The following is a 57,671-nucleotide window of genomic DNA, read 5'->3' as shown; positions in this document are numbered from 1 at the left end:
CCCCGACGTCTACGACCAGTGGTACACGCACGAGATCCCGTTCAACGACCCGCAGGTCGTCACCGCGTTCGACACCGCCGGAGAGGTCCTCAAGGACCCGGCCATGGTCAACGCGGGCCTGGGCGGCGTCGACTCGATCGCCACGACCCCCTGGACCGAGGCGGGCATCGGCCTGCTCGACGGCACCTGCTTCCTCCACCGCGCCGCGAACTTCTACCAGACGCAGTTCCCCGAGGGGACGGACGTCTCCGAGGACGGCGAGGTCTACGCCTTCTACCTCCCGACCAACCAGACCGACATCAAGCCCGTCGAGGTCGGCGGCACGTTCGCGGCGGCCTTCAACGACCGCCCCGAGGTCCAGGCCTTCCAGACGTACATCTCGAGCGCCGACTGGGCCAACGCCAAGGCCAAGGCCACGCCCAACGGCGGCTGGGTCAACGCCAACCTCCAGCTCGACCCGGAGAACCTCGCGACCGAGTTCGACCGGCTCTCGGCGTCGATCCTCACCGACGAGAACTCCATCGTGCGCTTCGACGCGTCCGACCTGATGCCCGGGGCCGTCGGTGCCGGGACGTTCTGGACCGGCATCGTCAACTGGCTCACCGGCCAGAGCACGCAGGAGGTCGTCGACCAGATCGAGGCGTCCTGGCCGACGTCCTGACCGACGTCGCCCCCAGCACCACGGGGTGAGGAGCCGGGGCCCGTCGTCCACGCGACGGGCCCCGGCTCAGCACGTCCCGGCCGCTGACGGAGCACAGAGCAGCGCCCCGCCCGCCGCGACCACGACCGCGGGCGACCGAACCACCCCAGCCCGCCGACGCCGTCGGGCAGACCGGAGGCCCACATGGACTTCTTCACCTCACCGGAGACCACCGCCGAGAAGCTCGGCCTGATGGTCTTCGCGATGCTCCTCTTCGTCGTCGTGATGGGAGGACTGCTCTTCGCCGTCGACAAGCCCAAACGCGTCCCGCGCTGGGTCGTGGCCCTCTGCTTCGTCGGGCCCGCCGTCCTGCTCGTCGTCGGCGGACTCGTCTACCCCGGGATCCTGACGATCATCTCGTCGTTCAAGAACAAGACGGGGGCCGAGTGGGTCGGCCTCGACAACTACGTCACGGCGTTCACGACCGACCAGTTCCAGATCGTCCTGCGCAACACCGCGCTGTGGGTCGTCCTCGTACCCATCGTGTCCACGTTCATCGGCCTCGTGTACGCCGTGCTCGTCGACCGCACCCGGTTCGAGAAGCTCGCCAAGGCGCTCGTCTTCCTCCCCATGGCCATCTCCATGGTGGGCGCGTCGATCATCTGGAAGTTCGTCTACGAGTACCGCCCCGACCAGCCGGGCATCCAGCAGACAGGTCTGCTCAACCAGCTCCTCGTGTGGCTCGGCCTGGAACCCCAGCAGTTCCTCATCAACCAGCCCACCAACACGCTGTTCCTGATCGCCGTGATGGTCTGGATCCAGACCGGGTTCGCCATGACCATCCTCTCGGCCGCGATCAAGGCCATCCCCGACGACATCGTGGAGGCCGCCCGCCTCGACGGGCTGCACGGCGTCGGGATGTTCCGCTACATCACGGTGCCCAGCATCCGTCCGGCGCTCGTCGTGGTCGTCACGACCATCGCCATGGGCACGCTCAAGGTCTTCGACATCGTCCGCACCATGACGGGCGGCCAGTTCGGCACGTCCGTCGTCGCGAACGAGTTCTACACGCAGAGCTTCCGGCTGGCCAACGAAGGGCTGGGGGCCGCCCTCGCGGTCATCCTGTTCATCCTGGTCATCCCGATCGTGGTCTACAACGTCCGCCAGCTCCGCCTCTCCGAGGAGGTCCGATGACCGCCGTCCCGCCCACGCTGCCCACATCCCTCGACGCCGACGCCTCGCACGACATCCAGCGGGTCGGCAGGCTCTCGCGCGCCGAGCGCCGGGCCATCGCCGTCAAGGGCAAGCTGAGCTCACCGTGGGCGTCGGCGATCGCGATCATCATCGCGATCCTGTGGACCGTCCCCTCGATCGGCCTCCTCGTCACGTCCTTCCGCCCGGCGATCGACATCCGCAGCTCCGGCTGGTGGACCGTGTGGACCGACCCCCAGTTCACGCTCGACAACTACGACGACGTCCTGTTCGGCTCCGCCGACCTCGCGTCGTTCTTCGTCAACTCGATCGTCATCACGCTGCCCGCGGTCGTCATCCCCATCTCGATCGCGCTCCTCGCGTCCTACGCGTTCGCCTGGATCGACTTCAAGGGTCGCAACCTGCTGTTCGTGGCGGTCTTCGCGCTCCAGATCGTGCCCATCCAGATCACGCTCATCCCGCTCCTCTCGGCCTACGTCGACGCGGAGATCAACGGCACGTTCTGGACCGTGTGGCTGTCGCACTCGATCTTCGCGCTGCCGCTCGCGATCTTCCTCCTGCACAACTTCATGAAGGAGATCCCGGCCTCCCTCATCGAGGCCGCCCGCATGGACGGTGCGGGGCACGTCAAGATCTTCTTCCAGGTCCTCCTGCCGCTCCTGGTCCCCGCGATCGCGTCGTTCGCGATCTTCCAGTTCCTGTGGGTGTGGAACGACCTCCTCGTCGGCCTCACGTTCGCCAACCAGGACTCCCGCCCGCTCACGGTCGCGGTCGCCGACCTCGCCGGCACCCGCGGCAACGCCTGGCACCTGCTGACCGCAGGCGCGTTCGTGTCGATGATCGTCCCGCTCATCGTGTTCCTGGCGCTGCAGCGGTACTTCGTGCGAGGCCTCCTGGCGGGTTCCGTCAAGGGGTGAAAGGCCCGGCCCGGCCCGGCCCGGTCCGACTCGGACCGGGCCGGGCCGGAGCGTGCGGTCGGCTCCGGGCCGGCGGGGCCCCGGGCCCAGCGGTCGGGTGCCGTGCTGCGGTCGACGTAAGGTCGTCGGGTGTCATCGCGTCCCGGTCGTGCCCTCGGTTCCCTGGTGGGTCGGGTCCCGCCCCCCGCCCTCTTCGTCGTCTCGGGGCTCACCCAGTACCTCGGGGCGGCGATCGCGGTCGGGCTGTTCGCCGTCGTCGGGGCGCCCGAGGTCGCCTGGTTGCGCATCGTCGTCGCGGCCCTGCTGCTGCTCGCCTGGCGCCGCCCGTGGCGGCAGACCTGGACCCGTCGCACGCTCGCGTGGGCCGCGGTGTTCGGGGTGGCGCTCGCCGCGATGAACGTGTCGTTCTACGTCGCGATCGACCACCTGCCGCTCGGGTCCGCGGTCGCGATCGAGTTCATCGGTCCCGTGGCCGTCGCGGCGGTCACGGGCCGGGGGTGGCGCGAGCGCGGCGGCATCGCCGTCGCGGCCGCGGGCGTGGTGCTCCTCGCAGGGGTCACGATCACGTCCGACCTGCCGCGCGAGGACGTCGTGATCGGGCTCGTCGCGATCGGCGTCGCGGCCGCGTGCTGGGCCGCCTACATCCTGCTGGGCCGACGCGTCGCCCTGGGGGGCTCGGGCGTCACGTCGCTCGCCGTGGCCATGACCGCGGGGGCGCTCGTGTTCGCGCCGTTCCTCGCGCCGTCGTCGGGTGCCGTGGTGGAGGACTGGCGGCTGCTGCTCGCGGTCGTCGGGATCGCGGTGTGCTCGTCCGTCGTGCCGTACGTGCTCGAGCAGGTGATCCTGCGACGCGTCAGCGCGGCGACGTTCTCGGTGCTGCTCGCTCTGCTGCCCGCGACCGCGGTCGTGATCGGCGCCGTCGTGCTGCGGCAGTTCCCCTCGTGGCTCGAGCTCGTCGGCCTGCTGCTCGTCTCCGGGGCCATCGCGATGACGGCCCAGCGGACCGACCCGCCGCCCGCGTAGGCGCCCGGACGGTCAGCAGGTGCGTCGCCGGGCGCTCGCCCGGGCCCGGCGGCTCTCAGCGGCCCTCAGTGGCTCCAAGTAGCCTCGGGTGCCCCTCAGGCGCCTCCCGGGTGCCACCGGGCGACGCCGCGGCGTGCCTCGGCCCGGGGGACGGTCGAGCGCGCGGTCCGCTCAGAGGTACTGCCCGGGCGAGGGGCGGGAGTCGTCGCCCTCGCGCCGCGGCCCGGGCGCGGCGGGTGCCGGGTGCCCGGGCATGCCGGGGACGGGCAACGCACCCGGTGGCAGCGCCCGGCGGATCTGCGAGAGCTGCGCCTGCGCGGCCATCTGCTGCGCCACCAGCGCGGTCTGGATGCCGTGGAACAGCCCCTCGAGCCAGCCGACCAGCTGCGCCTGCGCGACGCGCAGCTCGGCGTCGGACGGTACCGAGTCGTCGGTGAACGGCAGCGAGATGCGGTGGAGCTCGGCGACGAGCTCGGGCGACAGGCCCTCCTCGAGCTCGGTGAGCGACCGCTCGTGGATCTCGGCGAGCCTGCTGCGGGCGGCCTCGTCGAGCGGGGAGTCGCGCACCTCCTCGAGCAGCCGCTTGATCATGCCGCCGATGCGCATGACCTTCGCGGGCTCCTCGACGACCGAGCCCGGGTCGCGGTCGTCGGCGCCGTTCTCGCCCCGTTCACCCGCCGCGCGTTCGGTGTCCTGGGTGCTCCGGTCTCCCGGCGGGACCTCCGTCCCGTCGGGGGAGATGACCGTGAAGCCCTGCCTCGCCCTGGCGTCGGCCTCCCGGTCCGGCTCACGCCCCGGGGGCGGCGCCTGCTCGGGGGCGGGGGTCCGGTCGCTGCGTGCGTCGTCGCTCATCAACCCAGTCTGACCCGAACCGCCGCCGAGCGCGACGGCCCGGGGCGATCCGTGGTCACGGGACCAGCAGGACCTTGCCGAACACCTCGCCGGACTCCATGAGCCGGTGGGCGTCCGCCGCCCGCGCGAGCGGCAGCCTCGCGTGCACCACGGGCCGCACCCGCCCCTCCTCGACGAGGGGCCACACGTGCGCCAGCACGTCGCGCACGAGGCGCGCCTTCTCCTCGGCGGGCCGGGCCCGCAGGGTCGTCCCGGCGACCGTCGCCCGCTTGGCGAGCAGCGTGCCCAGGTCGAGCTCGGCGCGGCGCCCCTTCTGCATCCCGATCACGACCAGGCGCCCGCCCGTCGCGAGAGCCCGGAGGTTGTCGGCCAGGTACGCCGCCCCGACGACGTCGAGCACCACGTCCGCGCCCGCGCCCCCCGACGCGTCGCGCACCGCGGCCACGAAGTCCTCGGTCCGGTGGTCGACGGCGACCTCGGCCCCCAGGGTGAGGCAGCGCGCTGCCCGCTCGGGACCGCCCGCGGTCGTCACGACGTGCGCCCCCAGCGCCGCCCCGATCTGCGTCGCGACCGAGCCGACCCCGCCGGACCCGCCGTGCACGAGCAGGACGTCGCCGCGCGCGAGGCGGCCCACGTCGACCAGGTTGCTCCACGCGGTGCACACCGCCTCGGGGAGGGCCGCCCCGTCGACGAGAGGGACGCCGTCGGGCAGGGGGAGCACCTGGCTCGCCCGGACGCTGACCTTCTCCGCGTACCCGCCGCCGTCGAGCAGCGCGACGACCTCGTCGCCCACGTCCCAACCTGTGAGACGCGACCCGACGGCAGAAATCACCCCAGACACCTCGAGACCCGGCCAAACCGGTGCACCTGCTGGCGGAGGGTACTTTCCGGCGCGTTGTAGCAGGTCAGCAGGGTTCACGCCACTCGAGACGACGTCGATCAGGACCTCGTCCGGACCCGGTACCGGGTCCGTGAGGTCGGACACTGTGAGTTCCCCTGGGCCCCCAGGGGCGGCTATCGTGACGGCTCGCACACCAAAGACACTACGACCTCGTCGCCGAGGACGGGTGTCGGGCCCCGTGGGATCCTCCGCGTAGCCACCGACTTGACCTGGATGACCGGATTAGGTCCTCGGGGCAAGTGCACCGATAGTTAGTACGCACGTCTGGCGAGTGGGGGATGGTCGGTGTCGACCGGACCTCACGACGATCCGCTGGTCACAGGGTATGGAGAGAGGTTCGTATGCTCCGCAGGTTGAGCGTTCGCGGGAAGATCCTTGCGGCACTCGCGCTGCCTGTCTTCGTCCTGTTCCTGGCCGCGACGGTCTTCTCGGTCCAGGCGATCAACGAAGCGCGCGTGGCCGGCCAGACCGTCGACCTGGTGGAGGCCTTCGGCTCCCAGGACGTCGCCGGCAAGGCCGTCGCCGCCGAGCGGGCCGCCGAGATCCAGCGCGCCCGTGGGGTCCCGGACGGGGACCAGCTCGCCGAGGAGGCGCGCGCCGCGACCGACAAGGCGCTCGACCGGCGCGACAAGGTGTACGCCGACGTCGACATGTCCATGCTCGACGACCGCGTGAGCCGCGCCGTCGAGGCCACGGTCAAGGACCGCGCCGAGCTGAACGCGATCCGCAAGCAGATCGACACCGGCGCCATCCAGGAGCTGGGCTTCACGGCGAAGTACAACACGCTGATCGACGACGCCCTCGACGTCCCCCGCGTGCTGGCCGACACCGCGCAGGACCGCGACCTCGCGCAGGTGCTCGACGCCTACGTCGCGTCCAACGTGCTCATGAGCCAGGTCGCGCTCGAGCTCCCCGTGGTCTCGTTCCTGTTCGAGCGGATCCAGGCGATCATCGCCGGCGAGGTGCCCGGAGTGGTGGCCCCCGCCGACGACCCCACGGTGCAGGCCGACTCCCTGCGCGCCGCGCGACTCGTCTCCGAGGGAGACTCCAAGGCCGACGCCGCCCGGAAGGCGGTCCGTGAGCTGCGCACCGGACTGGCCATCCCGTCCCCGCTCGGCACCTACGTCTCCCTCCGCGGGAACCTCGCGGGCAACAACGCGACCGGCGCGACGAGCACGCAGGCCTGGCCCACCGACTCGAGCAACGACCTCAAGAACATCACCCCGGTCCGTGACAAGGTCCGCCAGGCCTCGGCCGACACGGCCTCCGACATCGCTACGGCAGCCGTGACCCGAGCAGTCCTCACGATCCTCGTGACCCTGCTCGCGTTCGGCGCGACCATCCTCGTCGCCGCCGCCATCGCCCGCCAGATCGTGAACCCGCTGCGACGGCTGACCAGCGCGGCCCAGGACGTCCGTGACCAGCTCCCGCGCATGGTCGAGCAGGTCTCGGTCCCGGGCCAGGGCCCGGGCATCAGCATCCAGCCGATCGAGGTCGAGTCGACCGACGAGGTGGGCCAGCTCGCGAACGCGTTCAACGACGTGAACTCGACGACGATCCAGGTCGCCCGCGAGCAGGCGGCCCTGCGTGGTTCGATCGCGGAGATGTTCGTCAACGTGGCTCGCCGCGACCAGGTCCTCCTGAACCGGCAGCTCGCGTTCCTCGACGACCTCGAGCGGTCCGAGGAAGACGCGAACACCCTGTCGAACCTGTTCCGCCTGGACCACCTCGCGACGCGAATGCGTCGTAACGCGGAGTCCCTCCTGGTGCTCGCGGGCATCGACTCGGGCCGTCGTGTCCGCCAGCCCATGCCGGCCTCCGACGTCATCCGTACGGCGTCCTCGGAGATCGAGCTCTACGACCGGGTCCGCCTGAACCTCGTCGTCGACCCGCTCATGCTGGGGCACAACGCGCTCAACGCCGCGCACCTCATCGCCGAGCTCCTCGAGAACGCGACCATGTTCTCCGAGCCGCACACCCCGGTCGAGGTCAGCACGGGACGCGACGAGCGGTACGTCAAGATCATCATCCGCGACCACGGCCTGGGCATGACCCCGGAGGAGATCGGCGAGGCGAACCGCAAGGTCAACGCGCACGCCGCCTCTGACGTCGTGGGCTCGCAGCGTCTGGGCCTGTACGTGGTCGGCCGCATCTCCGACCGTCTCGGCGCGAAGGTCACGTTCGAGCGCGCGGCCGAGGGCGCCGGCACCCTCGTCACGGTCAGCTTCCCGAACGTCCTGTTCGTGCCGGACTCCAGCGTCCCGCTGCCGATGCCGACCGACCCCCTGGAGAACCGGACGCAGGTCGCGGCCAACCAGCTCGCGGCCCCGCCCGCGCAGTCCTCGGCCCCGGTGTACTCGGGCCCGGCCACGACCTCGACCCCGCAGTACGACCCCGACGCGCCCGTCGCGGTCCCGGTCGACCTCGAGGCGCTGACGGACGGTGCGACCTCGACGGGCATGCCCCGTCGTCGTCCCCGGGGCATGGACCCCGCCGGGTCCGCACCGAGCGCGTCGTTCGTCCCCGGCCCGCAGACCGGGTCGATCATCCTGCCGCCGCTCGCGACGCCCTCGCTCCCGGCAGACCTTCCGGCCGCGCCGGACGCCTGGTCCCCGCCGGAGGGGGTCTCCTCGTCGAGCAGCTCGCTCCCCAGCCGGTCCCGCGCCGCGACCCCTGCCGAGACGACGAGCGCCATGCCTGCCGTCCAGCCGGAGTCGGCCGAGATCCCCGTCCTCGACGTGAGCACGCGTTCGGCGATGTTCTCGAGCTTCCGTGCCCTCGGTGCGGTCGAGACGCCGACCTCCGAGCAGCAGGCCGTCGAGCTCGACGCAGCACCCGACGTGTCGGCGACCGACATCTCGGTCCCGGACTTCGTGCCCGACGACGGCACGTGGGCACCGCAGTTCGCGATCGAGCCGCTGGGCGGGACCGAGCAGGCTCCGGTCTCCGACGAGCCCGCGCCGGCACCGGAGGCGGCACCGACGTACGACGCGGCTCCTCAGTACGACGCGGCTCCTCAGTACGACGCGGCTCCTCAGTACGACGCGGCTCCTCAGTACGACGCGGCTCCTCAGTACGACGCGACGCCCGCGTACACGGAGCCCGCGGCGGTCGAGCTGCCCCAGCGTGCGGCTCCGGCGCAGCAGGCGCCCGTCCAGCCGTACGAGGCGCCCGTCGCGCAGGCCCAGCCGGCAGCGGTCCAGCCGGCCCCGGCGCAGCCGTACGCACCGCCCGCCGCGCAGGCCCCTCGCGTGGACGCCTACCCGGAGCCCGTCCAGCAGTACCAGGCTCCCGAGCAGGCTCAGCAGTACCAGGTCCCGGCCGCCCAGGTCGCTCCCGAGCCGCCGGCTCGGGAGGAGATCCCGGAGGAGCTCTCCTTCGAGGCGCTGCCCAGGTTCGAGGACCTGATGGCAGACCTGCCGACCCGTCGGTCGCTGCGCGAGAGCCAGGCGCGCAAGCGCGGCATCTTCAACCGGCGTCCGCGCACGGGGACCATGCCCACCGTGACGCCGTCGGCTGCCGCGCTCGCCTCCCAGCCCGTCGGTGTGGTGCCGCAGGCCCAGCAGCCTGCGACGGCACAGCAGCCCCTGGCGTTCCAGCAGACCACCACCCCTGTGCAGCAGCAGACCGCCTTCCAGCAGCAGACCGCGTTCCAGCCGCCCTCCGCGGCGACGTTCGCCCCGCCGCAGGCGCCCGCAGCTCCTCAGGACAGCCGCCCGGCCGGCTCGACGCCGCTCGTCCGGCGCCCGGCACAGGAGCCTCTGGAGCCCCTCGAGCAGGGCTACGTGTCCGACTCGGTCGAGGCCCGCTCCGACTGGATCGCGTCCGCGGTCCTCTACGAGGAGATGTCGACGCTCCTGCGCAACGGCCCGGAGGTCCAGGGCAAGGCGTATGCCGACGCCGCGGGGACGTACAGCCCCCAGGCGCGCACGGACGTCACGGCCTCGGGCCTGACCCGTAGGGCTCGGACCGTGAACCGCGAGGAGTACGTCGACCGGTTCACGGCGAAGATCGATCGCGACCCGGAGCAGCTGCGCGCACGTCTCGCAGCCTTCCAGTCGGCGACCGCACGGGGACGGGTCGAGGCCGACGACGAGACAGGTTCGACGGATCGTGCCTCGCACGGCAATGATGTCCCCGACTCAGCGCCGCAGTCGCGGTGACGTACAGCTCGCCGTCTGTGGCAACTGACAAGGAGGAAGTGTGAACGCGCTCAGCACCGAAGCAACCAATTTCGGGTGGTTGCTCGACAACTTCGTGCGGACCGTCCCGGGAAGCCGGCACACGCTGGTGGTGTCGGCAGACGGCCTGCTCATGGCGATGTCCGACCAGCTCGACCGCACCAGCGGCGACCAGCTCGCGGCGATCGTCTCCGGCATGTCGAGCCTGACCCGCGGTGCGGCTCGTCAGCTCAACGGGGGCAACGTCCGCCAGTCGATCGTCGAGATGGACAACGGGTTCCTCTTCCTCATGAACGTCTCGAACGGCTCGGTCCTCGGCGTCGTCGCCGAGTCCACGTGCGACATCGGGCTGATCGGCTACGAGATGGCTCTTCTCGTCTCCCGGACCGAGGCGACTCTGACGCCTCAGTTGATCTCGGAGATGCGCGGTAGCCTGCCTGTTGACGGAGCAACACGAGCCCCGGTGGGATGAGGACAGCTCAATGACGAACGCACCTTTTGGCAGCCTGGGAGCACACAGCTCGGACTCGTACGAGGCCGCGACCGTGCGTCCGTACGCGGTGACGGGTGGACGTGTCCGCTCGGCCACCTCGGACCTCCCGCTCGAGGCCCTGGTCGAGGTGATGCCGGGTGCTGTCAACAGCTACGGCCTGCCTCCTGAGAAGCGCGCCATCCTCCAGCACGCAGCCCACAACTACGTGTCCATCGCCGAGCTCTCCGCGCTCCTGCGGATGCCCCTGGGTGTCACCCGCATCCTGGTCGCCGACCTCGCCGAGGACAACTACCTGACGGTCCACACGTCGACCCCGCTGAACGTTCACACCGGCCACGGCAGCAGCAACTCGGGACTGTCCCTGAGCATCTTGGAGAGTGTTCTCAATGGCATTTCCACCCTCTGACGGTGCTGCCGGCCAGCCGCAGGCTGCCGGTGGCCCGGGCCTGAGCGCCGGCAGTCCCGGGACGACGGGTCCGTCCTGGGCCCCGGTCGCCGCTCCGGCGGGTGCGCCGCAGGCGTCGGCCGCCCCGGCGCCGTCCGCCGGGTCCCCGACCGCTGCCCCCGTGCGGCAGAGCGTCCTGAGCCCTCAGCCCGGTGGCGGCCAGCCCACGGCGCAGCAGGCCCCGGCTCCGGTCGTGACGCAGCAGGCACCCACGGTCCACCAGACGCCTCCGGTGCAGCAGGCCGGCCCGGCCCAGACGGCACCGCAGCCCGTCGCGCCCGCCGCCCCGGCGACGCGGACCGCTCCGACGGTCGTCAAGATCGTCGTCGCGGGCGGGTTCGCGGTCGGCAAGACGACCTTCATCGGGTCCATCTCGGACATCGAGCCGCTCAACACCGAGGCCGCGATGACGGAGCACTCGGTGGGCGTCGACGACGCGGGGGGCGTGAGCGACCGCAAGATGACGACGACCGTCGCCATGGACTTCGGTCGTATCGAGCTCCCGGGCTCGCTGTGGCTGTACCTGTTCGGCACCCCGGGCCAGGACCGGTTCCTCTTCATGTGGGACGACCTGGTGCGCGGTGCGATCGGTGCGGTCGTGCTCGTGGACACCGACCGCCTGGAGCAGTGCTTCCCCGCGATCGACTACTTCGAGTCGCGAGGGATCCCGTTCGTCGTGGGCGTCAACTGCTTCGACGGCGTGGCCAAGCACAAGCTCGAGGACGTGCGCGAGGCCCTGCAGATCCCGGCGCACGTGCCCATGCTCTACACGGACGCCCGGTCGCGTGCGGCGACCAAGCAGACGCTGATCTCGCTCGTCCAGCTCGCGATGCGGCAGCTGCGCTCGGGTGCTGCCTGAGCGGAGCCGGTGCGACGGGCCCTCGGGCGCGTCCTCGCGACGATCTCCCGCGACGGCGGGTCGCCCTTCCCGGGTGACCCGCCGTCGTCGTGCAGGGTCGGTGTACCTGCCCGCGTGCGGCGGCGGGGGCACCTGCGGCCCGGAACGTGCCAGAATGTGCGTCGGAGCAACCAGGAGGGCTGACAGAGCGGCCTAATGTGACGGTCTTGAAAACCGTTGTTGCGCAAGCAACCGGGGGTTCGAATCCCTCGCCCTCCGCCTCCCGGCAGGCCCCGGACCCTCGCGGTCCGGGGCCTGCTGCCGTCCCGGCCCGCCCCGCTCCGTGCGCCCGGGATCGTGGACCGGTCCGTCTCAACGGGCCGACCATGGGTGCACCGGCGGGCGGGACGGGACATCATGACGAGGTGACAGCAGAAGCGACGGACGAACCGGGCCTGGGCCCGAGCGAGCTGGTCCAGCAGTCGGGCACGGTCCTGCGGGTCGGCCGCCTCGCCCTCTCCGCCGGGACCGGCAGCTACCGCGTGAAGTCCCACATGACACGCGTGGGCCGGGCCCTGGGGCTCGACCGGACCGCGGCCCACGTGACGCTCACCGAGATCACCGCGACGTCCTACCGGGACCGCAACTTCCGTACCGAGGTCTCCGAGGTCCGGGCCGTCGGCATCAACTCGGACCGGTTGTCGGAGCTCGAGTCCTACGTCGGCGACCTGCCCGAGCAGGTCACCGCGGCCGAGGTCGACGCGGAGCTCGAGCGGATCGCGGCCAAGCCGCTGCTCTACGGCGCGTTCCTCAACGCCTTGTGGGCCGCGATCGCCTGTGCGGCGTTCGCGTTCCTCAACAACGGCGGGGTCATCGAGTGCGGGGCTGTCTTCGTCGGTGCGTTCCTGGGGCAGATGGTGCGCCGTGCGATGCTGCACAAGGGCATCAACCAGTTCGGCACGACGATGCTCGCGGCGACCGTGGCCGCGACGGCGTACCTGCTGGTCGTCCTGGTCTTCGAGAACGCCCTGGGGGCCTCCGGGGGCCACGAGGCCGGCTACGTGTCGGCGGTCCTGTTCCTCGTCCCGGGGTTCGCCCTGGTGACGGCGGCGCTCGACCTCGCGAAGCTCGACTTCTCCGCGGGCATCGCCCGGATGACGTACGCGCTCATGATCCTGGCGTCGGCTGCCCTGGCGGTGTGGGCGGTGTCCGCGATCGCCGGGCTGCAGCCGGACCGGCTGCCGCCGCCCGCCCTCGACGACACGCTGTTCCTCGCGCTGCGCGCGCTCGCGAGCTTCGCGGGGGTGCTCGGCTTCGCGCTCATGTTCAACAGCCCGTGGAGGATGGCCGTGGGGGCGGCCTCGATCGGCATGGTCGCGAACGTGGGGCGCCTCGAGCTCATCGACGCAGGCTTCGCCTCGCAGGCGGCGGCAGCGGCCACGGCGCTCGTCGTGGGTGTCCTCGCGGCGTACATCGCGCCGGCGATGAGGGTTCCTCGGATCACCCTGTCGGTGCCGGCGGTCGTCATCATGGTGCCGGGAGTGACGGCCTACCGGGCCGTGTACGAGTTCAACAGCGGCGCGACGGTCGACGCGCTGGCGTCGACGGTCGAGGCGGGGCTCGTGATCGTCGCGCTGTCGATCGGTCTCGCGGTAGCTCGCATGCTGACGGACCGGAACTGGACGTTCGAGCGGTAGCGGTCCGCCCGTCCAGGTGGGGCCCGACCAGCATTGTTGCACCGGGTGCATCGATGCACTTAGCGTAGGAACATGTCCCTCCCCACGGTCGATCGTCGTGCTGCCCTCAAGGCGCGCCACCGGCGCGCGATCGTGGACGCCGCAGCCGCGTTGATCGGCGAGTCGGGGGGCACGAGCTTCTCGGTCGACGAGCTCGCAGAGCGGGCCGACGTGTCCCGGCGCACGGTCTTCAACCACTTCGCGTCGCTCGACGACGTCGTGACGGAGGTCTGCAGCGAGGTCGTCGGCGCAGCGCTCGACCGGCTCGACGCCATCGCGTCGGACGAACCGGACGAGCACGGCGGTCGTCCTGACGTTGCGCTCTTCGACGAGGTCGCCGACGCGCTGCGCTCGACCGACTTCGTGACCCCGCTGGCCTACCTGACCAGGGTGCTCGGCGACACGGGCGGCCCGTCGCCCCGGCGCGCCTACACCCTCATCAAGGTCTTCGCCGACGTCAGCATGCGCCTCACGGCCGCGCTGGCCGAGAGCCACCCCGACGCTGACCCGTTCGACGTCGAGCTCCTGATCGGGTCCCTCATGAGCGGGCTCATCGTGATCTACCTCCGCTGGGTCGACGTGACGGGTGCGGTCGACGACCCGGCCTCGCGCGAGACCTGGACGGCGCTCCTCGAACGCCTCCTCGACGCGACCAGGACCGGGCACCGGTCCGTCGCGTCGTCCCTCCGCACCCACTGACCCGTTCACCCGCGTACTCGCGCGCAACCGAAGGACTCCCATGGCTGAATTTCTCTACCGCGTCGGCCGCTGGTCGGCGCGACGCGCACGGACGGTGCTGGTCGCGTGGCTCGCGATCCTCGCCGCAGCGGGCGTGGCGTTCGCGCTCGGCGCGGGCACCCTCGCCACGACGTTCTCGATCCCCGGGACGCCCACCGCGGAGGTCACCGACCGCCTGCAGAGCGACTTCCCCGACGCCTCGGGCGGCACGGGGACGGTCGTCGTCCAGTCCGCCGACGGTGAGCCCCTCACGGCCGAGCAGGAGGAGGCCGTCGCGGGGCTGGTCACCGAGGCCTCCGAGGTCGACGGCGTCAACGCCGTCATCGACCCGTTCCAGACCGAGGCGGACCGCGCCGCGCAGCAGCAGCAGGTCGAGGACGGGCGTGCCCAGGTCGAGGCCGGGCGCGCCCAGCTCGACGCCGGACAGGCCCAGCTCGACGCGGGACGCGCGCAGCTCGAGGCCGGTCAGGCCCAGCTCGACGCCGCGCGCGCCCAGGCCGAGGCCGCGGGCATGCTCGCGCAGGCCCAGCCGCAGCTCGACGCGCAGCAGGCCCAGCTCGACGCCGGTCTCGCCGCGCTCGACGCGCAGCAGACGACCCTCGACGAGGGGCTCGCGACCCTCGAGGAGCAGAGCGCCCAGCTCGAGCAGGGTGCTGCGCTGCTCGACATGGCCGCCGAGATCCGGACGGTCTCCGAGGACGGCACCGCCGCGATCATCATGATCTCCTTCACCGACCCCCAGATGGAGATCCCGCAGGAGACCAAGGACGCGCTCGTCACGATCTTCGAGGACGAGCCCGCCGGCCTGCAGATCGACCTCTCGGCCGACATGACCATGGGCGCCCCGAGCATCATCGGTGCCGGCGAGATCGTCGGGCTCCTGGTCGCGGCGGTCGTGCTGGTCGTCATGCTCGGCACGCTGATCGGGGCCGGGCTGCCGATCCTCACGGCGCTCATCGGCGTGGGCATCGGCGCGCTGGGTGCGCTGTCCTTGTCCGGTGTCGTCGAGATGGCGTCCGTGACGCCCGTGCTCGGCCTCATGCTGGGCCTGGCCGTCGGGATCGACTACTCGCTGTTCATCGTCAACCGTCACCGCCGTCAGCTCAAGGCGGGCGACGAGCTCCACGAGTCGATCGCGCTGGCCAACGGCACCTCGGGCAACGCGGTCGTGTTCGCGGGCACCACGGTGCTCGTCGCGCTGCTCGCCCTCAACGTCACGGGCATCCCGTTCCTGGGTCTGATGGGTACGATCGGCGCGGCGTGCATCGCGATCGCGGTGCTCATCGCGGTCACGCTCACGCCCGCGCTGCTGGGCCTCGTGGGCGAGCGCATCCTCAGCAAGAAGGAGCGCGCCCAGCTCGCCGGCACGACCGGCACCGACGGCACGGCCGGCACCGCCGACACGACCGGCACCGCCGCGCAGGCCGCCGCCCCGGCAGCGGTCCCCGTGAAGCCCGTCCGCCCCATGTCGACCGGCTGGGCCGTCGTGCGCGTCGTCGTCGGGATCGCGGCGCTGCTGCTCGTGGCGCTGCCCGCGCTCGACCTGCGCCTCAACCTGCCGGACGGCTCGACCGAGCCGCACGACTCGACGCAGTACCAGGCGTACTCGACGCTCGCCGAGAAGTTCGGCGAGGGGCAGAACGGGACGCTGCTCGTCGTCGCGGACCTGCCTGCCGTCGAGGCAGGGTCCGAGACCGAGGCCATGGCTGCCCAGGTGGAGATCGCCCAGGCGCTCTTCGAGCAGGAGGACGTCGTGGCGGTCGCCCCGATCGGCACGTCCGAGGACGGCACGGTCGCGGCCTTCCAGGTCGTCCCCGCGGAGGGCCCGACGAGCGAGTCGACCGAGGAGCTCGTGCACACGCTGCGCGGGATGTCGCCGATCGACGGGACCTACGAGATCGGCGTCGCGGGCTCGGCGAGCGGCAACGTCGACATCTCGGAGAAGCTCGCGTCCGCCCTGCCGGTCTACCTCGCGGTGGTCGTGGGGCTGTCGCTGGTCATCCTGGTCCTGGTGTTCCGGTCGATCTTCGTCCCGGTCATCGCGACGCTCGGCTTCATCCTGTCGTACTTCGCCGCCCTCGGCGGGGTCGTCGCGATCTACCAGTGGGGCTGGCTGGGCGGCGTGTTCGGCGTCGAGAGCCCCGGCCCGATCCTGAACTTCCTCCCGACGATCCTCGTCGGGATCCTGTTCGGGCTCGCGATGGACTACATGCTCTTCCTCGGGTCCGGCATGCGTGAGGCGTACGCGCACGGCGCGCCCGCGCGGGTCGCGGTCGTGCAGGGCGTGCGGGCCGGGCGCTCGGTCGTGACGGCGGCGGCGATCATCATGATCGCGGTGTTCGGCGGGTTCGTGTTCTCGCACAGCGCGATGATCCGGCCCATCGGGTTCGCGCTCGCGTTCGGTGTCCTGGTCGACGCGTTCGTCATCCGGATGATGGTCGTGCCCGCGCTCATGCACCTCGCGGGCGACAAGGCGTGGTGGCTGCCGCGCTGGCTCGACAAGATCCTGCCCGACGTCGACGTGGAGGGGGCCTCGCTCGAACGTCGCCACCCCCACGCGGTGACGGGAGCCGCTGGGGCAGCCCCCGGCGCGGCGGACGACGTCGAGAAGGACGAGGCGGCCGTGCGGGGCTGACGCCGCGCACGACCTCCTGAGAGGCCCGGAGCCGCCCTCCCGTCCGGGAGGGCGGCTCCGGCTGCGTCCCGCCCGTGCTGGCCCCGGCCCGGCCCGGGCCTGTGCCGCGGCCGCGGCGTGGGGGTGCAGCGTGGTGCGTCGGTCCGGGGTGTCGACGGAGGTCTCGGGGCGTGCGGGGGCCGCGCCGACGGGCGCCCCGACGGCCCTGTTTTGCTCCCCGGTGCCCGGAGAAGGTAACCTTGCGACGCTCGGTGCCTAGCATCCGAGCATGGAGACGTCGCATAGTCAGGTCTAGTGCGCCACCCTGCTAAGGTGGTAACGGGGCAACCCGTTCGAGGGTTCAAATCCCTCCGTCTCCGCTCAGGAAGGTCCCGGCTGCGTCAGGCCCGGGGCCTTTTCTGTTGCCCGGACTCCCGCCCGTGGGTGCACGCGCACCGCGGCCCGACGACGGGACGTGCGCTCCGCCGTCGGGCACCTGCTGGGCTCAGGCCGCCACGGCCGACCGGACCACGAACCGCGACGCGGCAGCCCCGGCCAGGACGAGCCCCGAGGCCCCCGCCACGCACACCAGGAACTGCAGCACCACGTCGACGTTCGTGAACGCGTTGAGCCCGATGATCGGCGCCATGAACATCAGGGCCGCCGTCGTCGCGAGACCCACGCTCGCCGCGAGCGGGATGAGCGTCTCGCGCAGCCGGGCCTTGTCGAGCGTCCTGAGGTCGGTGCCCGCGAGGGTCAGCGCCCGGTACTCGCCGCGCTGGTCGATGACCCGCCCGGCCTGCATGACGCCCGTCGAGACCGCGGCCAGCACGCCCGCGATCGCGAGGGTCAGGAACCCGCCGGTCGTGAGGTCACCGAGGAACTGGACCTCGACCGGGTCGGTCCCCGCGCCCGGCTCGAACAGCGCGAAGATGCTCGTCAGGCCCGCGATGAACGTCGCGAGGGCGACGCCACCGACCGAGCGCCACGCGGTCTTGGGCGAGTCGACGATGCGGCGACCTGCGAGGAGCGTCGGGACCCCCTTGGCGCGGCTCGCGGTGACCCGGCCGACGACCCAGATGACGAACGGCCCGACGACGTTGAGCGTCGCGAAACCGGCCACGAGGACCAGCACGAGGATCGTGATCGCCACCGCGTCGCTGCCGAACGACACGTTGGTCGCGACGAGCATCGCGACGAACGCCAGTCCCATGCTGACCAGCCGTACGGCCTTCATGGCCGGGGGAGTCACGCGCGCCGCGACGCCCAGCGGCGTGATCGCGACCCGGCGCAACGAGACGGCGGCGGAGACCAGCGCCACGAGCACGACCCCCACCACCGCGAGCAGCAGCGCGGGGACCCCGACCCACAGCTCGGAGAGCTCGAACGTGCGGCCCTGGAAGCGGAGCTGCGCCACGAGGGGCAGCAGGGCCCCGTAGCCCACGAGCCCCAGCAGCGAACCCACGAGGGCCTGCGCGGCCGCGTCGAGGACCGTGAGCGTCGCGACCTGACCCGTGGTGGCCCCGGCCAGACGCAGCGACGCGAGGCGGGCGTCGCGGCGGGCGACCGCGAGCCGGGCGGCGGCCCCGCCCAGGGTCACGAGCGGGATGAGGAGCAGGAGCGCGGCGATCCCGGCGAAGACCGGGTACTGGACGTCGTAGGAGTCGACCCCGGACTCGATCCCCCCGATCGTCATGCCCTGCCACCCTCCCGCACGCTGCAGGAAGGCCCCCACGCCGCCCACGACGACGAGCAGGATCGCGGTCGTCGCCGCGAACGCGATGATCGCCAGGACGTTGGTGAGCCCCTGGGGGTCGCGGCTGTCGGAGCTGCGGCGGCGCAGGAGCCACCACAGGTCGAGCGTGGCCCTCATCGCGTCGCTCCGTGCGTCGTGCCGGACCGGGGCGCCTCGGGCGCACCGGGGACGCCCGGGGTGCCGCTCGCGGGGTGAGCGGCCCGGGCGGCCTGCGTGGCGCCGTCGGGCACGGGCGGTTGCGCAGCCGCCTGCTGCGCCTCCGCGAAGAACTCGCCCGAGATGCGGCCGTCGCGCATGGTGACCGTGCGCGAGCAGTAGCGGGCCACGCCTGCGTCGTGCGTGACGACGACCAGCGCGGCCCCCGACGCCCGGACGGCGGACGTGAGGACCGAGAGGACCTCGGCTCCCGTGCCCTGGTCGAGCGCGCCCGTGGGCTCGTCGGCGAACACGACGCCAGGAGACCCCACGAGCGCGCGCGCGATCGCGACGCGCTGCGCCTGACCGCCCGAGAGCTCGCCCGGTCGACGCTGCTCCATGCCCGCCAGGCCCAGGTGCGCGAGCCAGGACGCCGCGGCACGCGTCGCCTCCGCGCGGGGCGTCCCGCCCAGCATGAGGGGCAGGGCGGCGTTCTCCACCGCCGGGAGCTCGGGCAGGAGCTGGCCCGACTGGAACACGAAGCCGAAGTCCTGGCGACGCAGGGCCGTGCGACGGCCCTCGCCGAGCGTCGTGAGGTCCTCGCCCCGCCAGGACACCGTGCCCGACGTGGGCTTCAGGATGCCCGCGAGGCAGTGCAGGAGCGTCGTCTTGCCCGAGCCCGACGGGCCCATGATCGCGACGGACTCGCCGGGCGAGACCGTGAGGGAGACGCCCGCGAGGGCGTGCGTGGCGGTGTGGTCGGTGCCGTAGACCTTCATCAGCCCGGAGGCGACGAGAGGCGAGCCGGTCGGGGGAGTCGTCATACCCCCATGCTTCGCCGCGGGAGGGGTGCGCCGCGTCTGGCCACGGTGGGGACCTGCCCGACGGCGCGTCATGCCCCGGGGGGACCGGTCGCCGTCCTCGCGGCGTACCCCTTCCCGCCGCGGGTCAGGTGATCGGGTTGGTGAGCGTCCCGATGCCCTCGATCGTGATGTCGGACCGCTGCCCGGGGATGACGTGCGCCGACGTGCTGGGCGACCCCGTGAGGACCACGTCGCCCGGGCCGAGGGTCAGGTGCGAGGTCAGGTAGACGAGCTGCTCGACGACGTCCCACGCGAGGCCCGACGTCGAGGCCTCGGCCTGCGTCACGCCGTCGACCCGGACCTCGATCGCGAGGTCGTCCGGGTGCGCGAGTTCCGTCTCGATCCACGGGCCGACTGGCGTGAACCCGTCGCCGTTCTTGGACTGCGTGAACTTGTCGTCGACCGCGCTCTGCTCGTACGCCGTGACGTCGTTGCCGACGGTCCAGCCCAGGATCACGCCCGGCACCTGCTCGGGGGTGAGGTGGCGGGCCGTGCGGCCGATCACGATCGCGAGCTCGCCCTCGACCACGACCTTGCCCGCGGCGGGGTCGAGGCGCACGGGCTCGCCGGGCCCGATCACGGTGCGTGCCGACTTGGCGAACGCCTGCGGCGGGACCAGGCGGTCGGCCGGGCCGGAGTTGTGCGCCATGCCGAGCACGACGCGCGGCTCGCACGGGGTTAGGAGGCGCGCGCCGGCGACCGCGTGGGTCTCGCCCGTGCGCTCGAGGACGGGGGCGTAGTAGTCGACGACCACGGCCCAGACGTCGCCGTCCTGGACGACGGGGCGCGGGCCGGTGGGGGTGTCGATCCGAGCGAGTCTCACGGTGGGTTCCTCCGTCTGCGGTGGCCGGAAGTCGGCGCGGTGGTGCCGGCTGGACGTGAGACTACAGGAGGTATGACGTCCGATGTATCGAGCCGTGGTTGAACCGACCGACCGGCGCGACACCGAGGAGGGCGAGGTCCGCGGGCGGGCGCACCGCACGCCGCACGCCGAGGAGGCGCCATCGCACGCACAGCGCAAGGCACGTCCGCGCAGGGGAGGGCGACCGGCGCCCTCGCCCTCGTCGGCGCGCTCGGCGTCGTCTTCGGGGACATCGGCACCAGCCCCCTCTACGCAGCGGCCGCCGTCGTCACCACGGCGCGCGGGGTCGGCGTCGGCATCGACCGCACCTTCGTCTACGGCATGACCTCGACGATCCTGTGGACGCTCGTCCTCGTCGTCAGCATCCTGTACGTCCGGCTCCTCCTGCGCACCGACAACGACGGGGAAGGCGGGCTGCTCGCGCTCCTCGGCCTGCTCCGCCGCACCCTCGGCCGGACCCGCGGCGGACAGAAGGCCGCCGCCACGTTCACCGTCCTCGGCATGCTCGGGGCCGCGATGTTCCTCGGCGACAGCGTCATCACCCCCGCGATCTCCGTGCTCTCCGCCGTCGAGGGCCTCGAGGTGGTCGAACCGAGCCTGGCACGCCTCGTCGTGCCCGTGGCCGTCGCGATCCTCGCCGGGCTGTTCCTCGTCGAGAGGTTCGGCACCCGGGCCATCGGCCGGCTCTTCGGGCCCGTCATGGTGCTGTGGTTCGCCACCCTCGCGGCCTGCGGCGTCCGCGGCCTGCTCGAGACCCCCGAGATCCTCGTCGCCCTCTCACCGCACTGGGTCGTGGTCCTCTTCGCCGACCACCCCGCCGCCGCCTTCCTGTCGCTCGGCGCCGTGGTCCTGGCCGTCACCGGGGCCGAAGCCCTCTACGCCGACCTGGGGCACTTCGGCCGACGGCCCATCGCGCGCGCCTGGGCGTTCGTCGTCCTCCCCGCGCTCGCCCTGAGCTACCTCGGCCAGGGCGGGCACCTCATCGCCTCGCCCGACGCCGCCGACAACCCGTTCTTCTCGCTCGTCCCCGCACCCGTGCTCGCACCCGTCGTCGTCCTCGCGACGCTCGCGACCATCATCGCGTCCCAGGCCGTCGTCTCCGGGGCGTTCTCCGTCGTCCACCAGGGCGGCCGCCTCGGCATCCTCCCGCCGCTGCGAACCGTCCACACCTCACCGGCCAACAGCCGGCAGATCTACCTGCCGGCCGTGAACGCCCTCCTGGCCGCGGCCGTCCTACTCGTCGTCCTCAGCTTCCGGACCTCCGCCGCGCTCGCCTCCGCCTACGGCATCGCCGTCACCCTGACCATCTCCATCACCACGGTCGTCTACCTCGCCCACGCCTGGACGGCCCGACGGCGCCTCACCGGCAACGTCGTCGTCGCCGGGTCGATCCTCGTGGTCGTCCTCGTCATCCTCGCCGCGAACCTCGCCAAGATCGGCTCCGGCGGGTGGCTGCCCCTGACGATCGGCGCCCTCGTGCTCGTCGTCATGGCCACCTGGTGGACAGGGCAGCGGCACGTCCGCCGCGGGCGGCTCGCGCTCGAGACCACGGTCCAGCGCGTCGAGGATGTCCTCGCAGCCCACGGCTCCGTGACCAGGACCCGAGGGACCGCGGTCTTCCTCAGCCGGCACAGCGGGATCGTGCCGCTCGCGCTGCGGTCCATGGTGGAGCAGAACCACACCCTCCAACGGCACGTCCTCCTCGTGAGCTGGGAGACCGTCGACCGGCCCGGCGTGCCCGCCGCCGAGCGGTTCCGGGCGTCCCCCGTGGGAGACGAGGGCGTCGTCGAGATCACCGCCACCTACGGGTTCCGGGAGCACCCACGGATCGTGCGCCTGCTCGGCCAGGTCGCACGCGCCGAACCGGCGACCCTGCGCGGGGTCGACCTCGCCACCGCGACCTACTTCGTGTCCCTGTCCGTGCCCCGGCTCACCGAACGATCCACCATGCCCCGTTGGGCCCAGCGACTCTTCCTCGGCCTCTACCGGCTCGTGCCCGACCCCGTCGAGACCCTCGACCTGCCCCGCGAACGGACGATCGTGCTCGGCAGGGACCTACCGCTCTAGGCGCGGCGACGACAGGGGGCGCCCGAACGGCGGGAACCCGCGGCTGCTGGCCGCCGCGCCCTGCGCCACGGAGAGCCCGCCGAGGTGTCCTGCGTCACGAACTGGCTGGTCGGACCGTATCGGTTTGAGAATCCGGCGAAAGTCCATGTAGTCTTCTCGACGGCTGCTCAAGAGAAATCACGAGCGGCCGGGCGCCCGTAGCTCAACGGATAGAGCATCTGACTACGGATCAGAAGGTTGGGGGTTCGAATCCCTCCGGGCGCACAGTGCGCGAATCGGCGCGGTTCCTAGGAAACTAGGGGCCGCGCCTTCGTCGTTCCTGGGCTGGTTGCGGGTGCTCCCCGTCGCGTTCCCCGCCACAGTCACAGACCGCCCCGCTGGGAGTAGGCCGCCAGCGACTCCACGGCCCGGGTGAACGCGTCGTCGTGGGGCCGCGCGTAGCCGTTCGTCACTTTGATGTCCTCGTGTCCCAGGATGTCACGCACGACGTGCGGAGGGACGCCCGCAGCGAGCATGTTCGTTGCGGCCGTGGCCCGTAGATCGTGCACCCGGAGGCCCGCGAACCCGAGCCAGGCGACGAACGCAGTCCATCCCTGGACCGTCTCTCCGCTGCCCTTGGTCGCCTTGACCTTGGACTTGAGGACGTTGCCCCGGATCACGTAGCCGGTGCGCTCCGATCGGAACACCTGAGCCGACCGGGGCTGTTTGGCGAGCAGCTCGCTCAACGGGACGACCAGGTGCCTCGGGATCGGGACCAGGCGGCTCTTGCCTCCTTTGGGCGGCCCCCAGACGAGGTTGCCTTCACGCGAGTACCCGGCCGCGAGGTCGGCGTCGTCCTTCGTCATCTCGGAGACGGAACGGGTGACGTTCAGGATCCCGCGCACGAGGTCGACGTCACCTACCTGGAGTGCGGCAGTCTCGCCGTACCGGAGGCCGGCGGACCCCATGAGGTCGACCATCACCGCGTAGGGCTCACCGTTCGGGAGCGCACGGACCGCTTCGACGAGGGACGCGAGCTGCGCCGGGGTGAGCGTCATGCCGACCTTGCGCTCCTGGCGGTGGCGCTTCTCGGCGTTCGACGACGTCGCGGACCTCGCGGGGTTCGCGGAGAGCAGCCCGTCCCGGACAGCGACGCCCAACACGGCCGACAGGGCGAAGCGTGCCTGCCGCGCTGTATGGACGCTTCCGGTTCGTGCCCACTCGGCCTGCGCGCGTTCGACCTCACCGACGGAGATGTCTCCGACCTTCGTGGCGCCGAAGGTCTTGACGACGCGGGCGTTCCACCCGTCGCGGTAGTAGCTGAACGTCCGAGGTGCGAGCCGGCGACGAAGGACCGGTTCGGCACGCTCCCAGAGTCCCGAGTCGGACAACCGGGTACGTTCGAGGTCGAGGTTGCGTCCCCTGGCCGAGTCGCGCTGCTTTCGCTCCCATGCGTCGGCCTGGGCACGTGTCGAGAACTCTTCCTCGACCTCGCGGCGGGGGCCGTGCGGCGGGTAGGTCCAGACCCGGGCGCGCCACACAGTGCGGGCGCGGGGCTCCCCGTTGTCGCCCGTGTACGAGTAGACGCGCTTCTTGACGCTCACGGTGCCTGCCTCTCGCCCCGGGAGGCGATGAACGCGTCCACGTCCGACGCGAGCCACCGCCATGCCCTCCCGACCTTCCATGCGCGCGGGATCGAGCTGTGTCCGCGCCTCGCGAGGTCCTGCAACGTCGCCTCCGGAATCCGGAGAAGGGCTGCCACCTCGGCCTGCGTCAGAACGAGTGACTCGCCGGTGAGCGTGCTCATGAGCTGTTCCTTTCGTGCCTCGAACGTCTGGGTCGGCTATCGCGCCGGGTGGTGGGTCGTGTGCTGCTCCTTCCGCCACTGCGCGTACTCGCGGGCGCGTGAGGCGGCAGCGTCGGCAAGGGCCTTGTCGCCTGCCCGGGGCCAGCCTGACCCCTCGAAGGTCCAGGAGCCGACGACGAGTGTCGCTTCGTCGGCGGCCTCAGCCATGAGGCGCGCTTCGAGCTCGCGGGTGTCGAGGGTTCGACCGTCGCGTCGAGCGTCGGCCATGAGCCGCTGGAACCGATGCCGAGCACGACGCAACGCACCGAGGGTCACCGAGTAGCGCCGAGACTTGGTGGAGAAGTGCCCTCGGAATCCGAGCATCGAGGACCAGTGCCCGAGCAGTGCGTACTGGTTGGCGGAGCAGTCGCCGCACAGGCTCGGGTGCCGGTCTGCGGCTCTCTCCGAGCACTGGAAATGACAGCCGGTGAGCGCACGGGCTGCGAGCCGTCGGCAGGCCTCGGTCATGGCGGCGAGGTGGGGCCGGGGCCGGGCGGGGTCGACGCCCGCCGACTTGGTCGAGTACTTCGCCAGGTAGGCGGCGACCTGCTCGGCGGTGACGTCCTGACCAGCGTGCGCACCCCCGCGAACCTCTCGCACGTCGACCTGCTGACCCAAGCGGAGCACCCGGTCGACGTCGTCGCTGTCGACGGCGGGAGCCGTGTACCGAACGGAATCCGCGGCTGAGCGAACGGCGTCGGCCAGCGAGTCTGCCGGGATGGGGGCAGGAGAGCCGGGTCCGTCGGGCCCGTCGATGCGTACGAGGGCGTGGAAGTGGACGAGGCCGCGGGCCTGGAACTCGGCCACCTTGGCGTACTCGAGGCGCAGGTGGTTCTTCAGGCCGGATGCGGCGACGTCGAGAGCTGCGGCGAGATGTCGGCGCAGGGCGATGGTAAAGCGGCGCCACAGCTCAGGAGCGAACCACTGCCAGACAGCCGCGGAGTCCACGTCGTAGCAGTCCGGGCACAGTGGAGCGCCGACGGCGGCGTCGTCCTTCTCGTGGCGGGTCCAGCACGTCATGGACCGCCCATGCCGACAGAGCGTCGAACGGCTGCGTGGGCGGCAAGGTTGCGGCCTCTGGTCCTTCTCCCGCACACCGTGGACGGTGCCGAATGAGGGCGCCGTGAGGGTGACGAACAGGAGGGGGTTCGCTGCGACGGTTGCGGGGACGCCCTTGCCGCCGTGCAGGCCGGTCGAGATGAGCTCGAAGGTGTCGCGTGCATAGATGCGCGAGCAGGCGGGGCAGACGTCCTCGCGACGGTTGCCGCAGGGCTTGTAGAGCATCCCGAGCGGCTGGTCGGCGGAACGGAACGTCTCGACGATCTCCCCCGTCCGCGCGTTGACGACATCGGAGCGTCCGACGAGGCGGACGGGGTGGGAGCAGTTGCCGACCCGCGCGAGCGTGTCTGCGAGAGCGGGCATGGTGCGGTCGATCAGGCGTGAGGCGATGGACTGGACCTCGAACGGCCCCAGGTCTCCGAGGTCGAGAGGGGCGTCGGGGGAGTGGCCCCAGAAGCGCATGTCCACCGCCTCAGCCGTCGACATCAGGCGACCTCGGAGCCTTCGGTCGTGGTCCTGGGCGTACGGGGCTTGCGTGGCGCGCGAGGACGACGAGCGGCGCCCTCAGGCCTATCCGACTCCTGTGACCGGGAGACATCCGAGAGCCCGGGCGCGACTGTGGGTGCGTCCTCGGGCAGCGGCGGTGCGGGCGGCGCTGGATAGGTGGCGGCGACCATGCGGATGAAGTCGTCTGCCCAGAAGTCGGCGCGGACCCGCTGGACGAAGCCATCGTCGGAAAGGGCGTACCCGGTCCCCGGCATGGTGCGGGGAATGTGGTGTGCGGGGGCGTCAGAGGCCATGCCGTCCCCGAGGACCATCCGAGTCTCAGCGGCGGAGGCCAGGCGCAGGGCGATGGTCTGCGTGAACAGGTCGCGCATGCCGACCGTCTCCTTGCGGGGGTCCTGCACGAATGCGACGACGATGACGCCGAACGCGCGCCCCTGCGTCAAGATGAGCTTGAGGAGGCTGGCAGCCTCGTTGACGACTTCCTTCGAGGCGTAGGCAGTGAGCACGGCGAGCTCATCGATCATCAGGACATGCACCGGGTCCCCCGGGGTCGGCTCGAACTGCCGGGTCAGCCCACGCATGAGCCGCTGCCGTTCGACGATCACACGATGCAGAGCTCGTAGGAGGCGGACGGCGTCGTCCTCACGCATCGCGACGCGGGAGAACATCGGCGCGCCGACGGCGACCTCGACGCCGCCCTTGAGGTCGATGCCCCAGAGGTTGACCACGCCAGCGTGCGCGGCAGGAGCGAGGTTGCCCGCGACGCCCCAGAAGAGCGAGCCCTTCCCCGAGCCGGTGCGGCCGACGACAAGCGTGTGCCGTCCGCTGAGGTCGAGACGCCACCGCTGCCCGTCCGAGCACCGCCCGAGGGTAACGGCGCACGTCTCGACCCGTACCGGGATGGTCGGGAAGGTGGGGACGTCGAGCAGCTCGCGCATCGTGAGGACGAGCTCGACCCACCCCGCACCGAGTCGGCGGGTCTCGACGGACTGAGCGCCGAAGGCGGTGGCGATCGCCTCCGCAGCTTCGGTGACGTCGTCGGCCGTCTGCCCGATGCGAGCACGGATCTGGAGGGACAAGGTGTTCTCGGACGCACGGACGCGCTGCAACCGGGGAATCACGCGGGGCTCGTCGCCCCGAGGGGTCGACGCCAGGCCGCAGCGCTCGGCAACCAGGACCCAGTTGCGCCGAGCCTTGCGTCGCCACCTGCGGCGTCGGATCGGTCCGCCGAGCACCGCGTCATAGGTGAGTGGGTGGACCGCGAACCACACGGCCCGAACGAGCGAGAAGGCCGGGAGGCTCCACAGCACCGCGTAGCCAGCGACGGTGTGCGAGCCGAGCAAGAGGACGTTGCCCAGCACGACGCAGGCCAGCAGCAGCCGCCAGGACCGCAGAGTCCAGGCGATCAGGTGCCAGACCACGCCCACGACCTGTCGGGTGACGACCCACGTCGTACTGAGCGCGTCCATCACGCCACCGCCGGCTCAGACGAGTCGATCGCGTTCGTGATCGGTGCAGACATCATGCCGCGTCCTTCGAGTCGGACGCCTTGCCGGCCTGTCCCGGGGTGACGAAGCCCTGTGCGCGGAAGGACCATGCGATCCGGGGCCGGCTCCCCGCGTCGTCGACGTACGGGAGGGCCGTGAGGCCCACGAACTCCACCGGCGTCCACGGCAGGGGCGAGGTGTTCTTCGGCGGCACCGGCTGCACCTCGGCGGCGAACTTGACCGAGACGCCGATCTCGCGTCGGCCGGCGTCCGCGTCGGCATCGATGACCGTGCACTGCCACATCGGCAGGCCGCTCTCCTTGTCTCGCTGCTGGGGGCGCGAGCCGTCCGCGCGCTTCTCGGCCTGGAAGTCCGCGACGGGCTCGACGAGTCCATGCAGGAACGCGCCGTTCGGGAAGACGAGACCGTGGGCCACGGGGAAACGCTTGGCGATAGCCACTTCAACCAACTCCATTCGCATGTGGAGCGCGCCAGTCGCTGCTCCTGCGACCAACTACACACTCGGACGAGTCGCGTGTCAAGCGATTGACGCGATGTCTCTCGCGCGTCAGGCGAATCGTGCGAGAATCGACAGCATGAGTACGACATGGGACACAGTGGTGCGAGAGGTGCTTGACCATGCCCGCCGAGCGGCCGGCGGCGGGGCAGCTCTCGCCCTGGCGTTGCGTTCGGCCGACGTCGGTCCTGAGTCGGGTACGTACTCGGAGTCGGCCGTCAGCAACTGGATCAAGGGACGCGCGCGGCCCCCCGCAGACGTTGTCCTCGCCGCTGCGTCTCTCTACGGACTGTCGCTCGACTCCCGGCTTGGACTCGCACCGGGGGTGGAAGGGGAGGGGGCCGGCGATGTTGCGGAGCTGCGCGGCGCTCTCCAGCGACTTGAGAAGCTCGTGTACGAGCGCCTGACCCCGCCAACCGACGACGCGACGTTCTCAACGCGCGATGTACGAGGTGTCTTTCCGACCAGGTCGGAAGCGCAGGCGGCGATGCCCGTTCTGCGGACGCTCGCGACGTCGGAGCATGTCGACGCGATGGGACTGAGCCTCAACGCGCTCTGTCAGGGAGTGTCTGATGTGACGCTCGCGGAGCTCGTGGAGAACGGTCTGACCTTGCGGTGCTTGTTCCTTGACCCGAACGGCGCGGCGACAGCGGCACGGGAGGTCGAAGAGGAGCAGCCAGCTGGGCACTTGGCGGAGCTCACGCGCGCGAACATGTTGGCCGTCGCACGTCTTCGGAAGCGGCTGTCGTCCGAGGCCAGGGGGCGCGTGCAGGTCCGCACTTACGACGAGCCCGTGCGGTTCAACATCGCGCGGTTCGATGGAACCCGCGCCGTTGTGCAGCCGTACCTGCCGCGCCTTCGCGGACTGGACGCACCCACCTTCCTGATCGAGGCCGACGACGCGCACCCGCACGGCCTCTTCCCGATCTTCGAGGCGATCTTCGACGAGACATGGGAGCGCGCTGATGTTGTCAGCGACTGAGCGGGCGGCTGACGCGGCGATCGACCTCGCGCTCTCGCTCCTGGGTGCGGGTGAAACGGGGGAGCGCGTCTACAAGACTGACCGCGACTTCGCCACTGCCACCGACTTTGCGATCGAGGACGCCGTCCGGGAGCTGCTCGCCCGCGAGACGCCCGACATCGGTTTCCTCGGGGAGGAGCGCGGACATACCGGAGATCGTGAGCAGTACTGGTGCCTCGACCCGATTGACGGGACCACCAACTTCTCGCGCGGCTTGCCGAACTACGGTGTGTCGCTCGCGCTGATCGAGGCCGGTGACCCTGTCTTCGGCACCATCGCGCTACCAGCGCACAGCGAGCGGTACGTCACCCGGGACGGTGTGGCGTTGCTCAACGAACGGTCCATCCGGGTAGCCGACACGTCGGACCTCTCCGATGCGATCGTCTCGTTCGGCGACTTCGCCACTGGCCCAGGCAGTCAGGTGAAGAACGCCCGTCGCCTCGCGACGCTCGACAACCTCGCTACTTCTGTCGGACGGATCCGGATGCTCGGCTCAGCCGCGACAGACCTAGCTTGGCTGGCGGCTGGCCGCCTTGACGCGGTCGTCATCGACGCCAACCGCACATGGGACGTCGCCGCAGGAATCGCCCTCGCACGCGCGGTGGGCGCATTCGTGAGCCACATTGACGGAAGCTCCTACACGATCGCCGGGCGGGATCTTCTTGTTGCTGGACCAGGGCTGCACAGCGCCCTTGTGGACATCCTCTCGTAGCGGGGCGGTCTCGCAACGAGTTGTGGCTCGCCATCAGGTGAAGTCCACCTGAGGCAGTGCCTTGACGATCCTGACCGTCTCGACGCTGACCGTGACGATCTTGGCGACGAGGTCGAGGACATAGCGGGGCTGCCCGGTTTCGCGGGACCAGTCGTTGGGGTTGTTGACGATGCCCGATGCCTTGTCGGTCTTGACTTGGTAGCGGTCGATGAGCCACTCGATCGCGGACCGGGAGCCGAGCATGTACTCGTGCGCAGCGTCCGGGATCCCCGCGACGGTGATGCGCGAGTTGTAGACGAGGGTCGACTTGTCAGCCTTCGCCTTCCACTTCATCTTCTCGACCCGGTAGGTCGCGTACGGATCGGCTGGAGCCACCGGCTCGCCGGTGATGGTGAGGTCGTAGGGCGCGGCGTCCTCGTAGTTGATGTGCAGGTTGATGAGGTGCCGGCCGGCATCGACGAAAGCGGCGAAGTGCTCGGCTGGGACCTTCGGGATGCGCGGCAGGGTGCGCTTGAGGTCCGCGGCGAACTGGGTGCGGTAGTCGGTTGAGTGCAGGAGCGCGTAGACGTAGACGAAGATGTCGTCCTTCGTCACCTCGGTTCCGTAGGTGGCCCGATACTCAGCCAGGCCGCTGTCCGTGATGTTGTCGATGCGCCGGTAGCCGTCGACCACGTCCATCTCGTCGAAAGTGAGCTGACCGTTCTCAACGGGTTCGTAGGTGTAGCGAGCAATGAACTGGCCACCCTCCGACCCCCAGTAGTTCAGATCAGGGATGGCATCGACGGCATGAAGGCTAAATGGCTTCGTGGCGCCCAGACCGCTGATGTAGAACCCATGGTTCGGGTGCGCCGGGGTCGGGAAGAGTTGGTTCAGGCGGTAGACCATGTCGTTGAGTTCACGGTCGAACCAGACGCGCTGGCGGGTAAATGGCCGGTAAGCGGACACCCGGCGGGCACCCTCTCGGAGCTGGTAGTGCCGCCCTCGCGCGAGCTGGCTCTTGTCAGCACGGTTCCAGCTGATCTTCGTGGGGTCGGTGTTGATGAAGGCGGCGACGTGGGCCGCGGGATCGGTCAGTGCCTGCGTTCTGACCAGTGCCGCGAAGTCGTTGACCTGGCTGTTGTAGAAGTCGACCATCCGACTGACGTTCGCGGCCAGTTCGGAGCTGGAGTAGTTATAGACCCAGGCGTCGCGGTTCGTCTTGAGCCCTCCTGACAGGACACTGAGGACAGCCGGCGTCCCGTCCTTGGTGGCGATGGGGGTGTAGGTGTCGAAGACCTCGGTGCGTTGGTTGGTCCAGTCGCCCTGGTCGTTGGGGGTGATGTTCTGCCACTCCAGCGTTTCGACTGAAGACATCGCGACGATTTCCAATTTTTCATCGCGCTTCAGGAAGTTGCCGATGCTCCGATAATGTACGACTTCCGCCGGTGGTCGATTCGGGTTCTTTACAAGGAAAGTGACGGCGACGGTAGCTTGACTGCCTGCGCCAAATACCTGGCCACCCTCTTCCTTCCAATTTGCAGCACGCATGTTCCCGCGCATGTTGAGTATATAGATCGACGTAAACTCGTCGATGAGAGTTTTCCTCAGCCCATCCGCTGCTGTCCCGTCTATGAAGCCGCCGTTGGTGACGAAGCCGATTACGCCGGACTCGCCGATCCGGTCTGATGCCCAGCGGATGGCGCGGATGTAGGAGTCGTAGAGGGAGTTCTTGTTTGTCGCGCTCGAACGCTTCGCATAGGTGGTTTCGATGGAGGCGTCGAGGGTGGGGTACTTAAGATTAGCGTTGTTGTCATTTGCTGATGTCTGCCCAGATGAATAGGGTGGGTTGCCGATGATGACGCGGATGTCGAGGGCTTTTTGGGCCAGGACGCGGGCGTTGTTGTTGGTGAACACGAGGCCGTCGTCGAGGTCGCCGTCTTCGGTCATCTGGAAGGTGTCGGTGAGGACGATGCCGTCGAACGGTGTGTAGGCGGGGTCGCCGGCGTCGTGGGTGAGGTCGTGGAAGGTCGTCTCGATGTTGATGGCCGCGATGTAGTACGCGAGGAGCATGAGCTCGTTGGCGTGCAGCTCGGAGGCGTACTTGCGGGCGAGGTCTTCGGGGGTGATGAGCCCGGACTGCAGGAGGCGGACGATGAACGTGCCGGTCCCGGTGAAGGGGTCCAGGACGTGCACGCCTTCCCCGGACAGGGACGTGCCGAACTCCTCGCGCAGGAGGTGGTCGACGGAGCGGATGATGAAGTCGACGACGGGCACGGGGGTGTAGACGATGCCCAGGGCTTCGGCTGCGCGGGGGAAGGCGAGCTTGAAGAACTTCTCGTAGAGGTCGGTGATGATGCGTTGCTTGCCTTCGGCGTTGTCGATGCCGGCGGCGCGCTGGCGCACGGAGTCGTAGAACTTCTCCAGCGAGGCGGTTTCGGCCTCGAGGTTGGCCCCTTCGAGGGTGTCGAGCATCCCTTGCATGACCAGGGAGACGGGGTTGTGCTCAGTGAAGGCGTGGTCTTCGAACAGGGCGTCGAAGACGGGCTTGGTGATCAGGTGCTGGGAGAGCATGTCGATCGCGTCGTCGCGGCTGATCGACTCGTTGAGGTTGGCGCGCAGCGCGGTGAGGAACTGGGCGAACCTGTCGGCGACGTCGGGGGAGTCGAGGAGGCCGAGCAGGCGGGCGCGGTGCTGCTCAGCGATCTTGGCGACGTCCTTGGCCCAGTCTTCCCAGTAGCGTCGGGAGCCGACCTTCGTGACGATCTTGGCGTAGATCGCATCACGCCACTGATCGAGGGCGGCCAGATCGAACATCCCCTGGACGTGGCCGGGCTCGGTGGTATCGCCCTTGGTGGTCTGGTCGTCGCGGTCGGTGGGGCCGCCGCCGACGCCGATGATCTGGATGCGTTCGTCGCGGGCCTTGTTCAGGTCGATCTTGTTGACCATCGCGTCGAAGCGCTCGTCGTGCGCGCGCAGGGCCTGCAGGACTTCCCACACGACCTTGTACTTCTCGTTGTCGCGTAGCGCGTCCTCGGGGGTCATGCCCGCGGGAATGCCGATGGGCAAGATGATGTACCCGTACTTCTTGCCCGGGGCCAGGCGCATGACGCGGCCCACGGACTGCACGACGTCGACCACGGACTTGCGCGGGTTGAGGAACATGACCGCGTCCAGGGCCGGGACGTCCACGCCTTCGGACAGGCAGCGGGCGTTGGACAGGATGCGGGCCTGGTCGGGCGGGGTCTGGGCCTTGAGCCAGTCGAGCTCAGCGTTGCGCTGGAGGATGTTGTACGTGCCATCGACGTGGTGGGCGTCGGTCATCAGCTGAATGACCCCGTCCTCGCGCTCTTCGTCGGTCAGCGGGTTGTTGTGGGTGTACTCCACGACGATCTGCTCGAACATGTCCGCGAACTGCTTCGAGCTCTTGATGTCCCGGGCGAACGCCACCGCCCGGCGCATCGGGGCCGGGTCGGTCTCGAAGCCGTGCTCGGAGCGCCCGCGCTTGGCCAGGCCGTTCCAGCACCCCACGATCTTGGCGACGTCGTCGAGCTTGAGCTCGCCATGCTCGGCGAACTGGTTCTGGAACGTGCGTGAAACCGAGCCCTCATCGACCGCTAGGACCAGGACCTTGTAGTCGGTGAGCAGGCTGCGTGAGACCGCCTCGCCAAACCCGAGGCGGTGCAGCTCAGGCCCGTAGAGTCGTTCGTCGTCCATCGAGGCGAGCAATGCCTGGGAATCGCCGGCCTTGGTCTTAGACGCCTCGTCGTAGATGCGCGGGGTCGCGGTCATGTACAGGCGCTTGGACGCGGTGATGTAGGACGCGTCATGCACCCGGGTGAACGCGGACTCGTCGGTGCCTGCCAGGGTCGCTCCAGTGGTGCGGTGCGCCTCGTCGCAGATGATCAGGTCGAAGTCACCCGACCCGGCCTTCTGGGCCTGTGCGACCACGTCGATCGACTGGTAGGTGGAGAACACGACCGTGATGCGCCCCTGACCGGCCGCCTCGTCACTGAGCCGGGCCGCGAGCTTGGCCGGGTTGGTCGTGGACGGGTGCGCCAGGTCGACGGAGGAGATGTCCTCCGAGGCGTTCGCGGACTTCTTGCCGACTTTGACGTCCGAGCAGACCGCGAACGTGCGCAGGGAGTGCTCGGCCTCGATCGACCACTCACGCAACGACTGCGACAGCAACGCGATCGAGGGGACCAGGAACAACACTTTGCCGCCGAGGGGCACGAGGTCCTCGACGATCTTGAGCGACGTGAACGTCTTGCCCGTCCCGCACGCCATGATCAGTTTGCCGCGATCCCCCGTGGCCAGTCCCGCACGGACTGCCTCGAGGGCCTCGACCTGGTGGGCGCGCAGCTGCTTGCGGCCCTTGACCTCCATGACCTCGGGGGTCTCCAGGTCGAACTGCGACCAGTCGATGCTCGACTCCGCCAGGTCCATGAACCGCAACCGCTCCACGGGAATCTGCTGGTCGTGGATCGCGGCCTCAGCGTTGGGACCCCACTGGTCAGTGGTGGAGACCACGATCCGGCCCCGGAACGGGTTCTTGCCCGACTCCGATAAGAAGGAGTCGATGTGCTGCTTGTAGAGCGTGGACCCTGGGTCGAAGAACTTGCACTGGATCGCCACCGCATCGCCGGTCTCGCGCTCGATCGCGACCAGATCAACGCCGTTGTCCTTCGCCCCTGCCCGCTGCGGCCAGTCCATCCACATGAACACCTCAGAGAACCGCTGAGCGTAGACGACATCAGTCTTGAAGTACTGAAGCATCATCCGCTCGAACCTGTCGCCCTTGTCCCGCTCATCAGTAGCCGAGTAGTAGAGCTTGTCGAGGATGTCTTCCACAGAGGTCACCAGCGAAACTCTAGCCACTCGGCAAGTGCTCCCCGGCCATACGGTCCCGCAACGCCCCGCTGCAACGGGTGAATCCTCAGCACCCACACACTCCGGGCCAGTCAACGTGTGTACGACGTTGTCGACGCTGTGAGAACTTTCCCTACTGACTCAAGCGCGCGGCTTCGCCGCGCGGGCGACCTCCCGGGTGGGCCGGCGCCGCAGGACCCCGCGCTCCTCTCGCAAGCTCGCTGCGCGCACCCCGCGTCGCCGGCCCACCCGTCCAGCCGCCACGACGAAGGGCGGTCCCGTGTCATTCCGGGACCGCCCTCATGTCGTCGCTGGTTGCCGACACCGTCGTCGTACCGTCCGGCTCCGCACCGACAGCCGAGCATCCGGCCGTCTCCGCCCTGCGTCCAGGGCGCCGGCGGCGTCGCTCCGCGATGGCCTGCGGCCACCCTTGACCCAGGACTCCGACAGCCTCTTGTGCTCCGCTATCGGTACGGCGCCTCCGAGTGTGCCCACTGAAAGCCGCCGTTCGGCTCCCCGCCGTCCTCCCCGCCAAACGACGCGAACTCCTCGCCCGAGGGCCAGTTTCCCGGGCGAACCCCGCGAAGGGAACCGCGGGATCCTGCGGGAGAGCCCGCCACCGTGTTCCTACGGATCAGAAGGTTGGGGGTTCGAATCCCTCCGGGCGCACAGTACGCGAAGGCCAGGAACCGTCACGGTTCCTGGCCTTCGTGCGTCTCAGGACATCGCCCTCCGAGCGGGATGTCAGGGTCGGCAGCGCTCAGCCCTGACCGAGCTCGCGAAGGGCCGCCATCAGTTCGGCGGGCCGGTCCGTCCCGACGAGGTACTCCTTCGGCCCGTCCGGCACCTTGATCACGACGACACTTCCGCCTCTGACCAGGAGCGCCCACCGGCCAGGGCCGATCCACCGGAGGCCCAGCCCGCCCGCGGCCGCCATCGAGAGCGTCCCGTCCGTCACCTCGGAGATCTCGTCCCGGCTGATGGCATGCCGCCACACCGGGATGCCGAGGCGGAAGCCGAGGGAGACGCCTCGGACCGGGTCCACCTCCACGACGGACGACATCCGCGCCGCGCCCAGCACCAGCGCCATGGATCCGAGCGCGACCAGCACGACCCCGACCGCCTCGGCGGTGGATCGCGAGTCGGGCACGGCCGTCGCGACGATGAACGAGGTGATCACCAGGCCGAGGAGGACGACCCCGACCTGGAGCTCCCGCGAGGCGTGCCTGGTCTCACGAAACGTCGTGGAGGCCCCTTCCGGCGCCGACGCCGACGCGTCGCTCCGGGGGCTCTCCGGTGAAACAGGCATTCCGACCTTTCGGCAGGTACGTGCATCTGGCGGGACGCCAGGAGTCTGTCACACCGGCGCGGGCGCCGCGCCCGAGGGGTGCTTCCAGGGACGCCGTGCAGCCGAGCCCTCCCCGTCGGCCGCGCGCCGCCATCGGGCAGGTCCCCGTCCTTGGTGGGTCCTGGTCCCGCCGGGCGGTCACCTCCACGGGATCTCGAGACGGCCCGGGCCGTGGTGCAGGGAGCCCTCGTAGGACAGGGCGTGCCCGGCCGGGACGTCGACCGTCAGGAGGCCGTCCCGGTCGGCGACGACCGTGAGGTCCCCACCGCCGAGCGGCACGACCGCGGCCGCCCAGCCCAGGTCGCCGAGGTCGGGGTCGACCGTGAAGGTCCGCCACCCGGGCTCGAGCGGGACGAGGCCCAGGACGAGCTCCGGGAGCGCGGCAGCAGGTCCGCTCGCCCACCCGTGGCACAGGCTCTTGCCGTACGGGCGGCCGTACATGGACAGCGGGTCGTGCCCCGGACGGGGGAACTCCTCCCAGAAGGTCACCGACCCCGCGTCGAGCATGGGGCCCCAGTCCGCCGCGAGCGCGCGGACCGCGTCGGGCCGGTGCCCCGCAGACCCCAGCGCCCGCAGCGCGAGCGTCCTCATGAACGGCGTGCGGAACGTCGCGGCGGTCATCACGTCGACGGCGCCGCGGGGGACCGCGCCGTCGAACAGCCCGGCGTGGACCGCGAGCAGGGTCGCGTAGGGGTCCGGAGCGCTGCTCCCGTCCAGGTAGGTGCGCCAGGCGCCGTCGGTGCCGCTCCAGCCCTCGGCGCGCAGGACCTGGAGGACGCGGTCCGCGAGCCGCTCCCAGCGCCGGGCGCCGGGATGGTGCACGACGCCGAGGACCCGACCTGCCGCGCGCAGCGCCCAGTACCAGAGCACCTGGAGCGCGACCGGGTCGCGTCCCGGGGCGAACGTCACTCCCCAGTCGATGAGGACGGCGCCGGGCCCGGCCTCCGGGAACGCGTCGAGATCGGGTCGGGGGCGCAGGACGCCGCGCTCGTCGACGTCGGCAGCGAGCGTGCCCGGGAACGAGTCGACCGCGTCGGCCTGTCCCCCGAGGAAGGCGGCGTCGTCGAAGTGCAGGTGGTGCAGGTCGTGGGAGATCACCCACCACAGCGAGTAGTCCGAGATCCCGTTGATGAGGTGCGAGCGGGGCGACCCGAGGGCGCGGATGCTCGCCCGGACGACCTCGGGGTCCGCGAACGCGTAGGCGTTCGACGCCAGGCTCAGGCCGATGTCGCCGATCCACGGCATGCGGTCCCGCTTGATGCCGTCGATCATGAGCGACTGCATGCACAGGCGGAGCGTGAGCGCGCTCGACGCCCACACCTGGTCGAGGCGCGCGTCGTCGCACACGAACGCGCCGCGGCGCGGTGCGGGCCGGACGGAGGCCTCGACGTGGACCGACGTGCCGCGGAGGCGGGGGCCGGGAACATCTCCGTCTTCCTCGGCTGGGACGTCGAGGTCCGACGACGGTTCCCCCTCACGGAGGAGGTCGAGCTGCCCGCGGCCGCCCCCTCCCTGGTCGGCGGCACGATCCTCGTCACCGGGTCGGGTCGGCGGCTGCGTCAGATCGCGGCCGACCCCGAGGCGTGCGTCGGCGCGCTCAAGGTGCACCCGGGTGGGACGACGGCGACCCTGTTCACGTCCCCTCGACGCCTCTTCGAGCGGCTCACGAGCGAGTTCAACTCTCACCTCGGCGTGCACGAGGACCAGGTCGCGGCACGCGGGCTCGACTTCCACGCGGTGGTCCACGCCCAGCCCCCGCACCTGACGTACCTCTCGCACGTCCCCGCCTACCGGGACGACGCGACGATGAACCGGCGCATCCTGCGCTGGGAGCCCGAGTCGATCGTCTCGCTGCCCCAGGGCGTCAAGGTCCTGCCGTTCTTCGTCCCGGGCTCGCCCGAGATGATGGAGGCGAACGTCCTGGGCCTGCGCGAGGCCGAGGTGACCCGGTGGAGCAAGCACGGGGTCATGTCGCGCTCCGACCTGTCGGTCGTGCGGGCCGTCGACCGGATCGAGTACGCCGAGACGGGCGCCAAGTACGAGTACATGGACCTCATGGTCGGAGGGCGCGCCGAGGGGCTCACCCGGGACGAGATCCGGTCGGTCGCGACCACCTTCGCGATCGAGTCGCCCTGGCTCTGACGGCAGGGCGGGAGCCCGTCGGGCGGCGGACGCACCCGACGGGCTCCGACCCGTCAGGCGGGGACGTCTACCACCAGGCGCGCGAGAATCCGGCCGCCTCGGCCTCTTCCCAGTCCTCGAAGCACACGTCGCCCTCGATCCGCTTGAAGATCCACCGGTCCTCACGGAGGTAGTAGAGGTTCGTCGCACCGTCCGCCTGGCGGACGTGGAGGCCCTTGACCCGGCAGTCCGCCGGGATGGGCGTCGGTGTCGGCGTCGGCTCCTCGGGGGCGGGAGTCGCGGTCGGCTGGGGGGTCGGGCGAGGGGTCGGGCGAGGCACGGGCGTCGGGCCGGGCGACGGAGACGGCGACGGCTCGTCGACGGACGGCGCCTCGGGCGTCGGGGTGGGGGTCGGGCGCGGCCTGTCGACCGGGGGGACGACGGGGTCCCGCGGCGGGGGCGGCGTGCTGCCCGCAGGCAGGGGCTCGTCGGGACACGCGGAGAGGACGGCGACCATGGCGGTCTTCTCCGCACCGGTCACGCGCAGGCCGTACGTGTACTTCACGCCCACCTGGCGGGCGACGTAGGCGCAGCGGTACGACTCGTCGGGCGGCAGCCAGGCGGAGGCGTCGCCGTCGCCCTTCTGCTGGTTCAGCGCGCCGTCGACCACGAGGAGGTTGAGCGGATCGTTGGCGAACGCCTCCCGCCGTGTCCTGTCCCACGACCACGCGCCCTTGTGCCACGCGTCGGTCAGCGCGACCACGTGGTCCAGCTGGACCTTGCCGGACGACAGCGGCCCGCGCTCGAAGGCGATGTCCGTGCCCCCGTACGGGTCGGCGAGCAGACCCGTGACGACCACGCAGTCGTCCGTCCCCGGCTTGAACGAGACACCGGACAGCGACCGGCCGAGGGCGTCGTTGCGCGTGTCGCAGCCGTTGCCGTCGGTGTCCGCGAACCGCTTGCCGAACGCCTCGACCGCGAACCTTCTCGTGCCGTCCCGGTCCCCGACCTCGAGCAGGGCGACCGTCGCCAGCGCCGACTGGGAGGGCGCCGCGGCGACGACGGCGTCGACCGTGAGCGACGCGACGTCGAGCACGGCCGAGTTGGCCACCTCGACGTAGTCGGGGGTCCGGTCCTCCGGCGGGTCCACGACGGGGCTCGGGGCGCTCGCGGTCTTGGAGGCGGACGCGACCGGCGGCCCGTCCTGGGCGCGCTTGCCGGCGAGCGCGATGCCGCTCCCTGCGAGCGCGAGGACCAGCACCGCGCACCCGACCCAGAGGGAGGGCCCCGACAGGCGTCCACGCTGCGCGGGCGACCGGCGCGCGGAGCTCGGCGACGACGTCGGGCCGTGGCTCGCGGTGCCCGTGCCGCCGGCCTGTCCGCCCGGCCACCCCGGACCTGACGGCGGTCGTGGCACGGGCGGCTGGGCCCGCACCGTCGCGGCGGGAGCGTAGGACCCGGGCTGCTCCTCGACCCCGGGGCGCACCGCGGCGAACGGCGTCTCCTCGCCCTCGGCGGGCGGTGTCCGTGGCGGGTCGCCACCGAGGGTGCCGACGCCGAGCGGGAGGCGCTGGGTGCTGGCGGGCACGGCCGCAGGACGGGTGTGCTGGGACCAGCGGTCGCCGTCGAACCATCGTTGCGTGCCGGCGGCCGAGGGGTCGGGATACCACCCCGGGGCGGTGCGACCCATGGCGCCTCCTGCTGCTCTGGTCGCCTGCGGGCAACCCGCCGGCGGCGTCCTGGACCGGCAGGGCGATCGAAGGCTAGCGGAGAGGGGGAGCAGGTCACGAATCCGTCCGGAGCGGCGCGAGGACGGGTGTGGATGCGATCTCACGCGGGCGTGCCCGGCGCGGCGGCCGGTCGATGCTTGACAGCGCTGTCAGAATCGCGGTCTACTCGCCCCAGGGTGCGCCGAGGGCTCCCGGCCGCGCGGTGACGCGTCGTCGGGGCACGTCGGCGCGGAGCAGGTCCGGGGCGCGACGAGCCCCGCCAGAGATCCGTGCGGGGGTGGGTGCACATGGCCGCAGGTGGTCGACCGGCACGCGGGGGACGTCGACCGACCCTCGCCGCCGTGGCCGAGGCCGCAGGAGTCAGCCTCAAGACGGCGTCCCGCGTGCTCAACGACGAACCCAGCGTCTCCGAGGCGACCCGGCTCAAGGTCCGCACGGCCGCCGACGAGCTGGGCTTCCGGCGCAACGCCGTCGCCGCCGACCTCGCGCGCGGCGGCGTGTCCCGCCTCGTCGGGTTCGTCACGGGCGACATCGCCAACCCCTTCTACTCGGACCTCGCCGCCGGGATCGAGCGCGAGCTGCGCAAGCACGGGCTCCAGCTCATCACCACGAGCTCCGACGAGGACGCCGACCAGGAGCGCGAGCTCATCGACGCCCTGATCGAACGACGCGTCGCCGCCCTCTTCATCGCCCCCACGGGCACCGACCACTCCTACCTGCACCCCGAGCTGGCGACCGGGGTGCCCGTCGTCTTCCTCGACCGCCCACCGGGCGGCATCGAGGCCGACACGGTCGTGCTCGACAACCGCGCGGGCGCCGAGGAGGCGACGCGTCACCTCCTGGCCCAGGGACACCGCCGGATCGCGCTCGCGGGCGACCTGTCCCGACTGTGGACGTTCCGCGAACGCCACGAGGGCTTCGTCGCCGCCCTGCGCGACGCGGGCATCGAGGACCCCGAGCGGTACGTGCGCGAAGGCCTGCACGACGCGGAGTCGGCCCGGGCCGCGGTCGAGGAGCTCCTCGCGCTCGACGAGCCCCCGACCGCGATCCTCACGGCCAACAACAAGATCACGCAGGGCGCGCTCAGGGCGCTGCGCGCGAGGGCCCACGCCCCGTCCGACGGTGGGGGCGACGGCGCGGCCCACGCCCCGTCCGACGGCGCGGCCCACGGCGACCGCCGGAGCGTCGCGCTCGTCGGGTTCGACGACTTCGAGCTCGCCGACGTGCTGGGGGTGACGGTCGTCGGGTACGAGGTCTCCGCGATGGGCCAGGAGGCCGCACGGCTCGCGGTGGACCGCATCGCGGCGCCCGGTGGGGCAGCACGGTGGCGCGTGGTCCCGACCGTCCTGGTCCCCCGGGGCTCCGGCGAGATCGCGCCGAAGGTCGGGACGCTCGAGGTGCCGGCCGGTCGGTGACCCGCCCGCGGGGGCGTGGCCCACTGGCGGGGCGTGGCCCACCCGCGGGGGCGTGGCCCGCCCCGCCGTGCGGCGGTCGGCGCCGGGACGCGATGGTCCGTCCGTGCGCCCGCTGCGCCGTGACGACGACCGGGCGCACGCGCGCGCCGCTTGTCGCCGTCGTCCTCTCGTGCCCCCTGCGGAGGTCTCTCCGCGGTAACGATTGTGCGTACCTCTTTGACAGGGGGGAGGTGCGGTCGTACGTTCGACCTGTTCCTGACAGCGCTGTCAACGACGAAAGTAGGACCCCATGCGTAACGGATTACGCGTCGCCGGGGCACTGGTGGGCACTGCGGCCCTCCTCGCCCTCGCGGCTTGCAGCGGCGACTCTGGTAGCGATTCCACCAGCGGAGGCTCGGGAGAGGCCGCGGGCGGCGACGTCGAGGTCTTCACCTGGTGGGCTTCCGGCTCCGAGAAGGCGGGCCTCGACGCCCTCGTCACGGTGTTCGACGAGCAGCACCCCGACTACACGTTCGTGAACGGCGCGGTCGCGGGCGGTGCCGGATCGGCCGCCAAGGACCTGCTCCAGACCCGGCTCCAGGCCAACGACCCCCCGGACACGTTCCAGGCCCACGCGGGCGCCGAGCTCACCGACTACATCGACGCCGCCCAGATCGAGGACATCTCCGACCTCTACGACCAGTACGGGGTGACCGACGTCTTCCCGGAGGACCTGATCGACCTCCTCACCGTGGACGGCAAGATCTACTCGATGCCGTCGAACATCCACCGCTCCAACATGGTCTGGGCCAACCCCGCCGTCCTGACCGAGGCGGGCCTCGACCCCACGGCGACGTACGAGACCCTCGACGACTGGTTCGTGGCCCTCGACGCGGTCCAGGCCGCCGGCAAGACGCCGCTCTCGGTCGGCCAGACCTGGACGCAGGTCAACCTGCTCGAGACGGTCCTCATGGCCGACCTGGGCGCCGAGGCCTACAACGGGCTGTGGGACGGCTCGACCGACTGGGAGAGCCCGGAGGTCACGGCCGCCCTCGAGGACTTCGAGCAGCTCATGAGCTACACCAACACCGACCGCGACGGCCTGGACTGGCCCGAGGCCACGCAGCTCGTCATGGACGGGCAGGCCGCCTACAACGTCATGGGCGACTGGGCCGTGGCGGCGTTCGAGGGTGCCGACAAGGTCGCCGGGACCGACTTCGTCTACTTCCCGGTGCCCGGCACCGACGGCATGTTCGGCTTCCTCGCCGACTCGTTCACGCTCCCCGTGGGCGCCAAGAACCCCGACGGCGCCAAGGCTTGGATCGAGACCGTCTCGAGCCTCGAGGGGCAGACCGCGTTCAACAAGGCCAAGGGCTCCATCCCGGCCCGGACCGACGCGAACCCGGACGACTTCTCCGAGTACCAGCAGACCGCGATCACGTCGTTCGCCGAGGACACGATCCTGCCGTCGCTCGCCCACGGCGCGGCGGCCTCGGTCACGGTGTCCAACGCCATCTCGGACGCGACGAGCAAGTTCACGTCCGGCGCGTCCGACCTGTCGCAGTACCAGGCCGACCTGGCCGCCGCTGCCGCAGGCTAGGCCGTGCGACGAGCCCGCCGCGGAGCTGCTCCCGCAGCCCCGCGGCGGGCCCTGCCCGGTCACGCGCCGGACCCGAGACCCGCCGCACCACCCGCCGCACTCCCCGTCGCACCCGCCCGGCGGCCGTCGTCGCACCCTCGTGCGGACGAGCGTCCCCGGGCCGTGCCCGCACCCCTGGAGGATCACCGGTGATCCACTCCGCCCGACGATGGGGCCCGCCGCTCCTTCTCGTCGCCCCGTCCCTGATCCTGGTCGGGGTCTTCGTCTACGGCCTCATCGCGATCAACTTCTCGACCTCGACCACGGACATGCACAAGGCCGCGCAGTCCACGGGCCAGGCTCCCGTGTCCCGGGTCGGCCTCCAGAACTACCTCGACCTGCTCGCGAGCCCGGAGTTCCAGCACTCGTTGCTGAACCTCCTGATCTACACCGTGGTCTTCCTGGTGGGGACCATGGTCGTCGGGTTCGTGTGGGCCTGGCTCCTCGACAAGCCCCTCAAGGGCGAGGGGTTCTTCCGCGCCGTCTACCTGTTCCCCATGGCGGTCTCGTTCATCGCCTCGGGCGTCGTGTGGCGCTGGCTCCTCAACTCGAACCAGGACGAGAAGGCGAGCGGCCTCAACCGGCTGTTCCAGATGATCGGCCTGGACGCGCTGCAGAACAACTGGTGGAACAACATCACGTTCGGCATCGCGGCCATCGCGATCCCCGCGATCTGGCAGCTCTCCGGCTACGTCATGGCGCTCTTCCTCGCAGGGTTCCGCGGCATCCCCGAGGAGCTGCGCGAGGCGGCCCGCATCGACGGCGCGAGCGAGTGGAAGCTGTACCGCTACGTGCTCTTCCCGCAGCTCACGCCGATCGCGCTGTCCGCGCTCATCATCGTGGGCCACATGTCGCTCAAGGCGTTCGACCTCATCATGTCGATCTCGAAGCCGTCGAACTACCAGACCAAGGTCCCGGCGGTCGACATGTACGTCTTCAAGTCGAGCTTCGACTACGCGAACGCCGCCGCCGTGGGCGCGATCCTGCTCGTCATCGTCGCGTTCGTGATCGTGCCCTACCTGATCTCCCTGAACCGCAAGGAGAAGATCCGATGACCGCCGTGACCAGCCCCGTCGAGGCGCCCGTCCCCGGAGCGTCCCCCGGCTCGGGTTCCGGGCCCGGCGCCGGCGCGGCGGGCCGCCGCAAGAAGAAGCCCGTCGAGCGGTTCTCCGTGGCCCGCACGCTGCGCTACGCGCTCCTGATCCTCTTCGTGCTGATCGTGCTCGTGCCGGTGTACGTCCTGTTCGTCACGAGCTTCAAGGGACCGGGGGACGCGGCGCCGACCCGCGCGTGGAACCTGCCGCAGGTGTGGACGACCGAGAACTGGCAGGCGGCGTGGACGGCGCTGGCGCCGGCGATCGGCCGCACGCTCCAGATGGTCGTCCCGGCGGCGCTCATCTCGGCGTTCCTCGGCTCGCTCAACGGGTTCGTGCTCTCGCGCTGGCGGTTCCGCGGCGCGAACCTCGTCTTCACGCTCATCCTGTTCGGAATGTTCATCCCGTACCAGGCGGTGATCATCCCGCTCAACCAGCTCGTCCTGAGCCTCAACCTGCCGAGCGGCATCCCGACGCTGATCGTCCTGCACGTGATCTACGGCCTGCCGATCACGACCCTGATCTTCCGCAACTACTACCAGACGGTCCCGAACGAGCTCATCGAGGCGGCGCGGGTCGACGGCGCGGGCATGCTGCGCACGTACTGGTCCATCGTGCTGCCGATCTCGATCCCGAGCTTCGTGGTCGTGCTGATCTGGCAGTTCACCTCGGCGTGGAACGACTTCCTGTTCGCGGTGTTCTTCTCCTCGAGCCAGAACGGCCCGGTCACGCTCGCGCTCAACAACCTCGCGAACGGCGCCCTGCTGCAGAACTACGGGGTCTCGATGGCGGGCGCGCTGTTCGCGTCGCTCCCGACCCTCGTGGTGTACATCCTGCTCGGCAAGTACTTCATGGGCGGGCTCATGTCCGGGTCGGTCAAGGGGTGAGGCGGGCACGACGCGGCGGCACGCGGCCACGGGAGGCGGGCGACGCCGTCGGGCGTTCGCCCTGCACGCGCCCGGGCGGGGAAGATCTGTGGACACCGACGACGAACGGGGAAGCATGACGACCGACGACCATCCCGCGCGCTCGGGAGACGGGGCGGCGTGGCGCCGCGGCGAGCTCCGCAGGCTGCTCGCCTTCGCGGAGGCCTCGATCGGGCCCGACGGCGGGGCGCGCTGGCTCGACGACGACGGCGCCCCCGACCTGCGCAGGCCCGTGCACACGTGGATCACGGCGCGCATGGCGCACATGTTCGCGCTCGGTGCGCTGCTGGGGCTGCCCGGGACGGACCTGCTCGCGGACCGGGCCCTCGACGGGTTGCGCACCGCGCTGGCCGATCCCGTGGACGGCGGCTGGTTCGCGTCGCGCGGGCCGGGCGAGGCGGTCGACGCCACCAAGAGCGCGTACGCGCACGCGTTCGTGGTCCTGGCGGCGTCGAGCGCCACGGTCGCGGGCAGGCCCGGTGCGCGCGAGCTCCTCGACGACGCGCTGCGCGTCCTGGACCAGAGGTTCTGGGACGCCGACCAGGGCATGCTGCGGGACGAGTGGGACCGCGCCTGGACCACGTGCGCGCCCTACCGGGGCGCGAACGCGAACATGCACGGAGTCGAGGCGCTGCTCGCGGCGCACTCGGCCACGGGCGACCCGCGGTGGCTCGAGCGCGCGAGCGCGATCGCGGACCGCGTCGTCGGCTGGGCGGCCGAGCGGGAGTGGCGCGTCGTCGAGCACTTCGACGAGACGTGGCGTCCGCTGCCCGACCTCAACGCCGAGCGGCCCGACGACCCGTTCAAGCCCTTCGGGTCGACGCCCGGGCACGGGTTCGAGTGGTCCCGCCTGCTGGTCCAGCTCGACGCGGCGCAGGCCGCCGTGGGCGCCGGGGCCGCCGACGCGCGGCTGGACGCCGCGCGACGGCTGTTCGACCGCGCACTCGCGGACGGCTGGGACCCGGTCGAGGGCGGGTTCGTCTACACGGTCGACTGGTCCGGCCGGCCCGTCGAGCGGCGACGCTTCCACTGGGTGGCCACCGAGGCCGTCGCGGCCGCCGAGGTCCTCGCCCGGGTGACCGGCGAGCCCCGGTACGCGCGGCTCGCGGACGACTGGTGGGCCTGGGCCAGGTCGCACCTGGTCGACGCCGAGCGCGGGTCGTGGCGTCACGAGCTCGACGCCCGCAACCGCCCGTCGTCGGACGTGTGGGACGGCAAGCCCGACGTCTACCACGTCGGCCAGGCGTTCCTCCTGGCCGACGTCCCGGTCACGGGGAGCCTCGCGGAGTCGGTCGCGGCGGCTCAGCGGGTGCCGTAGATCTCCACCTCGGCCGCCTTGACCGCGAACCACGCCCTCTCGCCCGGGGCCAGGCGCAGGTCCGCGACGGACCGCGCCGTCAGGTCCGCCGCGAGGTGCCCGACGGCGTCGCGCACCTCGCGGGGCCCCGTCACCTTCCCCCAGGCCCGGAAGAGCTGGCCGTGCGGCTCGAGCGACGTGATCGTCACCGCGAACGCGTTGCGCGGGCTGCCCGACGGCGCGTCCCGGTGGACCGCGACCGCGCGCGGCTCGAACATCGCGACCGCCGGGTCCCCCGGGACGAGGCCCGCCTCGTCGGCGACGACGCCCGCGACGACCTGTGCGGCGGTGCCCGTGAGGGTGGCCGTGCCGGGGCCCCCGGTCGCCCCGGCGCTGCCCGCGCCGCCGTCCGGTCCGTCGTGCCCGCCGAGCCGCAGCCCGCCGTCGTCGGTCGCGGTCCCGGCGAGCAGGTTGATGCCCGCGAGGCGGGCGGCGAACCGTGACCGAGGACGCGTCAGGACCTCGCGCGCCGGTCCGTCCTCGACGACCCGCCCCGCGTCCAGGACGACCGCCCGGTCGGCGAGCAGCAGGACGTCGAGCAGGTCGTGCGTCACCAGGAGGGTCGTGCGGGGGTGGGCGCGCTGGGCGTCGTGCAGGGCCCGGCGCACCTGCTGCGCGACCCCGACGTCGAGCGAGGCCAACGGCTCGTCGAGCAGCAGGACGCGGGGGTCGGTCGCGAGGGCGCGCACGATCGAGACGCGCTGCGCCTGACCGCCCGACATCTCGTGGGGCCGCCGCGCGGCGAGGTCGCCTGCGGCGAGGGCGTCGAGCAGCTCGCGGGCCGCGGCCCTGGCCCGGTGCCTGGGCGCCCCCCGGGCACGGAGCCCGAACGCGACGTTGTCCACCGCGTCCAGGTGCCCGAACAGCAGCGGCCGCTGCGTCAGCCACCCGACCCCGCGCCTGCGCGGTGGGACGGCGACCCCGTGCAGGGTGTCGGTGAGGACCGTGCCGTCGATCGTGACGCGCAGCTCGTCGGGCAGGGGCCCCTCGGCACGGGTGGACCGGCGGTGCGGGAGCAGTCCCGTGAGGGCCTGGAGGAGCGTCGACTTGCCCGCACCGTTGGGCCCGAGGACCGCCACGACCTCGCCGGGCCGGACGGAGAGGTCGACGTCGACGCCGCGCTCCGCGAGCCGCACCCGCACGTGCACCGGTGCGCCGGGGAGGGCGGACCCGGGCGCCGGGACGGACGGACCCGGGTCCGGCGTCGTCGGGCCGGAGGGCGCGCGGACGCGTCCGGCGCTCGCGGGGCCGACGGGTTGCTCGCGGGCCGGGCCGGCGGGCCGGGCCGGGCTGGCGGGCCGGGCCGGTCCGCCGCGCTCCTCCCGCCCGAACGGGCCGCCGTGGACCGCGGCCGTCACGACGAGCGCCACGACCACGAGCAGGAGGGACAGTGCGACCGCTGCGTCGGGGTCGGCGCTGCGCTGGAGGTAGATCTCGAGCGGCAGCGTCTGCGTGACGCCCTGGAGCGACCCGGCGAACGTGATGGTCGCGCCGAACTCCCCGAGGGCGCGGGCGAACGCGAGCACGGACCCGGACACGAGCCCGGGCAGGACGAGCGGGAGCGTCACGCGGCGCAGGACGGTCGTGGGGGAGGCGCCGAGCGTCGCGGCGACCTCCTCGAAGCGGGCGTCGTGCGTCCGCAGCGAGCCCTCGAGGCTCAGCACGAGGAACGGCAGCGCGACGAACGTCTGCGCCATGACCACCGCGGTGGTCGTGAACGCGACCTCGACCCCCAGCACGGACAGGTGCTGGCCGATCAGCCCGCGCCGCCCGAACGTGTGGAGCAGCGCGATGCCACCCACGACGGGCGGCAGCACGAGCGGCAGCAGCACGAGCGCACGGGCGACGCGCTGCCCGGGGAACGTGGTCCGCGCGAGGACCAGCGCCATGGGCGCGCCCAGCAGGACGCAGCACACGGTCGCGACGGACGACGTCCGCACCGAGAGCCACAGGGCGTCGGTCGCGGTGGGCGAGGTGAGGAGGTCCCAGATCCCGCCGAGGCCCCCGGACACGTCGAGGCGCGCGACCATCGCGACCACGGGCACGACGACGAACAGCGCGCCGAGCGTCGCGGGGACGAGGACCCAGCGGGGGAGGCCGCGCATCAGAGGGCCGCCCGGGGCGTCCGGGGGAGGCGACCCCGGGCACGGCTCGACCCGAGAACGGCCCTGCTCCCGCGTCCTGGCCTCACGGTGCCCCGAAGCCCGCCTTCGCGAGCGCGTCCTGGCCGACGGGTCCGGTCACGAGGGCGACCCACTCCTGCGCCAGCGCGGCGTCGGCCGCCCCCGTCGTGACGGCGATCGGGTACTGGTTGACGACGGTCGTCGTCTCGGGGACGTCGACGACCTCGACGTCGTCGCCCGCGAGGGTCGCGTCGGTCACGTAGACGAGGCCGGCGTCGGCCTCCCCGGCCGTGACCTTGGCGAGGACATCGGTCACGCTGGCCTCCTCGCTCACGCGGTGGACCGTGGTGCCGGCGGCGGCCTCGACCTTCGCGGTCGCGGACCCGCAGGGCACCTCGGCCGCGCACACGACGACCTTGAGGTCCTCGCGCGCGAGGTCCGCGAACGACGTCACACCACCCGGGTTCCCCGGGGGCACGACGACCGTGAGGGTGTTGGTCGCGAAGACCACGGGGTCGGCCGCGTCGCCGCCCTCGACGACGCGGTCCATGTTCGTGGTGTCGGCCGAGGCGAGCACGTCGCCGGGGCTCCCGGCGAGGAGCTGGTCGGCGAGGTCGGCCGACCCGGCGAACGACAGGGCGACGGTCACGCCGTCGTGCTCGGCCTCGAACTCCTGCGCGAGGTCCGCGAACACGTCGCGCAGCGACGCGGCGGCGAGCACGGTGAGGGTCTGCTCCTCGACGGGAGCGGTCGGGCCGGGCGGGCTCGCGTCCGGGGTGCCCGACGGCGCCGCGCACGCCGCGAGGGCGGCCGTCAGCAGGGCGGTGGTCGCCACGGCGAGCGCACGCCGGGCGGGTCGGCCGCGGCGTGGGGTGCTCGCGCGGGCAGGACGGGCGGAGCGGTTCATGCGAGGCCTCCCGGCGTCTCGACGATCACGGTGGTGGCCTTGACGACGGCGACGGCGAGGCTGCCCGGCTCGAGGCCCAGCTCTCGGACGGCCTCCGTGCTCATGAGGGAGACGACGCGTTGCCCGCCGCACAGCATCTCGACCTGGGACATGACGGTGTCGCTGACGACGCCGGTGACGATCCCGACGAACCTGTTCCGGGCCGAGCGGGCGACGCCCGAGGGGTCGGGGGTCGCCTGGGCGGTGCGGACGGCGTAGGCGGCGAGCCGGGCTCCGTCGACGACCTTGCGGCCCGAGTCGTCGAGCGTGGCGTCGAGCTCGCCGGCGTCGACCCAGCGGCGGACGGTGTCGTCGCTGACGCCGAGCAGGTCGGCAGCTTCCCTGATCCGATAGTGCGGCATGAGGAAGACTATAGGGCCGCATCTGCGGAGTGCGTGGACGGGATCGGCGAACCTCGCGGCGATTCAGGGGTATATGCCCGATTCGGCGCCGGGGCCGTGGCATGCTCGCACGGTGCGCACGGCTCGCTGCGTCCTGGACGGGTAGGAGGACTCGTGTTTCGTCGGTACTGGAGCTCGTTCGCCTTGGTCGTGATCGGCGCCGTCTGGGCAGTGGGCGGAGGGATCGCCGCCCTCACCGGCGACGACGGCCCGCAGTCGCCGCTCCTCGTCGTCGTGCTCGGCGGGCTCGCGGTCGCCGCGGGTCTCGTGAGCGCGGCCGTGCGGGCGAGGTCGCGCGACGAGCCATGAGGTGACGCCGGGGCGCCCCGGCGTCGTCGCCGGCTCGTCGTCGCTCGTCGCCGCTCCGCGCCGTGGACGCGCGCGCCGGGCTGTCGACGCGAGAGGCCCCGCACCATCAGGTGCGGGGCCTCTCGTCGTGGAGCGGATGACGGGAATCGAACCCGCGCTATCAGCTTGGGAAGCTGAAGTTCTACCATTGAACTACATCCGCGTGACGTGGAACCTGCAGCTCGCAGGGCCGTCTCCGGCCGGTGCGAGCCGGTGAGGAACCGGCGTGCGTCCACGATCATACCCAAGTCGGGCCACGATGCCAGCATCCGGTGTCCGCGCAGTGCCTGAGGAGGCGTCTTGTCCGAGAACCCGTACCAGCAGCAGCCCACCGATCCTGCGGCTGGAGCGGACCCGTACGGCCAGTACGGGGGAGCGCCGCAGCAGCCCGCGGCGCCTGCCTACGGTGACAACGCGGCGCCGTACGGTGGACCCGCGTACGGTGCGGACCCCTACGCCCAGCAGCAGCCGGCCTACGGCTCGTCGGACCCCTACGCCCAGCCCCAGCCCGCGTACGGCGAGCAGCAGCAGCCTGCCTACGGCGCCCCGGACCCGTACGCGCAGCCGGGGTACGGGTACGGCGCCCCGCAGCAGCCCTACCAGCAGGGCTACCAGCAGCCGTACGGCGCGTACGGTGCGCAGCAGCCCGGCTACTACGAGGACCCGAACGCGAAGTCGCGGCTCGCCGCGGGCCTGCTCGGCATCTTCCTGGGCATGTTCGGCATCCACCGGTTCTACCTCGGGTACACGGGCGTCGGGGTGACGATGCTGCTCATCTCGGTGCTGTCGTTCGGGATGCTGGGCTGGGCCGTCGCCATCTGGGGCCTCGTCGAGGGCATCCTCTACCTGACGTCCAAGGGCGGCCAGTACGCGGTCGACTCGACGGGACGCCCGCTGCGCAGCTGACGGTGCGCGTACCCGCGGGCGCCGAACCCGAGGTCGGTCGGGCAACCGCACCGAGTTGCCCGACGAACCTCGGGTTCGGCACCCGGGTCAGGCGACCACGGGCGTCCGGTCCGTCGGTCCTCGCGTCGCGAGTACCGTTGCCCCCGTGCTCCTCTCCGACCGCGACATCACTGCCGAGATCGACGCCCAGCGGGTCCGCCTGGACCCCTACGACCCCGCGATGCTCCAGCCGTCGAGCATCGACGTGCGGCTCGACAAGTTCTTCCGGTTGTTCGACAACCACAAGTACCCGTTCATCGACCCGTCGACCGACCAGCCGGACCTGACGCGGCTGGTCGAGGTCGAGCCCGGCGAGCCGTTCATCCTGCACCCGGGCGAGTTCGTCCTGGGGGCGACGTTCGAGCAGGTCTCCCTGCCCGACGACGTCGCGGCCCGCCTCGAGGGCAAGTCGAGCCTGGGGCGCCTGGGGCTCCTCACGCACTCGACGGCAGGGTTCATCGACCCCGGGTTCTCCGGCCACGTGACCCTCGAGCTGAGCAACGTCGCGACGCTCCCCATCACGCTGTGGCCCGGCATGAAGATCGGTCAGCTGTGCTTCTTCCGGCTGTCGTCGGCCTCGGAGCACCCGTACGGCTCGTCGATCTATGGTTCTCGGTACCAGGGTCAGCGAGGCCCGACGGCCTCGCGCTCCTGGCAGAACTTCCACCGAACCGACGTGTGATCCCCAGCCGGCTCGCGCGAGCCCGCCAGATCGGACGTTCTCACCGCAGAGAGGCTGACTTCACCGTGTCGCACCCGTCCAGCTCGACCCTCCAGCCGTTCCCCGCGTCCTCGGCGCAGGGTCACCAGGCGCGGCACCTGCTCGCGCTGCCGGAGGACGTCGAGGTCGACGAGGTCGAGACCCTCGCGCTGTCCAGGTTCGCCGGTGCGCGGTGGGACGTGGCGCCGTCGGGCACGGACCCCCTGACCCCCGCTCCCCGCACGGGCAAGCCGGGCGAACCGGGAGTGCTGCGCACCTCGCGGCACACGACGCTGACCGGCCCGTACTCGCCGTGGTCGGCCGACGGGGTCAACCCCGGCCTGCCGCCGGGGACCGCCCAGGTGTTCGACGTCGTGTGCCCGCGTGAGCGGGGCGACGTCCCGATCCCCGGTGGTGGCGACCGCGACGGCGTGGGCCGCGCCTTCCCGGCGGGGCTCCCGACGCGCGAGGAGGAGCGTGTGATCGCGTGGCTCGTCGAGGTCGCGCGACGGCTGGGCGGCTCGATCCGGGTCGACGCCGCGAACCCCGCCGCGCCGGCCGTGGTGCTGACCCCGGACCCGGGGGCCACGGTGGACATGTCGGTGTTCTCGGACGTGTGGCTCGACCCCCAGGCCGCGCTGGCAGTGGTCGGCGCGGTGCACCCGCGCGTGGTGCTCGCGACCGAGGGCAGCCCGTACCAGGGGCCGCCCAAGGGTATCGGCGAGCTGCCGCTGTACCGGGGAGAGACCCTGGACCCGGAGCTGCGGCGTGCGCTGCACGCGCAGGCGGACGACATCGACATCGCCGCCCTGACGAGCGGCAAGGTCCTCGACGGGTACGGCCTCATGGTCGACATGGGCGTCGACGGGCTCGTGGCGGTCGAGGTGGGTGGCGAGGAGCAGCTGCCGCTTCTGCTGCGCAACCTGCCGTGGGCGTCGGCGGGCGCGGTCGCGTACCGCGTGCGCTGGGAGCCGCGGGACCTCGTCGAGGCGCAGTCGGAGTCGCCGTCGTTCGAGCTGAAGATCGCGCGCAAGCGTGCGGCCGAGCTCGTCGCGACCGTGACCCGTGCGCTGTACGCGGCGGTGGGCGGCGAGATCGCCGACGAGGCCGACTTCCTGGTGGACCCGCAGGACGTCTAGGAGTTGGTTGCGCTCTCACCGGTGCCCCGCATACTCTCGACCGTCCGGGCGGGAACGGGATGAACAGGGCGAGGTGGGCATGCCGAAGGGCGCAGCGGACGGCGGGGCAGCCACGGCCCGCCGCCGGGGCAACCCGTTGGCGCTCGCGGTCCTCGCACAGCTCGGCGACCGGCCCATGCACCCCTACGAGATCGCCCGGGTGCTCAAGGAGGGCCGCAAGGACGAGTCGGTACGACTCAACTACGGCTCGCTGTACTCGGTCATCACGGCCCTGGTGCGCGACGGGCTCATCGAGACCGCAGGCACCGAGCAGGACGGCAACCGTCCGCAGCGCACCGTCTACCGGCTGACGGCCGACGGGCGCGCCGAGGTCGACGACTGGATGCGCTGCCTCCTGGGCACCCCGGTCAAGGAGTACCCGCAGTTCATGGCGGCGCTCAGCTTCATGCAGGTCCTGCGGCCCGACGACGCCGCGCCCCTCCTGCGCGCCCGTCTCGTGGCGCTGCGGGTCGCCGCTCTGCGGATCGAGGAGGACCTGGAACGCCGGACCGAGGCCGACCCGGCCCCGTTCACGGCCGAGACCGAGTACGAGCTCGCCCTGCTCCAGGCCGAGGTCCGGTACGTCGAGGCGCTCGTCCACCGCCTGGGCGACGGCTCGCTCGACGGGCTCGGGGCCTGGCGGGACCGCCCGCTCGAGGACGTCCCCTCCTAGGCCGGGCCCGTGGGCCCGGCTCGCGTCGACCGGTGGCCGATCCGTGGCCTCTCGGTGCATTCCCGCTGAACCTGTGACATCACACACCGGTCCGCGGGGCGTCGCGTGGTCTCGCAGGCCTCGTTGAACGGTAAAATACCTACCGGACCCGGTGTGTCACGGGGCCCTCCTTCGCCTGCGCGCCGTCGTGCCGGTCGGAGCGGTCCTGGCAGCGCGCCCGGGTTCACGTACTCGCCCACCCGCCCCCGACCAGGACGGAGCGGACGTGCTCTATCTGCTCGTTGCGCATCTGGCAATGGCACTCGGCGCGCCCGCACTCGTGTCTGTGCTCGGCCGCAAGGCGTTCTTGGTGATGGCCCTCGCGCCCGCCTCCGCCGCTGTCTACGCCCTCAGCTGGACCACCCGCGTCATGGACGGCGCGCACCCGACCGAGGTCACCCAGTGGGTGCCCGGGCTCGGGCTCGAGCTGGCCTTCCGCATGGACACGCTGTCGTGGCTCATGCTGCTGCTCGTCGGCGGCGTCGGGGCGCTGGTCCTCGTGTACTGCTCGGCCTACTTCTCGCCCACGGCGTCCGGGCTCGGGCGCTTCGGCGCCGTCCTGACGGCGTTCGCGGGCGCCATGGTCGGGCTCGTCACGGCCGACGACATGCTGCTCCTGTTCGTCTTCTGGGAGCTCACGACCGTCTTCTCCTACCTGCTGATCGGGCACTACGCGGACCGCAAGGCGAGCCGACGAGCCGCGATGCAGGCCATCGTCGTCACGACGGCGGGCGGGCTCGCGATGCTCGTGGGCGTCGTGATCCTGGGGGTCCAGGGCGGGACGTTCCGCCTCTCGGAGATCATCGCGGAGCCTCCGACCGGCGGGGCCGTGACCGCCGCGATCGTCTGCATCCTCGCGGGCGCCGCGAGCAAGTCGGCCCTGATCCCGCTGCACTTCTGGCTGCCCGCCGCCATGGCCGCGCCGACCCCGGTGAGCGCCTACCTGCACGCCGCGGCCATGGTCAAGGCCGGGGTCTACCTCGTGGCCCGGTTCGCCCCCGCCTACTCCGACACCACGGTGTGGCGCACGATCGTCATCGTCCTGGGTGTCGGCACGCTGCTCGTGGGTGGGTACCGGGCGCTGCGCCAGCACGACCTCAAGCTCGTCCTCGCGTTCGGCACCGTGAGCCAGCTCGGGCTCATCATCCTGCTCGTGGGCCTCGGGACGCGGTCGGCCGCGCTCGCGGGCCTCGCGATGATCGGCGCGCACGCCATGTTCAAGGCCTCGCTCTTCCTGGTCGTCGGTGTGGTCGACGCCGCGACGGGCACGCGCGACCTGCGCCGGCTGACGGGCGTCGGGCGCGCGCTGCCGCTCACGGCCCTCGCCGGAGGTCTCGCGACCGCGTCCATGATCGGCCTGCCCCCGCTCGCCGGGTACGTCGCCAAGGAGGCGGCCCTCGAGGCGCTCCTGCACGGCGAGGGGCCGGGCTGGGTCGACGCCGTGGTGCTGATCGGCGTGGTCGTCGGCTCGATGTTCACGGTCGCCTACGGCATCCGCTTCTTCTGGGGGGCGTTCGCGACCAAGAAGCACGTCGCGGCCGCCCTCGCGCGGGCCAACGAGCACGTGCACACCGACGCGGCGGCCAAGGCCCGGGCGGGCAAGGGCGCGACCGGTGAGGAGCCCGCCAAGCAGGTGGCGCCCCTGCCCGACGACGCCCCGATCGACCCGGCGCGCATCCACCGGCAGCCCCTGCTCCTCGTGGGGCCCGCCCTGGTGCTCGCGCTGCTCGGCCTCGCGGCGGCCCTCGTCCCGCACTTCGGCGAGGACCTCCTCGCGCCCTACGCCGACACCTACCCGGTGGGGGAGCCGGGCCACCTGGTCCTGTGGGCCGGGCTCACCCCGGCGCTCGGCCTGACCGTGCTGATCCTCGGGGTCGGTGCCCTGCTCTTCTGGCAGCGCAACGCCGTGGAGCGGTTCCAGGCCTCCCTGTGGACCGGCCCGGAGGCGGACCGCACCTACCGGCGGATCATGCGCCGGCTCGACGACCTGGCGGCCGACGTCACCGCGGTCACCCAGCGTGGTTCGCTGCCGTTCTACCTGGGCGCGATCCTGGTCGTCCTGGTCGCCGGGCCGGGTCTCCTGATGCTCGTCGGCGGGCAGTGGCCCGAGCAGGTCAAGGCCTGGGACCGGCCCGCCCAGCTCGCTGCCGTGGCCGCGATCTGCGTCGCCTCGATCCTCGCCGCCCGGTCGCGTCGCCGCCTCAAGGCCGTGATCCTCGTGGGCATCGCGGGCTACGGCAACGCGATGCTGTTCCTGCTGCACGGCGCCCCCGACCTGGCGCTGACCCAGGTGCTCGTCGAGACCATCACGCTCGTCGTCATGGTGCTCGTGCTGCGCCGCCTCCCTCCGTACTTCTCCAACCGGCCGCTCGCCGCGTCGCGGTGGGTGCGACTGGGGCTCGGGGTCGCGGTGGGCGTCGTCATGATGGGCTTCGCCCTCACGGTCCCGCTCGCGCGGGTCGCGAGCCCCATCTCGCTCGACTTCCCGGCCGAGGCGTACATCCACGGCTACGGCAAGAACATCGTCAACGTGACCCTCGTCGACATCCGCGCGTGGGACACCATGGGCGAGATCTCCGTCCTGCTGGTCGCGGCGACCGGCGTCGCGTCGCTCGTGTTCCTGCGGACCCGCAGCGGCGAGATCCTGCGCGAGCGCGACGCGACGTCCTCCGGCGCGGCCACGCCGGGCATCTGGGCCAACGAGGACGACCCGGGGGCGGCCCTGCGCCGTCGCGGGGTCGACAAGGAGGCCGAGGCCGGCAAGCAGCCGCGCATGCTCGTGTGGCTGAGCGCAGGGCGGACCCTCGCCCCGCAGCGACGCTCGGTCATCTTCGAGGTCGTCACCCGCGTGCTCTTCCACTCGATGATCGTGTTCGCGATCTTCCTGCTCTTCTCGGGGCACAACGCACCGGGCGGCGGGTTCGCGGCCGGGCTCGTCGTGGGCGTCGCGCTCATCGTGCGGTACCTGGCCGGCGGGCGGTACGAGCTCGGTGAGGCCGCGCCCGTCCACCCGGGCCTGCTGCTCGGGACCGGGCTCTTCCTGTCCGTCGGCGTCGGCCTGATCGGCCTGTTCATGGGCAAGAGCGTCCTGCTGAGCACCGCGATCGACATCAGCCTGCCGCTCGTCGGCACGGTCCACCTGGTCACGTCGCTGTTCTTCGACCTCGGGGTGTTCCTCGTGGTCGTGGGCCTGGTGCTGGACATCCTGCGCACGCTCGGGGCGGAGATCGACCGCCAGGCCGAGGCCTCGGCGCGGGAGGACGCAGGGCCCATGGAAGCGATGGAACCCGACCAGATCGGAGGGGGGCGACGATGAGCTCGACGAACCACCTGCTCGCCCCCCTGCTCGTGCGGGCCGCCGACGTCGACCCCGCCGACGTGGCGCGGACCACCGACAGCATCGACATGACCCCGAGCCTCGTGCTCGTGTTCGCGATCGGCGTGCTGTTCGCGACCGGCGTCTACCTGCTCCTCGAGCGCAGCCTGACCCGCGTGCTGATCGGGTTCATCCTCATCGGCAACGGCGCGAACCTCATGTTCCTCGTGGCCGGAGGGCGCGCCGGTGGCGCGCCCCTCATCGGCACGACACCCACCGACCAGATGAGCGACCCGCTCGTCCAGGCGATGGTGCTGACCGCCATCGTCATCACCCTGGGCCTCACGGCCTTCGTGCTCGCCATGGCCTACCGGTCCTGGCAGCTGCACGGTCACGACGAGGTGCAGGACGACCTCGAGGACCGGCGGGTCGCGCGCCACGCGGCGCGCAACGCCCCGGCCTTCGAGGACTCCGACACCGAGGAGAGCGGAGAGACCCTGGACGACGAGGCCTCGCAGGTCTACGACGAGACCGACGGCGACGGGGACGGGGCGACCGACACCCGCGGCGAGCGTCCGGGCGAGAAGGACGCGCCGCCGTCGGGCAGTGCCGGCACCCCGGGAGGTGAGGAGCGATGAACCTCACCTACGGGTTCGCGACCCTCGTCCCCCTGCCCGTGGTCCTGCCGCTGTTCGCGGCCGGTCTCGCGCTCGCGCTGTGGCGCCACCAGCGCGCCCAGCACATCATCTCGGTCGCCGCGCTGTCCCTGGTGCTCGCGGCCTCCATCGGCCTGCTCGTCGGGGCGGACAACGGCCCCATCGTGGTCGACGTCGGGGAGTGGGCCGCGCCGGTCGGGATCGACCTGGTCGCGGACAGGCTCTCGGCGCTCATGCTCACGGTGTCGAGCTTCGTGCTGCTGTGCGTCCTGCTCTACTCGCTCGGGCAGGGCGTCGCGGACGGGCACGACAAGGCCCCCGTCTCGATCTACCACCCGACGTACCTGGTCCTGGCCGCGGGCGTCGCGAACGCGTTCCTCTCGGGCGACCTGTTCAACCTGTACGTGGGCTTCGAGATCCTGCTCGCGGCCTCGTACGTCCTGCTGACCCTCGGCGGGACGGGCGAACGCATCCGGGCCGGGTCCATC

Annotated in this window: 44 protein-coding genes, 4 tRNA genes and 2 pseudogenes (2 of these 50 cut by a window edge); 31 read left to right on the top strand and 19 right to left on the bottom strand. The window is 71.5% G+C overall.

Annotated features, from left to right (window positions below):
• The 4 genes from NHG27_RS06690 to NHG27_RS06675 form a co-directional block, all read left to right on the top strand.
• Positions 1-661: the 3' end of an ABC transporter substrate-binding protein gene (locus NHG27_RS06690; protein WP_193720555.1), read on the top strand. Its footprint begins 728 nt before the window's first position; only the last 661 of its 1,389 coding nucleotides appear in the window; its start codon lies off the left edge, out of view; its stop codon occupies positions 659-661.
• A gap of 183 nt (positions 662-844) precedes the next feature.
• The gene (locus tag NHG27_RS06685; RefSeq protein WP_193720554.1) at positions 845-1,834 is read left to right on the top strand and encodes a carbohydrate ABC transporter permease; all 990 of its coding nucleotides are present in this window, start codon (positions 845-847) and stop codon (positions 1,832-1,834) included.
• Positions 1,831-2,769: a carbohydrate ABC transporter permease gene (locus tag NHG27_RS06680; protein ID WP_193720553.1), complete on the top strand. Its 939-nt coding sequence runs from the start codon at positions 1,831-1,833 to the stop codon at positions 2,767-2,769. The genes NHG27_RS06685 and NHG27_RS06680 overlap by 4 nt, the downstream gene beginning before the upstream one ends.
• 129 nt (positions 2,770-2,898) lie before the next feature.
• A complete protein-coding gene (locus NHG27_RS06675) occupies positions 2,899-3,792 on the top strand; it encodes an EamA family transporter (protein WP_497015335.1) in 894 nt (297 codons plus the stop codon).
• Positions 3,793-3,963: 171 nt separating this feature from the next.
• Here NHG27_RS06675 and NHG27_RS06670 read toward each other — a convergent pair whose 3' ends face one another.
• On the bottom strand, positions 3,964-4,644 hold the full coding sequence (locus NHG27_RS06670) for a bacterial proteasome activator family protein (protein ID WP_497015333.1): 681 nt from the start codon (positions 4,642-4,644) through the stop codon (positions 3,964-3,966).
• A 55-nt stretch (positions 4,645-4,699) separates the two neighbouring features.
• A complete protein-coding gene (locus tag NHG27_RS06665; RefSeq protein WP_193720551.1) occupies positions 4,700-5,677 on the bottom strand; it encodes an NAD(P)H-quinone oxidoreductase in 978 nt (325 codons plus the stop codon).
• Between the two features lie 221 nt (positions 5,678-5,898).
• Between NHG27_RS06665 and NHG27_RS06660 the strand changes: the two genes are divergently transcribed.
• The 9 genes from NHG27_RS06660 (at position 5,899) to NHG27_RS06620 (ending at position 16,970) form a co-directional block, all read left to right on the top strand.
• Positions 5,899-9,708 (top strand): sensor histidine kinase, encoded by a 3,810-nt coding sequence (locus tag NHG27_RS06660; RefSeq protein WP_497015330.1) that lies wholly within the window; start codon positions 5,899-5,901, stop codon positions 9,706-9,708.
• Positions 9,709-9,748: 40 nt separating this feature from the next.
• Positions 9,749-10,198 carry a roadblock/LC7 domain-containing protein gene (locus NHG27_RS06655; protein WP_030151141.1) on the top strand — a complete coding sequence of 150 codons (450 nt, stop codon included), beginning with the start codon at positions 9,749-9,751 and terminating at the stop codon, positions 10,196-10,198.
• Positions 10,199-10,208: 10 nt separating this feature from the next.
• Positions 10,209-10,625: a DUF742 domain-containing protein gene (locus tag NHG27_RS06650; protein WP_193720549.1), complete on the top strand. Its 417-nt coding sequence runs from the start codon at positions 10,209-10,211 to the stop codon at positions 10,623-10,625.
• A 358-nt stretch (positions 10,626-10,983) separates the two neighbouring features.
• Complete coding sequence (locus tag NHG27_RS06645; RefSeq protein ID WP_157257694.1) at positions 10,984-11,523, top strand: GTP-binding protein; 540 nt, start codon at positions 10,984-10,986, stop codon at positions 11,521-11,523.
• Positions 11,524-11,696: 173 nt separating this feature from the next.
• A tRNA-Ser gene (locus tag NHG27_RS06640) sits at positions 11,697-11,781 on the top strand.
• 146 nt (positions 11,782-11,927) lie between these two features.
• The gene (locus NHG27_RS06635) at positions 11,928-13,199 is read left to right on the top strand and encodes a threonine/serine exporter family protein (RefSeq protein ID WP_321575436.1); all 1,272 of its coding nucleotides are present in this window, start codon (positions 11,928-11,930) and stop codon (positions 13,197-13,199) included.
• Positions 13,200-13,271: 72 nt separating this feature from the next.
• Positions 13,272-13,937, top strand: coding sequence for a TetR/AcrR family transcriptional regulator (locus NHG27_RS06630; protein WP_497015326.1), 666 nt, complete (start codon positions 13,272-13,274; stop codon positions 13,935-13,937).
• Positions 13,938-13,977: 40 nt separating this feature from the next.
• A complete protein-coding gene (locus NHG27_RS06625; RefSeq protein WP_497015325.1) occupies positions 13,978-16,611 on the top strand; it encodes an MMPL family transporter in 2,634 nt (877 codons plus the stop codon).
• Positions 16,612-16,881: 270 nt separating this feature from the next.
• A tRNA-Ser gene (locus NHG27_RS06620) sits at positions 16,882-16,970 on the top strand.
• A gap of 125 nt (positions 16,971-17,095) precedes the next feature.
• Here the strand turns inward: NHG27_RS06620 and NHG27_RS06615 are convergent.
• The 3 genes from NHG27_RS06615 to NHG27_RS06605 all read right to left on the bottom strand — a co-directional run bounded on the left by NHG27_RS06615 (position 17,096) and on the right by NHG27_RS06605 (position 20,167).
• Positions 17,096-18,463, bottom strand: coding sequence for an FtsX-like permease family protein (locus NHG27_RS06615; RefSeq protein WP_193720545.1), 1,368 nt, complete (start codon positions 18,461-18,463; stop codon positions 17,096-17,098).
• Positions 18,460-19,305 carry an ABC transporter ATP-binding protein gene (locus tag NHG27_RS06610; protein WP_497015324.1) on the bottom strand — a complete coding sequence of 282 codons (846 nt, stop codon included), beginning with the start codon at positions 19,303-19,305 and terminating at the stop codon, positions 18,460-18,462. Before NHG27_RS06610 ends, NHG27_RS06615 begins: the two co-directional genes overlap by 4 nt.
• Before the next feature lie 124 nt (positions 19,306-19,429).
• Positions 19,430-20,167, bottom strand: coding sequence for a fumarylacetoacetate hydrolase family protein (locus tag NHG27_RS06605; RefSeq protein WP_497015323.1), 738 nt, complete (start codon positions 20,165-20,167; stop codon positions 19,430-19,432).
• 180 nt (positions 20,168-20,347) lie between these two features.
• Between NHG27_RS06605 and NHG27_RS06600 the strand changes: the two genes are divergently transcribed.
• The gene (locus tag NHG27_RS06600; RefSeq protein ID WP_497015358.1) at positions 20,348-22,273 is read left to right on the top strand and encodes a KUP/HAK/KT family potassium transporter; all 1,926 of its coding nucleotides are present in this window, start codon (positions 20,348-20,350) and stop codon (positions 22,271-22,273) included.
• A 191-nt stretch (positions 22,274-22,464) separates the two neighbouring features.
• Positions 22,465-22,537: transfer RNA gene (locus tag NHG27_RS06595), tRNA-Arg, on the top strand.
• A gap of 98 nt (positions 22,538-22,635) precedes the next feature.
• On the opposite strand, the gene NHG27_RS06590 is transcribed toward NHG27_RS06595, so the two are convergent.
• The 5 genes from NHG27_RS06590 to NHG27_RS06570 are packed head-to-tail and all read right to left on the bottom strand — an operon-like array spanning position 22,636 to position 27,611.
• Positions 22,636-23,856 (bottom strand): tyrosine-type recombinase/integrase, encoded by a 1,221-nt coding sequence (locus NHG27_RS06590; RefSeq protein WP_497015321.1) that lies wholly within the window; start codon positions 23,854-23,856, stop codon positions 22,636-22,638.
• Entirely contained in the window at positions 23,853-24,059 is a 207-nt protein-coding gene (locus NHG27_RS06585) for a helix-turn-helix domain-containing protein (RefSeq protein ID WP_030151131.1), read from the bottom strand. The genes NHG27_RS06590 and NHG27_RS06585 overlap by 4 nt, the downstream gene beginning before the upstream one ends.
• Positions 24,060-24,095: 36 nt before the next feature.
• Entirely contained in the window at positions 24,096-25,643 is a 1,548-nt protein-coding gene (locus NHG27_RS06580; RefSeq protein WP_497015319.1) for a replication initiator, read from the bottom strand.
• The gene (locus NHG27_RS06575; protein WP_497015318.1) at positions 25,643-27,133 is read right to left on the bottom strand and encodes an FtsK/SpoIIIE domain-containing protein; all 1,491 of its coding nucleotides are present in this window, start codon (positions 27,131-27,133) and stop codon (positions 25,643-25,645) included. Before NHG27_RS06575 ends, NHG27_RS06580 begins: the two co-directional genes overlap by 1 nt.
• A 52-nt stretch (positions 27,134-27,185) precedes the next feature.
• Positions 27,186-27,611, bottom strand: a complete 426-nt coding sequence (locus NHG27_RS06570; RefSeq protein ID WP_497015317.1) for a plasmid replication, integration and excision activator — start codon at positions 27,609-27,611, stop codon at positions 27,186-27,188.
• 136 nt (positions 27,612-27,747) lie between these two features.
• On the opposite strand from NHG27_RS06570, the gene NHG27_RS06565 reads away from it, so the two are divergent.
• Positions 27,748-28,650, top strand: a complete 903-nt coding sequence (locus NHG27_RS06565) for a DUF5919 domain-containing protein (protein WP_497015315.1) — start codon at positions 27,748-27,750, stop codon at positions 28,648-28,650.
• Entirely contained in the window at positions 28,634-29,401 is a 768-nt protein-coding gene (locus NHG27_RS06560; RefSeq protein ID WP_497015313.1) for an inositol monophosphatase family protein, read from the top strand. Before NHG27_RS06565 ends, NHG27_RS06560 begins: the two co-directional genes overlap by 17 nt.
• Positions 29,402-29,434: 33 nt before the next feature.
• Here the strand turns inward: NHG27_RS06560 and NHG27_RS06555 are convergent, their stop codons facing one another.
• The 3 genes and pseudogenes from NHG27_RS06555 to NHG27_RS06545 all read right to left on the bottom strand — a co-directional run.
• Positions 29,435-34,240, bottom strand: a complete 4,806-nt coding sequence (locus NHG27_RS06555; RefSeq protein WP_497015312.1) for a DEAD/DEAH box helicase — start codon at positions 34,238-34,240, stop codon at positions 29,435-29,437.
• Between the two features lie 769 nt (positions 34,241-35,009).
• Positions 35,010-35,429 carry a hypothetical protein gene (locus tag NHG27_RS06550; RefSeq protein WP_497015310.1) on the bottom strand — a complete coding sequence of 140 codons (420 nt, stop codon included), beginning with the start codon at positions 35,427-35,429 and terminating at the stop codon, positions 35,010-35,012.
• Between the two features lie 306 nt (positions 35,430-35,735).
• Positions 35,736-36,947: pseudogene (locus NHG27_RS06545) on the bottom strand (alpha-L-rhamnosidase-related protein); the annotation flags it as partial.
• A 39-nt stretch (positions 36,948-36,986) separates the two neighbouring features.
• On the opposite strand from NHG27_RS06545, the gene NHG27_RS06540 reads away from it, so the two are divergent.
• Positions 36,987-37,739 (top strand): class II aldolase/adducin family protein, encoded by a 753-nt coding sequence (locus NHG27_RS06540; protein WP_497015309.1) that lies wholly within the window; start codon positions 36,987-36,989, stop codon positions 37,737-37,739.
• A 67-nt stretch (positions 37,740-37,806) separates the two neighbouring features.
• Here NHG27_RS06540 and NHG27_RS06535 read toward each other — a convergent pair whose 3' ends face one another.
• The gene (locus NHG27_RS06535) at positions 37,807-39,408 is read right to left on the bottom strand and encodes a GmrSD restriction endonuclease domain-containing protein (RefSeq protein ID WP_497015308.1); all 1,602 of its coding nucleotides are present in this window, start codon (positions 39,406-39,408) and stop codon (positions 37,807-37,809) included.
• Between the two features lie 381 nt (positions 39,409-39,789).
• On the opposite strand from NHG27_RS06535, the gene NHG27_RS06530 reads away from it, so the two are divergent.
• The 5 genes from NHG27_RS06530 (at position 39,790) to NHG27_RS06510 (ending at position 45,819) form a co-directional block, all read left to right on the top strand.
• Positions 39,790-40,863, top strand: a complete 1,074-nt coding sequence (locus NHG27_RS06530) for a LacI family DNA-binding transcriptional regulator (RefSeq protein ID WP_497015307.1) — start codon at positions 39,790-39,792, stop codon at positions 40,861-40,863.
• A 289-nt stretch (positions 40,864-41,152) separates the two neighbouring features.
• Positions 41,153-42,442 (top strand): ABC transporter substrate-binding protein, encoded by a 1,290-nt coding sequence (locus NHG27_RS06525; RefSeq protein ID WP_497015305.1) that lies wholly within the window; start codon positions 41,153-41,155, stop codon positions 42,440-42,442.
• A 188-nt stretch (positions 42,443-42,630) separates the two neighbouring features.
• A complete protein-coding gene (locus NHG27_RS06520) occupies positions 42,631-43,536 on the top strand; it encodes a carbohydrate ABC transporter permease (protein ID WP_193721043.1) in 906 nt (301 codons plus the stop codon).
• Positions 43,533-44,462, top strand: coding sequence for a carbohydrate ABC transporter permease (locus tag NHG27_RS06515; protein ID WP_193721044.1), 930 nt, complete (start codon positions 43,533-43,535; stop codon positions 44,460-44,462). The genes NHG27_RS06520 and NHG27_RS06515 overlap by 4 nt, the downstream gene beginning before the upstream one ends.
• Positions 44,463-44,577: 115 nt before the next feature.
• Positions 44,578-45,819 (top strand): AGE family epimerase/isomerase, encoded by a 1,242-nt coding sequence (locus NHG27_RS06510; RefSeq protein ID WP_497015302.1) that lies wholly within the window; start codon positions 44,578-44,580, stop codon positions 45,817-45,819.
• Here the strand turns inward: NHG27_RS06510 and NHG27_RS06505 are convergent.
• From NHG27_RS06505 to NHG27_RS06490, 4 genes and pseudogenes are all read right to left on the bottom strand, one after another.
• The gene (locus NHG27_RS06505) at positions 45,804-46,994 is read right to left on the bottom strand and encodes a sulfate/molybdate ABC transporter ATP-binding protein (protein WP_497015357.1); all 1,191 of its coding nucleotides are present in this window, start codon (positions 46,992-46,994) and stop codon (positions 45,804-45,806) included. The genes NHG27_RS06510 and NHG27_RS06505 overlap by 16 nt on opposite strands.
• Before the next feature lie 138 nt (positions 46,995-47,132).
• Positions 47,133-47,963: pseudogene (locus NHG27_RS06500) on the bottom strand (ABC transporter permease); the annotation flags it as partial.
• Positions 47,964-48,045: 82 nt separating this feature from the next.
• The gene (gene modA, locus NHG27_RS06495; RefSeq protein ID WP_497015299.1) at positions 48,046-48,888 is read right to left on the bottom strand and encodes a molybdate ABC transporter substrate-binding protein; all 843 of its coding nucleotides are present in this window, start codon (positions 48,886-48,888) and stop codon (positions 48,046-48,048) included.
• A complete protein-coding gene (locus tag NHG27_RS06490; RefSeq protein WP_193721048.1) occupies positions 48,885-49,289 on the bottom strand; it encodes a TOBE domain-containing protein in 405 nt (134 codons plus the stop codon). The genes modA and NHG27_RS06490 overlap by 4 nt, the downstream gene beginning before the upstream one ends.
• A gap of 153 nt (positions 49,290-49,442) precedes the next feature.
• Between NHG27_RS06490 and NHG27_RS06485 the strand changes: the two genes are divergently transcribed.
• Positions 49,443-49,637 carry a hypothetical protein gene (locus NHG27_RS06485; protein ID WP_193721049.1) on the top strand — a complete coding sequence of 65 codons (195 nt, stop codon included), beginning with the start codon at positions 49,443-49,445 and terminating at the stop codon, positions 49,635-49,637.
• Positions 49,638-49,765: 128 nt separating this feature from the next.
• Here NHG27_RS06485 and NHG27_RS06480 read toward each other — a convergent pair.
• A tRNA-Gly gene (locus tag NHG27_RS06480) sits at positions 49,766-49,839 on the bottom strand.
• Positions 49,840-49,976: 137 nt separating this feature from the next.
• Here NHG27_RS06480 and NHG27_RS06475 point away from each other — a divergent pair.
• From NHG27_RS06475 to NHG27_RS06445, 7 genes are all read left to right on the top strand, one after another.
• A complete protein-coding gene (locus NHG27_RS06475) occupies positions 49,977-50,582 on the top strand; it encodes a TM2 domain-containing protein (RefSeq protein ID WP_497015294.1) in 606 nt (201 codons plus the stop codon).
• A gap of 145 nt (positions 50,583-50,727) precedes the next feature.
• Complete coding sequence (gene dcd / locus NHG27_RS06470; RefSeq protein ID WP_030151112.1) at positions 50,728-51,303, top strand: dCTP deaminase; 576 nt, start codon at positions 50,728-50,730, stop codon at positions 51,301-51,303.
• 65 nt (positions 51,304-51,368) lie between these two features.
• Positions 51,369-52,460 (top strand): hypothetical protein, encoded by a 1,092-nt coding sequence (locus NHG27_RS06465; protein WP_193721052.1) that lies wholly within the window; start codon positions 51,369-51,371, stop codon positions 52,458-52,460.
• A 79-nt stretch (positions 52,461-52,539) separates the two neighbouring features.
• A complete protein-coding gene (locus tag NHG27_RS06460; RefSeq protein ID WP_193721053.1) occupies positions 52,540-53,172 on the top strand; it encodes a PadR family transcriptional regulator in 633 nt (210 codons plus the stop codon).
• 295 nt (positions 53,173-53,467) lie between these two features.
• Complete coding sequence (locus tag NHG27_RS06455) at positions 53,468-56,527, top strand: Na+/H+ antiporter subunit A (protein WP_497015290.1); 3,060 nt, start codon at positions 53,468-53,470, stop codon at positions 56,525-56,527.
• Positions 56,528-56,616: 89 nt separating this feature from the next.
• The gene (locus tag NHG27_RS06450; protein ID WP_497015354.1) at positions 56,617-57,165 is read left to right on the top strand and encodes a Na(+)/H(+) antiporter subunit C; all 549 of its coding nucleotides are present in this window, start codon (positions 56,617-56,619) and stop codon (positions 57,163-57,165) included.
• Positions 57,162-57,671, top strand: partial view of a Na+/H+ antiporter subunit D gene (locus tag NHG27_RS06445; protein ID WP_193721055.1) — the 5' end (the start) only. The gene runs 1,062 nt beyond the window's last position; 510 of the gene's 1,572 nt are visible here — the first part of the coding sequence; the start codon lies at positions 57,162-57,164; the stop codon falls past the right edge of the window. Before NHG27_RS06450 ends, NHG27_RS06445 begins: the two co-directional genes overlap by 4 nt.

The organism is Oerskovia sp. 140933, assembly GCF_059651515.1.
Note: the sequence above shows the minus strand (reverse complement) of the source record. Positions and strands in the feature narration are given on the sequence as shown.

Excerpts from the sequence above, each read along its gene's own strand:
- NHG27_RS06535 (WP_497015308.1), bottom strand. The coding sequence starts at position 39,408 with ATGGGTCGCACCGCCCCGGGGTGGTATCCCGACCCCTCGGCCGCCGGC.
- NHG27_RS06460 (WP_193721053.1), top strand. The coding sequence starts at position 52,540 with ATGCCGAAGGGCGCAGCGGACGGCGGGGCAGCCACGGCCCGCCGCCGG.
- NHG27_RS06670 (WP_497015333.1), bottom strand. The coding sequence starts at position 4,644 with ATGAGCGACGACGCACGCAGCGACCGGACCCCCGCCCCCGAGCAGGCG.
- modA (WP_497015299.1), bottom strand. The coding sequence starts at position 48,888 with ATGAACCGCTCCGCCCGTCCTGCCCGCGCGAGCACCCCACGCCGCGGC.
- NHG27_RS06625 (WP_497015325.1), top strand. The coding sequence starts at position 13,978 with ATGGCTGAATTTCTCTACCGCGTCGGCCGCTGGTCGGCGCGACGCGCA.
- NHG27_RS06455 (WP_497015290.1), top strand. The coding sequence starts at position 53,468 with ATGGCACTCGGCGCGCCCGCACTCGTGTCTGTGCTCGGCCGCAAGGCG.
- NHG27_RS06650 (WP_193720549.1), top strand. The coding sequence starts at position 10,209 with ATGACGAACGCACCTTTTGGCAGCCTGGGAGCACACAGCTCGGACTCG.
- NHG27_RS06685 (WP_193720554.1), top strand. The coding sequence starts at position 845 with ATGGACTTCTTCACCTCACCGGAGACCACCGCCGAGAAGCTCGGCCTG.
- NHG27_RS06490 (WP_193721048.1), bottom strand. The coding sequence starts at position 49,289 with ATGCCGCACTATCGGATCAGGGAAGCTGCCGACCTGCTCGGCGTCAGC.
- NHG27_RS06585 (WP_030151131.1), bottom strand. The coding sequence starts at position 24,059 with ATGAGCACGCTCACCGGCGAGTCACTCGTTCTGACGCAGGCCGAGGTG.
- NHG27_RS06560 (WP_497015313.1), top strand. The coding sequence starts at position 28,634 with ATGTTGTCAGCGACTGAGCGGGCGGCTGACGCGGCGATCGACCTCGCG.
- NHG27_RS06450 (WP_497015354.1), top strand. The coding sequence starts at position 56,617 with ATGACCCCGAGCCTCGTGCTCGTGTTCGCGATCGGCGTGCTGTTCGCG.
- NHG27_RS06680 (WP_193720553.1), top strand. The coding sequence starts at position 1,831 with ATGACCGCCGTCCCGCCCACGCTGCCCACATCCCTCGACGCCGACGCC.
- NHG27_RS06515 (WP_193721044.1), top strand. The coding sequence starts at position 43,533 with ATGACCGCCGTGACCAGCCCCGTCGAGGCGCCCGTCCCCGGAGCGTCC.
- NHG27_RS06525 (WP_497015305.1), top strand. The coding sequence starts at position 41,153 with ATGCGTAACGGATTACGCGTCGCCGGGGCACTGGTGGGCACTGCGGCC.
- NHG27_RS06615 (WP_193720545.1), bottom strand. The coding sequence starts at position 18,463 with ATGAGGGCCACGCTCGACCTGTGGTGGCTCCTGCGCCGCCGCAGCTCC.
- NHG27_RS06580 (WP_497015319.1), bottom strand. The coding sequence starts at position 25,643 with ATGTCGACGGCTGAGGCGGTGGACATGCGCTTCTGGGGCCACTCCCCC.
- NHG27_RS06565 (WP_497015315.1), top strand. The coding sequence starts at position 27,748 with ATGAGTACGACATGGGACACAGTGGTGCGAGAGGTGCTTGACCATGCC.
- NHG27_RS06630 (WP_497015326.1), top strand. The coding sequence starts at position 13,272 with ATGTCCCTCCCCACGGTCGATCGTCGTGCTGCCCTCAAGGCGCGCCAC.
- NHG27_RS06510 (WP_497015302.1), top strand. The coding sequence starts at position 44,578 with ATGACGACCGACGACCATCCCGCGCGCTCGGGAGACGGGGCGGCGTGG.
- NHG27_RS06575 (WP_497015318.1), bottom strand. The coding sequence starts at position 27,133 with ATGGACGCGCTCAGTACGACGTGGGTCGTCACCCGACAGGTCGTGGGC.
- NHG27_RS06610 (WP_497015324.1), bottom strand. The coding sequence starts at position 19,305 with ATGACGACTCCCCCGACCGGCTCGCCTCTCGTCGCCTCCGGGCTGATG.